A 52,031-nucleotide genomic window follows, 5' to 3' on the forward strand; every position below is an offset into this window, starting at 1 on the left:
CACCCCCACCGAAGCCCTCGAACGACTACTCTCAACCCCACCAGACAACGGTGTTGCACTGACCGCCTGAAACCGCCCTCGCGAGGGCCCCTCCCGTCACAGGGTGTCCTCCGTTGGCGGGTTGCGGGGTGCGGGTTGCGGGTGCGGCTGCGGGGCGGTCGGCGGCGTCGCGGCGGAGGAGACTGGGCGGGCGCAGGAGCCTTTCTTCGCGCCCGATCTTCCCGTCGCGGGCTCACCCCGCGTGCTCGGCACGGCTCGAGCGCAATCGTCGCGCGCCGTGCGCTCTGACTCGTAGCGACGGCGAACGCCCCGACCCGGATGACCGGATCGGGGCGTTCGATGCGAGCGCGGACTCAGACGCGAGCGGCCTCCGACAGGCGGCGCGCAGCGGCGAGAGCCTGCTCGAGGTCGGCCTTGAGGTCCTCGACGTTCTCGAGGCCCACCGACAGCCGCACGAGACCAGGGGTCACGCCCGCGGTCAACTGCTGCTCGGGCGTGAGCTGCGAGTGCGTCGTGGAGGCCGGGTGGATGACGAGCGAGCGCACGTCTCCGATGTTGGCGAGGTGGCTGAACAGGTCGAGGGAGTTGACGAACTCCCGACCGGCCTGGACGCCGCCCTTCAACTCGAACGACAGCACCGCACCCACGCCCTTGGGGGCGTAGTTGTTGGCGGCGGCGTACCAGGGCGAGGTGGGCAGACCCGAGTAGTTCACGGTGGCGACGTCGGGGTGCGACTCGAGCCACTCCGCGATTTCCTGGGCGTTCTGCACGTGACGCTCGATGCGCAGCGACAGCGTCTCGATGCCCTGGATCAGCTGCCACGCGCTCTGCGGCGCGATCGATGCACCGAGGTCGCGCAGCAACTGCACGCGGGCTTTGATGATGTAGGCGAGCCCGTCGCCCACCGCCTGGGCGTAGACGGCGCCGTGGTACGAGGGGTCGGGGGTGGTGAGGCCCGGGAAACGGTCGGAGTGCTCCGACCACGGGAAGGTGCCGCCGTCGACGATCACGCCGCCGATGACCGTGCCGTGACCGCCGAGGAACTTCGTCGCGGAGTGCACCACGATGTCGGCGCCGTGCTCGAACGGCCGGATGAGGTAGGGCGTGGCGATCGTGTTGTCGACGATCAGCGGCACGCCGGCCTCGTGCGCGACGTCGGCGACGGAGCGGATGTCGAGCACGTTGATCTTGGGGTTGCCGATGGTCTCGGCGAAGAACAGCTTCGTGTTGGGGCGGACCGCGGCACGCCACTCTTCGGGGTCGTCCTGGTTCTCGACGAAGGTCGTCTCGATCCCGAGCTTGGCCAGGGTGTACTTGAAGAGGTTGTACGTGCCGCCGTAGATGGAGCTCGACGAGACGATGTGGTCGCCCGCTTCGGCGATGTTGAGCACAGCGAAGGTCTCGGCCGCCTGACCGCTGGCGACGAGGAGGGCGCCCGTGCCGTTCTCGAGGCCCGCCACGCGCTGCTCGACGACATCCTGCGTCGGGTTCTGGATGCGCGTGTAGATGTTGCCGAACTCGGCCAGCGCGAAGAGGTTCGCGGCGTGATCGGCGTTGTCGAACACGTAGGAGGTCGTCTGGTAGATCGGGGTGGCACGAGCCTTGGTCACCGGGTCGGGCTGTGCGCCCGTGTGGATCTGCTTGGTCTCGAAACGCCAGTTCTCGGATGCCGACATGGCTGCTCCTCAGCTTCGGGAGGCCGGGCGGTCGCCGTGGGCCTGCTGCGAGCGTAGACAGCGCCCCCGACACCGACAACCGTCGCGGACACGGGCCGTAACACCGTCCCGCGCCCGTCCGGCGCCCGGCGCGCACCGGAGCGCCGGCGCATCGGGGCAGCGGCCTCCCGACGTCGGAGGGGCGCAGTAGCGTGGATGCCATGACGCGACGCGCAGTGGTGACCGGGGCCAGTTCGGGTATCGGAGAGGCGACGGCGCGAGCGCTGCGCACGCGCGGGTGGGACGTGGTGGGCGTTGCCCGCCGCGCGGAGCGCCTTGCGGCGATCGAGGCCGAGACGGGGGTCGAGGCGTATGCCGCAGATCTGACCGACGGTGCGGCCGTCGAGGGGCTCGCCGCCTGGCTCGACGAGACCGGCGGTGTCGACGCGCTCGTGCACGTCGCGGGTGGAGCGCGCGGCAGCGACCGCGTCGAGGCCGGCGACCCCGAGGACTGGCGCTGGATGTTCGAGGCGAACGTGCTGTCGGCGCAGCGGCTCGTGGCATCCCTCCTTCCGGCCCTCCGCCGCGCGGCCGACGGCGCGGGGCACGCCGACCTGCTTTTCGTCACCTCGACCGCGGCGCACACGGCCTACCCGGGTGGGGGCGGGTACAACGCGGCCAAGGCGGGAGAGTCGATGCTCGTGCACGCCCTCCGCCAAGAACTGAACGGCGAGCCGTTGCGGGTGATCGAGATCGCGCCGGGCATGGTGCGCACCGAGGAGTTCACCCTCAACCGCCTGGGGGGCGACAGGGATGCCGCCGACAAGCTGTACGAGGGAGTCGAGGCACCGCTCGTCGCCGCCGACGTCGCGGACGTGATCGGCTACGCCCTCGACGCGCCCGGTCACGTGAACCTCGACCTCGTGACCATGCGGCCGGTCGCGCAGTCGGCACAGCACCTGCTCGCGCGGGGGCGGCTGACCACCCGCTGATCCGGCTCCGGGGCGCGGGCACCGTGCGGACCCGGTCCGAGGGCCGATGCTCCGGGGAGCGCAGCCGGCCCCGCGCGGAGACCCGGGGCGGGGCCGAGAGCCGCGGATCAGCGTCGACGTCGAGCGGGGGCGCAGCGGCATCCGGGTGACGCCCTAGGGTGAGAGCAGGCGACGAGAGGATCCGGTGTGACGGACGAGCGCGAACGGTTGAGCTGGGACGATTTCGGAGTCGCCACGCGCGACATCTCGCGCGCGATCGTCGCCGACGGATTTCACCCCGAGGTGGTCGTGGCCATCGCCCGCGGCGGGCTGCTGCCCGGTGGTGCGATCGCCTACGGCCTCGGTGTCAAGAACTGCGGAGCATTGAACGTCGAGTTCTACACGGGCGTAGGAACGGTGCTCGACGCGCCCGAGGTACTGCCGCCGGCGCTCGACCTGTCGTACCTCGAGGGTCGCCGCGTGCTGCTCGTCGACGATGTCGCCGACAGCGGCCGCACGCTCGACCTGGCCGTGAAGCTCCTCGACCAGCACGGTGCCGAGGCGCGCTCCGCGGTGATCTACACCAAACCCACGACGGTGGTCACGCCCGACTACTCGTGGAAGAACACGACCCTCTGGATCGAGTTCCCCTGGTCGCATCAGGGGTCGGTGCGCGAAGAAGACGCGGCGTGACCGCGAAGTCCCTCGCTGGACTCGCGGACGCCGGCCTGATCGACCCCTCGTGGGTCGAGCCCCTGGCCCCGGTCGCCGATGACATCGCCGCGCTCGGCGAGCGTCTGCGTCAGGAGGGTGCGCCGTACCTGCCGGCCGGCGAGCTGGTGCTGCGTGCGTTCCGCACACCCCTGGATGCCGTGCGCGTGCTCATCGTGGGGCAGGACCCGTACCCCACGCCGGGACACCCGATCGGGCTGTCGTTCGCGGTGGACCCGCACGTGCGGCCCCTGCCACGCAGTCTCGCGAACATCTACCGGGAGCTCTCCGACGACCTCGGCATCGCCCCTGCCGCGCACGGTGACCTGTCCGCGTGGGCGGCGCAGGGCGTCATGCTGCTGAACAGAGTGCTGACGGTGGCGCCGGGAGCGCCGGCATCCCATCGCGGCTGGGGATGGGAGCGCGTGACCGAGCACGCCATCCGCTGCCTCGTCGCGCGTGACGCACCCCTGGTCGCGGTGCTCTGGGGGAAGGACGCCCAGAACCTCACCCCCCTCCTGGGCGACACGGCCATCATCTCCTCACCGCACCCCTCGCCCCTGTCGGCGAGCCGGGGCTTCTTCGGCTCGAAGCCGTTCTCACGCGTCAACGCTCTGCTCGAGGAGCGCGGTGCGGATGCCGTGGATTGGCGTCTCCCGGCCTGACCCGCGTCCTGCGGCCTGGTCTCGCGCCTTCCGGTGTGACCCCGCGCCCTGCGGCGAGACGGTCGAGCGGCCTGACCCGCGTCTTGCGGCCTGGTCCCGCGCCTGCCGGCGTGACCTCGCGTCTCGCGGCGAGACGGTCTCCCGGCCTGACCCGCGTCTTGCGGCCTGGTCCCGCGTCTTCCGGCCGTGGCTCGCGCTCGGGGACACACGGCGGAAACCGCGGCGCCCGTAGAGTGGCGACGTGCTGGAAGAGGAGTATGAGAAGACCCGTCGGCGCCTGCCCGCGCATCTGCGCCGCGCACCCGAGCCGGAGCGGCCGTTCGCGTACGAGATCCGGCCGGCGACCGAGGCGGACATCCCCGACATCCGGGAGATCTACAACTACTACGTCCGCAATTCGGTCGTGACCTTCGACGAGAAGGCGTGGACGCTCGTCAAGTGGCGTGACAAATTCGCCACCCTCCACAAGCTGAAGCTGCCGTTCCTGGTGGCGCAGTCGCCCAGTGGGCAGATCCTCGGCTATGCCCTGGTGCAGCCGTGGCAGTCGAAGTCGGCGTACCGCTACACCGTCGAGAATTCGATCTACCTCGGTCAGGCCGCAGCAGGGAAGGGTCTCGGCCGCGCCCTGCTCGAGGCGCTCATCGACGCGTGCCAAGACCTGGGGATCCGCGAGATGGTCGCCGCCATCAGCGACAAAGGCGCCGATGCGTCGATCGCCCTGCACGAGAAGCTCGGCTTCACGGAGGTCGGCCGCATGGGTCGTGTGGGGTTCAAGTTCGGGCGGTGGCTGGGCGTGGTCTACCTGCAGAAGAGCATCCCGTCGAAGAAGAAGCGACGAAAGCTGTTCGGCTGAGCAGGCGCCCCGGTTCGGCTGGTCAGCGTGCGGTGGGACGCGGCTGATGTGCGTGACGCACCTCGTCGACGAGCGTGCGCCACGGCCCCTCGATCTGCCCGTCACCCAGTCGCGCCTGATGTACGGGCGAGCCGCCGTCGTGCACCTCGATACGCCACTGGTATCGGTCGGCTCCCGCGGTCGGCGGGGCCTCCGCATCCCAGGGACAGCTCTCGACGAGCTCGCGCCAGTGCGGGGTGCGCTCCGCGTCGGGCTCGGCCCGCCACTGCTTCGACAGTCCGGCGATCCCTCCCGAACGCACGACGACGATAGCGAGACGTCCGGCGCTGTCGGCCTCAGGCTGCGGCATCCTCCACGACGCCGACCCCGGCCCATGCGGCGCGGACGGCGGCGACCTCCTCCGACTCCTCACCGTACTCCGCACCCGCCGCCGCAAGGGTAGCGGCCGCGAAGGCGACGAAATCGGCGGTGGGTGAAAGCGTGCCCGCCGTGAGGGTGCGGTACCAGATCAGGCCGGCGCGTTCCCAGGCGAACCCGCCCAGGGCGGTCGCGGCGAGGAAGAACGCCCGATTCGGGATGCCCGAATTGATGTGCACGCCGCCGTTGTCGTCGTCGGTCTCGACGTAGTCGCGCATGTGCCCCGGTTGAGGGTCTTTGCCGAGAACGTCGTCGTCGTAGGCCGTGCCGGGCGCCTTCATCGACCTCAGGGCCTCGCCTTGCACGTCGGGGGCGAAGATGCCGGCCCCGATGAGCCACGTGGCCTCGTCGGCCTTCTGGCCGAGGTGATGCTGTTCGGCGAGCGCGCCGAAGACGTCCGACAGCGACTCGTTGAGAGCACCGGACTGCCCCTGGTACTCCAGGCCGCCGGCTGCCTCGGTCACCCCGTGGCCCAGTTCGTGGGCGATGACGCTCAGGGAACGCGTGAAGCCGACGAACACCTCGCCGTCACCATCGCCGAAGACCATGCGCTCACCGTTCCAGAACGCGTTGTCGTAATCGTCGCCGAAGTGGACCGTGGCGAGCAGGGACCCGCCGGCGGCGTCGATGCCGTCGCGCGCGAAGGCGTCCCAGAAGAAGTCGTAGGTCGCGCCGAGGCCGTCGTAGGCCTCGTCGACGGCGGTGTCGCCGCTGGGGTCGTCGTCTTCGCTGCGTACCCGCCGCCCCGGCAGGTTCTCGGTGTTGCCGGCGTCGGAGATGATGCGGTCGGGGGCGGGCACGGCCTCGGCGACGAGCGCGTCGCCGTCGATCGACAGCCGCAGTCGCGTGCGCGTGGGCCGCGGAGGGCGCGGCACGGCCAGGGTCTTCCGGGCGGCAGCGGCGGCGCGTGCGAGGCGCGGGTCGTCGGTCTGGGCGAGGCGGTCGAGCAGGAAGGGGGGAACGATGCCGGCGATCATGCGCCCGAGGCTAGCGCGCACCTCCGACATCGCGGCATCCCTTGATCTCGTCCTGGGGGTGGATTCCCACCCGCGCGGACGGGGGAGGAGCTGTCGGTCAGCCCGGCAAGGTCGGAATGGATGCCAACAGCTGCCGCGTGTATGCGGCCTGCGGTTGCAGCAGGACCTTCTCGGTGGGGCCCTGCTCGACGACGCGTCCGTCCTTCATCACGACGACCTGGTCGCACACGTTCTGCACCACGCCGATGTCGTGTGACACCAGCACGAGGGTCAGGTCCTCCTCGGCGCGCAGACGGGCCAGCAGACGAAGGATCTGCGCTCGGACCGTCACGTCGAGGGCCGACAGGGGCTCGTCGCCGACGAGGACGCGCGGTCGATGCACGATGGCGCGCGCCAAGGCGATGCGTTGGCGCTGTCCGCCCGAGAACTCGTGGGGAAAGCGCGTCGCCATGTCCGCCTCGAGTCCGACCTGCTCGAGGACCTCGCGCACGCGCGCACGGCGATCGCCGTCGACGCTCAGGGCCCACAACGGTTCGCCGACGATGCGCCCGACGCTCATGCGCGGGTCGAGCGAGGAGTACGGGTCTTGGAAGACGACGCCCGTCGTGCGCCGGAGCCAGTGCAGCGAACGTGCCGAACCGCGGGCGAGCACCGCGCGGCCGTCCACCTCGACCGCGCCCGCGGTCGGGACATCGAGTCCCAGCAGCAGCCGCACGAGCGTCGACTTGCCCGAACCCGACTCGCCGATGATGCCCACAGCGGAGCCGGCCAGCACCGAGAGGTCGACGTCGGCGAGGCCCGGCGTGCGTTCGGCGCGCCGGAATCCCCGTCTCCGGGGCGCGGGATAGTCACGGGAAAGCCCGCGTGCCCGGATGAGCGTCTCGGTCATGGCAGGTGCTCTCCGGTCGGGGTGTCGTCCCCACCGACGTCGGGGGCCGTCTCGGCGCCGGCGGAGGACGTCCCGCGCGTCGGCCCGGTGGACGCGGGGCCGGGGGAGGTCGAACCCGGCTCCGCGGCGCCCCGGATCGGCCCCGGCGAGCGCTCGGGATGCCAGAGCGTCGCCGTCGCGTCGCGGAGCAGCGCTGTGGTGACCGACGACGACGGAGCGCGCAGCAGCTCCGCGACCTCGCCCTGCTCGACGACGCGGCCGTGTTCGAGAACGACGGCGTGGGTGGCCACCTGCGCCAGCACCGCGAGGTCGTGGGTGATGAAGACGAGCGACATGCCGGCATCCTGAACGAGAGCGCGGAGGAGGGCGAGGACGCCGGCCTGGATGGTCACATCGAGCGCGGTGGTCGGCTCGTCGGCGATGAGCAGGCGAGGGCGGCAGGCCAGGGCCATGGCGATCGCCACGCGCTGGCGTTGACCGCCGGAGAGCTGGTGGGGGTAGCGCGAGACGATGCGCTCGGGGTCGGGGAGTGCGACGCGCTCCGCTTCGATCACCGCGCGCCGCAGGGCCTCGCGGCGCGAGACACGTTCGTGGATCCTCACGGACTCGCCGATCTGCCGGCCGACGGTGCGGATGGGATTCAGGGCGGTGCGCGGCTCCTGGAAGACCATGCCGATGTCGTCGCCGCGGAGGGCGGCCACCTCACGATCGGGGAGGCCGAGGATCTCGCGTCCGTTCCACCGGATGCTGCCCGTCGCCCGCGCGCCGTCGGGCAGGAGCCCGAGAATGGCGAGGGCGGTGAGCGATTTGCCCGAACCCGACTCGCCGATGAGGCCCACCCGCGCGCCATCGGGAACCGCGAACGAGATGCCGTCGACGACCGCGCGGGCGCCGATCTCGATGCGGAGGTCGGAGATCTCGAGGCTCATGCGACCACCCCCGGCACGTGCGTGCGGGCGGAGGGGGCGCGCTCGGAGAGCGTCGGGTCGGCGGCTTCGCGAAGGGCGTCGCCCAGGAGGTTGAGTCCCAGCACCGTGAGCGTGATGGCCAGGCCGGGCCACACCACCGTCAGGGGGTGCACCGCGATGTACGCCTGCAGATCGCTCAGCAGCACACCCCACGAGGGCTGGGTCACCGGGGCGCCGAAGCCCAGGTATGACAGGCCGGCCTCGGCGAGCACCGCCACGGCCATGCCCCACGACAGCTGGACGATGAACACCGGGGCGACATTGGGGAGGAGGTGTCGAGTGAGGTTCTGCCACGTTGTCAGACCGCTGGCACGCCCGGCGAGGACGTAGTCGCTCTGCAGGACGCGGCGCAGTTCCGGTCGTGTGACCCGGGCGACGTTGACGCCGAATCCGATGCCCACCGCCCAGATCACCACGGCGAGCGAGCCGCCCCACACCGCCGAGATCATCATCGCGATGATGAGCACCGGAAAGGCGATCAGGATGTCCACGAGCACCGCGACGCTCTCGCGGATCCAGCGCGCCGTGAGCGAGCCGAGAGCGGCGAGGGCGATTCCCAGCACCGAGGCCACGACTCCGGCGCCGACGGCGACGATGACGGTGGTGCGCGCGCCGGCCATGAGCAGGCTCGCGATGTCGCGGCCGCTGTTGTCGGTACCCAGCACGTGCGGCCACGAGGGCTCGCTCCAGCGCGCCCGGGCGTCGACGGCCGCGGGGTCGAAGGGGGTCCAGATCAGCGACACCAGCGCCGTCGCGAGCACGAGGACGACGATCAGGATGCCGAACCGGCCAGTGCCCAGACGCCACAGGCGTTTCATCGTGGTCATGCGGCCTCCCGCTGCCGGGGATCGACGAGACGGTGCACCAGATCGACGAGGAAGCCCACGATCAGGACGAATCCGGTCAGCGCGAGCAGCTCGCCCTGCACCTTCGGCAGATCGCGGGAGGCGACGTCTCCCACGAGCATGCGGCCGATCCCGGGCAGGGTGAAGAGCTGCTCGATGACGACTGCTCCCACGATGACCCCGGCGATCTGGAGCCCCAACACGGTGATGACCGAGAGGCCGACGTTGGGCAGGCCGTGGCTGAGGAGAGCCCTCGTCCGGGTGAGGCCCTTGGCGGCGGCCGTGCGCACGTAGTCCTGGCCGATGGCCTGCAGCGTCGCGCTGCGCACGAAGCGCAGCAGCATGGCGCCCTCGACCACGCCGATGGTCAGCGCGGGCAGGACGAGCGCCCGGAAGGCCGCCGCGGGGTCGTTCCATCCGGCCCGGGGGAATCCCTGGGGCGGAAGCCAGCCGAGCCACACCGAGAACACCACCACCAGCATGAGCCCGGCCCAGACAACCGGGACGGCCGCGAGAGCCTGGGCGACGACGCTCAGGGCGGTGCCTGCGGCGCGTCGCCGCCCCAACGCCGACAGCACCCCGAACGGGATGCCGACCAGCAGTGCGACCGTCAGCGACATCGCCGCCAGCGGAACGGTGACACGGGCCTTGTCGGCGAGTTCTGCCGCGACCGAGGTTCCGGTGACGAGGGAGGTGCCGAGGTCGCCGCGCAACAACCCGCCGATCCAGTCGGTGTACTGCGAGTACAGGGGCACGTCGAGGCCGAGGCTCGCGCGCACGGCCGCGATCTGCTCGGGGGTCGCTTCCGCACCCGCGATGAGGTGCGCCACATCGCCCGGGAGGACCCGCAGCGACAGGAAGATCAGCACGCTGGCCACGGCCAGGCCCAGAACGAGCAGGCCCAGCCGTGTCAGCGCGTAGCGGATCACTCCGACGAGACCGTCACACCGGACAGCGGGAGGCGCACGTTGAGGGAGTTCTTCGGGAAGTTCGCGACGTTCGTGCCCACGGCGGTCAGCGGCGTCGACAGGAACAGCCAGTCGGCGGCATCCTCATCGCCCACGATGCGCGCAGCCTCCGCCAGCAGATCGGACGACTGCTGCTCGTCGGTCGTGGCCAGCGCCTGCGTATACAGACTCTGCACCTCGGCGTTGTCGTAGCCGAAGTAGTACGACGGGTTCGCCCAGTTGCCGAAGTCGCGGGCTTCGACGTGACGCACGAAGCTGAGGTCGTAGTCCTTGTTCGTGTAGACGTCCTGCAGCCACGCGGTGAAGTCGACCTGCTCGACCTGCAGCGTCACTCCGACATCGGCGAACGACGACACCAGGAAGGTGGCGATCGTGCCCGGGTAGACGTTGGGGATCGTCAGGGTCAGGTTCAGGTTCTGCGCACCGGCCTCGGCGAGCAGCTCGCGCGCCCGACCGGGGTCGAAGCCGAGGGAGCCCGAGAGGTCCTCGTAGCCGGGGTCGAGCGGCGGGATGGGGCCGTACAGGGTATCGCCGTAGCCGAGGGTCTCGACGAGTGCGTCGTGGTCGATCGCCAGGCGCAGGGCCTCGCGCACGCGCTGGTCGTTCAGGGGTGCCCGCTGGTTGTTGAACGCCAGCGTGCCCTTGTCGGTGGTCAGACCCGACTCGATGGTGAAGGTGCCGGTCCCCTCGAGCTGGCTCCGCAGCTCGGGGTCGATCTCGAGAGCGACATCGACGTCGCCGTTGACGGCGGCATTGATGGCGGCGCTGCCGTCGGGGATGTAGTCGAGCACGACCTCGGCGACGCCGGCCTTTTCTCCCCAGTAACCGTCGTAGCGCGAGAGCGTGAGGCTCTGACCGGTGTTCCAGCTGGCGACCGAGAACGGACCTGTGCCGTTCGCGGCGGTCTGGAGATTCGTGGTGTCGCCGCTGTTGAAGATGAGGCCGACGCGACCGGTGAGGGCGAAAAGGAAATCGATGTTCGGCTGCGCGAGCGTCACGACCACCGTCGAGGCGTCGGGAGAGGCGATCGAGGTCACCCCGGCGAGATCGGCGCTGTCGGCGATGGTCGCGTCGTCCTTGGCGGTCTGCAGCGAGTCGATGACGTCGTCGGCCGTGAGCTCGCTACCGTCCTGGAAGGTCACCCCCTGACGCAGGGTGAAGGTGTACGTGAGACCGTCGGCCGAGACGTTCCACTCCGTGGCGAGGGCGGGGACGATGGCGTTGTCGTCGTCGGCGTCGCGGGTCACGAGGCCCTGGTAGACATTGTCGACGAGAGCCTGCTCGAGCGCGGCGCCGCCGGTGCGGCGGATGTCGAGGTTCGACGGCTCGAGCGACAGACGCACGGTGAGGGTGGCATCCGGGTCCGTGTCGCCCGTCGGGGTCGTGGCGGTGTTCGAGCCGGTGCAGGAGGTGAGCAGCAGGGCTCCGACGAGAAGCGCACTCGTGGCGAGGGTGGTGCGGCGCAGCATTGCGGGATTGTCCTTTCGCAGGCCGAAGGCATCCGGGTGTGCTGTGGATGCCGTGCAGGGGTGGGAACAGCCTACTTTCACCCGTATTCCCTCCCCGCCGTGTGTGACTGCGAGCGACGTCGCATGACGCCGTGCCGGTCAGTCCACGGCGTCCGTCTCGCCGGTCGGCAGCACCTCGCGCAGCAGAGCGGCGAGCGCAGCGGGATCTTCCTCCTGCGCGTTGTGCCCCGTGGGAAGCGTGAGCACACGGGCACCGGGTGCGCGGTCGACGAGCTCCGCGGCATCCCTCGAGGTGACGAAGCCCCGTTCACCGCGAACCAGCGTGATCGGGTGCGTGACCCCCGCGAGGTCGTCCCACCACGTGGCGGCGAGCACCGCACGCACGGCGTCAGGGGTGATCGGGTCGGTGCCCGCGTTCGCCGCGGCCGCGGCGAGGTGGGCGAAGTGGTGCTTCCACTCCACCCGTCCGTCGCTTCGCACGCGCGAGTTGAGGAACACGCCCCGGGTAGCGGCGTCCCGGGAGCCGCCGAGGCCGAACGCGAGCGCGCGGTCGACGAGCTCGTCGCGCGACGCCCAGTCCGTCGGCCCGGCGAAGAAGGCGCGGATCTGCGCGGGACCGGCACTCGGGTCGACGCCCGGGGTGATGTCGACGATGACGAGCTCCGAGACGAGGTCGGGTCGGGATGCTGCGACAGCGGTCGCCGTGAGACCCCCGAGCGAGTGACCGACGAGTATCTGCGGCCCGTCGGTCCATGCCTCGACGGCGGTGACGACGTCGGGGGCGAGCGTGCGCGCGACGTAGGCGGCGTCGTCGCGCCACGAGGAATCCCCGTGGCCGGGGAGGTCGAGTGCCAGAGTCGGCACGTCGAGGTGCAGCACGGTCGTGTCCCACGTGTGCGCGTTCAATCCGGCACCGTGCAGGAGGGTCACGCGCGGCGGTGCGTCGCCCCATCGCAGACCGCTCAGCGAGCGGCCGTCGGGAAGGGTGAGTCGCACGCGCTCCACCGCGGGGACGGGGCGGCCGAGGGACGCGGCCTGATCGGGCAGGAACGAGAACTCATCGAACTCGGGCATGGACTCAGCCTGTCACCGCGGCCGACGACGTCGCCACCGCCGTGCCGCACGGCGTCACGTGCCGTCCGTTCCCACGCCGGGCGCGCACGACGGCCGTAGGCTGTCGCCATGGGCGAGGAGAAGCGCGTGCATCTGTCGCGGAAGGCACCTGAGGCGTATGCAGCACTGCGTTCCTTCTCGACCACGGTTGGCCGGCTCGCGGCCGAGGCCGGTGTCGACGCGCGCCTGCGCGAGATCGTGCAGATCCACGCATCCCAGCTGAACGGCTGCGCCTTCTGCGTGCGCGTGCACGTCGATGCGGCCGTCAAAGCCGGGCTCGACGCCGACGTCATCGCCCAGATCGCCACGTGGCGCGATTCCGGGGTCTTCGACGAACGGGAGCGCGCAGCGCTCGAGCTCACCGAGTCCTTCACCTTCATCCACGAGGACGGCGTTCCCGGCGACGTCTACGACCAGGCCGGCGGCATCTTGAGCGAAGACGAATACGTCGCTCTCAGCTGGGTGCTCGTGGCCATCAACGCCTTCAACCGTGTGGCCATCGCCGGCCGCTACCCGGTGCCGCCGCGCACCGCGTCGACCGCCCTCGACGGCGTGGATGCCGTCGCGCCGGGGCCGCACGACCACGGCGGGCACGACGCATGACGACCTCACTCGTCTCGGGCGCGACGAACTTCCGCGACGTCGGCGGCCTGCCTGCCGGCGCCGGACGCACGCGTGAGGGAGTGCTGTATCGCTCGGGCAACCTCGTTGCCGTCGACGACGCGGGGGTCCACACGCTCCGCCGACTCGGCATCCGGCGCGTGATCGACCTGCGCGACGAGACCGAGGTGGCACACGCGCCGAGCCGACTCGACGACCTCCCGGTCGACGTGCGGCACGAGCCGCTCTTCCTCGGCTCCGTTGCCTCCTTCTTCACGCAGGACCTCAGCCTCGAGGCGCTGTACGCCGCGATCGTCGACGATTCGGCCGATCGTGTGGTGGCGGTGGTGCGCGGCATCCTCGGTGCCCAGCCCGTGCTGGTGCATTGCACCGTCGGCAAGGACCGCACGGGTGTCACCGTCGCCATCGCGCTCGCCGCCGCAGGGGTCGAGCGCGAGGCCGTCATCGCCGACTACGCCCGCACCGAAGGGATGCTGCCGGCCGAACGCAACGCCGCCGTGCTGCGGGCGATCCGAACGCTGCACCCCGATGCGGTGCACGCCGAAGCCCTGGCGACGCGGTCTCCGGCGCCCGTCATGCGTGCGTTGCTCGACCGCCTCGATCGCGAGCATGGCTCGCCGCTCGGATACCTCCGCGCGCACGGGCTGACCGAGGACGAGGCGGCGCGTCTGCGCGAGGTGCTGATCGAGTGATGCGCTCGCGTGGGCGGCGTCCCGCGCGACGCGGGCCGGCCACTTCGACGTCGAGATACAGGGTGTCGACTCAGGTTAGGCAACCCTTCACTGAGGGTATAGTGGATGCCATCATGACCACGTCCTCCGAGCACAACGCCGCCGCCTGTCGCGCATCGCGGCACACTCGCGTGCAGCACCTCGTCACGGCCGACGAGACCTCGCTCGTCGAGCTTGAGACGCTGCTCACGACGCTTCCGATCTGCTCGACCGGGCGCGTATTCGTCGAGGTCCCGGACGAGTCGTGGATCGGCCGCATCGCCGCTCCGGCGCGCATGACGCTCACTTGGCTCGATCGCTCACGCCGAGCGGGTGCCCCGGGCACCGGACGCGGCTGCGTCCCGGGCGAGGCCCTCGCCCGTGCGGTGTCGGGCTGGGCGGGCGAGATGCTCTGCGCCGACGACGACGCGACGCGCGTGGTCCTGCTGGGCGGCTATCTCGGCACGGCGGAGATCGTCGACGACCTCACGGGTCGTCACGGCGTCGACGCCCAGGCCATCCACACGCCCGAGCGTTTCGGCCTCGCGACCGCGCGCTGACGCGCCCCGTCGGGCGCCCACCCACGGCGTCGCGCGCTGACGCGCACCAGCGTGGCTGTCCGCCGACCCGCGCTGCGCCGACTCTGACGGTCGGGCGCCGACTGCCAGCGTCTTGCGCTGGAGTCGACCGGTTCTCGGACGATCCTGCGTCGCACGCCGCTCTCAACCGGTCGGGGCGAAAGCGGCTCCCCGAGCGGAGGACCGCCGGTGTGGCATCCCTTCTCCGCTCGCGGAAGAAGTCCTCCCGCCGCCGCGGGACGGCGCCGACCCTCCCTCCTCAGCTGCCGCGAGGCACGTAGTTGCCCTCGACCAGTCCCGCCTCGATCTCGAAGCGGTTGCGCAACGGATCGCGACCCGCCAGCGCGTACAGCGCGGGCATGAGGAAGCCGTAGCGGCGCCACTGCCGTCGATGCACGGCCTCGTGACCGAGCACCGTGTCGGTGGGACGGTCGTCGCCGGTGAGGAAGCATCCGCCGACGCACACGCCGCCGCGCGGGAACGCCCACGCCGGCAGCCCGCGGAACACCCATAGTCCTTGCCGCTTCTCGATGCGCCCGGTGCTCCACAGCGAGCCCCAGACCCACCCGACGGTGCAGCCGTACCAGTACCCGACTCGGCTCACGGGCGAGTCGAGCAGGGCCGCGGGGATGAACCGGTCGAATCGACGCCCGCGGGCGACCGCACGGTCGGCTCGCTCCCGCCATCCGGCGGGAGGTCGGCGGATCGGGCTCACGCGAGGGCCCCGATCAGACGCAGGATGGTGCCGAGATCGTCGACGGCGGCAGTCGGCGACGAGGGGGAGAACTCCGTCAGCGTCGCGCCGGCGAGGGGGAGATGCTCGCGCAGGCGTCGGATGGATGCCACGACGTCGACGGTCCGGGCGCCGAACGGCTCGGGCAGGGCGACGCCGGTCATCTCGGCGGGGTCGAGCACGTCGAGGTCGACGTGCACGTACACGCGGGACGCTCCCGTGGCGAGGACCGCCTCCGTCAGCACGTCGGGGTCACCGAGTTCATTCGGCGCGATCACGCGGACGCCGTGATGGTCGAGATAACGCTGCTCCTCGGCATCCGTCGACCGCGTCCCGGCCAGCACGAGGCGGGTGGGTGGAATGCCGGGATCGAGGCGCAGGAAGCTCTCGCCTTCGCCTGTCACGGCTCTCAGAACCATGCCGTGGAAGGCGCCGCTGGGCGAGGTGGCGGGGGTGTTCAGGTCGGCGTGGGCATCGATCCACACCACCGCGAGGTCGTCTCCCGCGACGGGCGTGAGCGAGCCGAGGGCCACTCCGCAGTCGCCGCCCACGACGATCGCGGGCTCGTCGGACGCGCGGACGGCAGCCTCGATCCGTTCGCGCATCCGCACGAGCGCGCTGAGGCGGTGCACACCCGTTCCCTGTGCGTCGCCGGCCTCGGTGGGACCGTCGACCACGGTGGTCGATCCGCGGGGGAGGTCGCCGGCGATCGCTTCTGCGCCGTCGATGAGTTGCATGGCGCGCGACGACGACGACCCCTGCCACTGCGGGGCGACGATGAATCGGGTCACGGGTGCTCCTGACCGGAAGACGTGAGTGCACCGCCCGGCTGAGCGGGCGGTGCACTCACGAGGGGTGTCAGACCTGGTCGGGGCTGGGGGCGTCGATCGCGGCGCGCTGCGGGCCGCCGACCTTGAGCGCGGCGAGACGCGCCTCGACCTCGGTGAGTTCGCCGACGTCATCGAGCGCGTTGAACTGCGCGTCGATGCTGGACGCCGCGAGTTCCTGCTTGCCGGCGGCGAGGGCCTCTTCACGGCGGATCTTGTCTTCGAAACGACCCAGCTCGCTGGTGGGGTCGAGGACGTCGATCGACTTGACCGCATCGTGGACCTTGTTCTGCGCCTCGGCGACCTTGGCACGCGCTGTGAGCTCGTTGCGCTTCGCACGCAGCTGGTCCAGCTTGCCCTTCATGCCGTTGAGGCCGTCTTTGAGCTTGTCGACGACTTCGGTCTGCGCGGCGATCGTGGGAGCGGCCGCCTTCGCCTCGCCCTCGGCCGAGATCTGGCGCTGGAGGGCGATCTTGGCAAGGTTGTCGAACTTGTCGGCCTCACCGGCGTTGCCCGAAGCGCGCAGCTCGTCGCCCTTGCGGCTGGCGGCGAGGGCCTTGTTTCCCCACTCCGCGGCAGCCTGCATGTCTTCCTGGTGATCGCGTTCGAGCAGGCGCAGGTTGCCGATCGTCTCGGCGATGGCGGACTCTGCGTCGGCGATCGAGTTGGAGTAATCGCGGACGAGCTGGTCGAGCATCTTCTGCGGGTCCTCGGCCTGGTCGAGGAGCGAGTTGATGTTCGCGCGGACGAGGGTCGAGATGCGACCGAAGATGGACTGCTTGGCCATGCGGGGTGTTCCTTCCTGAGGGCGACGATGTCGAGTCTGGTGTCGGATGCTACGAATTCTCTGTGATCGGGCGGCGCGCCGGCGAGGGATGGACTAGCGGCGTCGCCCGCTTCCCCCGCCGGCGCGGCTGCGGCCCCCACCGGAGAAGCCGCTTCCGCCGCCGGCACGGCTGCGCCCACCGCCGGAGAAGCCGCCGCCGGCGCGGGAGCGCCCGCCGCTCACCCCGCCGAAGCCGCCGAAGCCGCCGCCCGCGCCGCCAAGGCCGCCGCCGCCGAATCCTCCGCGGCGCCGACCCCCGCCGCCGAGGAGGGCATCGATGGCGATACCACCGATGAGGGCGCCCATCATGCCACCGCCGCCCGAGCCGCCGAAGCCGCCCGAGCCCCCGAAGGCGCCGACGTCGTTCTGCGCCAGGGAGGCCGCCTCGCCGGCCAGCTGGGCGGCGCGTCGGGCGGAGGCGAGCGCGGCGGCAGGGTCGGCGGCGCGCCCTTGCTCCGCCTGCACGAGGGCGGCGCCGGCCTCGGCGAGGCGCGTGCGGGCGGTGGGACCGACCGCCCCGCGGCGCGCCGAGATGAAGTCCTCCGTCGCCGAGACCTGCGCCCGCGCCTGCGCGAGCACGGCGTCGAGCTGGCTCTCCGCGCGGCGGCTGCGCTCGGCCTGGTCGCGTGCCGCATCGAGCACCGCGTCGATGGTGGTGTTCGCCTGTTGCAGCGAATCCACGGCGCGCAGGGGGCTCGCGCGCACGGCGTCGAGGGCCCCCCGTCCGGCCTCGAGTTGGGTGCGCGCCGATGTCGCCGCGGCGGCGACTCGTCCGTCGGGATCGCTCAGTCGCGTGGCTGCGGCCAGATCGCCCTCGATCTCGGCGACGAGTGCCGAGGCGCGCTGCTGCGCCTCAGCGAGAGTCGTGCCGAGTGCGGCGATGGAGCGTTCGAGGGTTTCGGCCTGCGAGACGGCGGCCTGAGCAGCGCGGATCGCGACCGCAGCCTCGCCGGTGCGCCCGCCGCTGAGCGCGGCCTCGGCCGCGCCCTGCTGCTCGGCGGCGAGATCGAGCCGCGCGCGTGCCTGGGCGGGATTGTCGGAGATCGGGGCGAGGGCGTCGTCGGCGAAGCGCTCGCGCAACCCGGCGAGGTCTGCTTCTGCCGCCGTCAGTGCGGCTTCTGCTGCGCTGCGCCGCTCTCGCGTGACGGCGAGGGCGGCGGGGGCGTCGGCCTCGAGGGCGCGGAGCTCATCGAACGCCGCGGTCTTGGCATCCAGCGCCTCGTCGGCGCTCGCGCACAAGCGGATGATCTCCGCGTACCCGGCGCGCTGTTGATCGTTCGTCTCGGGCACGTCGTCGTCGAGTTGCTGCTGGATCGAGAAGGCGCGATCGAGATCGACCTTGGCCTGCGCCACGACCTCGATGAACGGAGCCGCCGCCGCGTCGCCGAACTGCGCACGCGCGAATCCCACCTCTTGCTCGCTGGTCTTGACGGCATCGTCGGTGGCCACGAGAGCTGATCCCGCTCGCCGGGACAGGTCTTCGACGCTCTCGGCCGCCCCGCCCGCCGTGCTGTCCGACGCCCGCTGCCGACGGCGGAGTGCGAGCCAGACGAGACCGACCGCGATGGCCAGCAGGAGGAGTCCGACGAGGATGATCGGACCGAGCGCCGGGCCGCCGGGCCCGGCGGGGGAGGGGGGCGGAGCGGGCTCGCCTCCACCCGCCTGCGTATGAGCGGCGCGGATGCCGTCGGCCGCCGAGATCGCCGCTTGCGCGTCGTCGCCGACCTCGAGCGCCGGTTGGACGCGGTTCTGCTCGATCTCACCCAGCTGCGCGGCCGAGAGGACGCCGTCCTCGGCGTCTCCGGAGAGGTAGTAAGCGAAGGAATCGCCGCTGATGGCGATGGCGAGCACGTATTGATCCGCGCCGAGCTCGTTGCGGTTCGCCGTCTCGTTCGCCCAATCCGCGGCACCGGGCGGGTCCGTGAATTCGGGGACGTAGACGACCCACATGTCGAGACCGGTCTGGTCGTGGAGCGCGACCAGGCGACTCTGCACGGTGGCCTCTTCAGCGTCGGTGAGGGCGTCGACCCTGTCGATGACGTAGCTGGAGCCCAGCGAGGGCGGGGGGACGGCCGCGGCGCTCAGCGGGGCGACGAGCACACCGGCGAGCACGAACAACAGCATGGTGAGCACCCGTGGCGCCCTGAGCTTTCGCATGCTTCCCCCTTCGGTCGCCGCACGGTCCCACCCTACAAACGACTGCCGACATCGGGGTGTCAGGCGATGACGGATCGGCGCGTCCACTGCGGGGGCTCCGCCCCGCCGCCTAGGCTCGGGCGTTCGGAGGTACCAATGGACGACCGCTACGGCACCGATGTGCTCGCCCGCGGCTGGCGCGACGCCGGACGCACGAAGCCCACTCAGACGGCCGCGTCGACCGGCCTGGTCGTGGAAGTCGTCGGCGACGGGTTCGTCGGCGCGGTGACCCGCGTCGACGGAATGAACGTCGAGCTCGAGGACCGGTTCGGCAAGCGTCGCCTCTTCCCCCTCGGCGGGGGCTTCCTCGTGGACGGTGGCCCGGTCGTGCTCACTGCTCCCACAGCCACCGCCGCGAAGGGACGCACGCGCACCGCCTCCGGGTCGTTCGCCGTCGCGGACCAGCGCGCGCGAACGGCCCGCGCGAGTCGCATCTTCGTCGAGGGCAAGCACGATGCCGAGCTCGTCGAGAAGGTGTGGGGCGCCGATCTGCGCGCCGAGGGCGTGGTGGTGGAGTTCCTCGAGGGCGTCGACCTGCTCGAGCAGACCCTGGATGCCGAGCCCCCCACCGCCGAGCGCCGTTACGGCGTGCTCGTGGATCACCTCGTGCCGAACTCGAAGGAATCGCGCATCGCCGAGAAGATCGCTCGCGGTCGTCACGGCGCGCACGTGCGTATCGTCGGCCACCCCTTCGTCGACGTCTGGCAGTGCGTGACGCCGCGAGCCCTCGGTATCGCCGCCTGGCCCGAGGTGCCCCGCGGCATCGAATGGAAGGTGGGCGTGTGCCGCGCCCTCGGCTGGCCCGCAGAGGAGCAGGCCGACACCGCCCGGGCGTGGCAGCACATCCTGTCGAAGGTCACCACCTTCCGCGACCTCGAACCGGCGCTCCTGGGCCGTGTCGAGGAGCTCATCGATTTCGTGACTGTCCCGTGAGCGGCCGCAAGCGCTCGCTCTCGCGCGAGTCGCCAGGATCTGTCGCTTCCGTTGAGGAGAAGCGACAAATCCTGGCGAGTCGCGCGACGGATAGCCTGGAACCTATGGATGCCGCCCCCGTCTTCCGCGACAAGCCGGTGTCGTTCGTGCGTCGGAGCGGCCGGATGTCGGAGGCGCAGGATCGTGCGTGGGCCGACCTCTCGCCGTTCTACCTGCTGTCGGTGCAGCGCGCGGCCGCCACGACCAGTGTGAGGGCCGGAACCGCCGTCGATCCGGCAGAGGTGTACGGCCGCCGGGCGCGACTGGTGGTCGAGATCGGCTCCGGACAGGGGCACCAGATCGTCTCGGCCGCAGCGGCCGACCCCGACACCGACTTCCTGGCCGTCGAGGTGTTCACCGCGGGCCTCGCCCGCACGATGCTCGACGCCGACCGCGAGGGCGTGAAGAACCTCCGCCTCGTCGAGGCCAACGCGCCGGAGGCGCTCGAGCACCTGTTGCCGCCGGCATCCGTCGACGAGCTGTGGGTGTTCTTCCCCGACCCCTGGCACAAGAACAAGCACACCAAGCGCCGCCTCATCGCGCCCGACTTCGCCCGCGTCGCCGCTCACGCCGTCCGCCCCGGGGGAACCCTGCGCCTCGCCACCGACTGGCAGGACTACGCCGACCAGATGCGCGATGTGCTCGATGAGTCACCGGGATTCGAGCGCGCGTTCGCGGGGGAGTGGGCCGACCGCTTCGAGGGCCGCGTGCTGACGGCCTTCGAGAGCAAGGGACTCCGCGTCGGCCGCGACATTCGCGACCTCACCTACACGCGGGTCTCGTCGTGACCGCGCACACCGCCGTACCCGTCCGCGAGCGTTCCACGTGGACGCCGAAACTGATCCCGGCGCTCCTGGTGTGCCTCGCCGCCCCGGTGCTGTTCGTCGTGCAGATCGTGTGGCTCGGCTGGCTGCTGCTCGCGCTCGCCGTCGCCTCCGGGGTGCTCGTCGACCGTCGCATCGGCGTCGGTCTCGTCCGAAGCCGCGAACCGAGCATCGCCCGCGACGTGTCGCTGGTCGCGATCGGCCAGTTCATCGTGAGCCTCATCCCGCTGCACGCCGAACTCGACAACGCGGCTTTCCTGCGGTTCACGCTCGCCCTCGGCGGTGCCGTGGTGGTGCCCTACATGATCTCGCGGTTCGTCTACCGCGACTACGCGATCCGTTTCCCGTGGCGCGGCGGCGGCCGCTGGACGTGGTGGCAGTGGGCATGGCTCGGCGGCGTGATCGTGCTCGGCTACCTGATCCTGCCGTTCTACTTCATCACCTCGGGCGTGTACATGAACTGGCCGGTGGTGAACACCCCCGACCTGATCGCGCGCCTGTTCGTGGGCGTCGGCGCCGTCGGCATCTGGGACGAGCTCTTCTTCATCTGCACGGTCTTCGTGCTGCTGCGCCGTCACTTCCCCGACGTCACCGCCAACCTGTTGCAGAGCATCGTCTTCGTGTCGTTTCTCTGGGAGCTCGGGTATCAGGCATGGGGTCCGCTGCTCACGGTCCCGTTCGCGATCGTCCAGGGCTTCCTTTTCCTGAAGACCCGATCGCTCTGGTACGTCGTCACGGTGCACCTGCTCTTCGACGCCGTCGTGTTCGGTGTGCTCGTCCACGCCCACAACCCCGGCGCGGCATCCATCTTCCTCGTCTGACCGATCCCGCCACCGGATGCCTCCCCTCCGACGCCGGCGCCCGTCCCGGACTTCGACGGGGGTGGGCCTCGAATGACGGATGCCGCTGCACGGGCACTGCACAGGTCTGCTCGCTAGCCTGACCCTCGGACGCCCGCCGCGTCCCCGGACGAGGGATCAGTACCCGGACAGCGACAAGACTGGCCAAGGAGCATTGTCATGTCGTGGATCATCCTCATCGTGTCCGGCGTTCTCGAGGCCGTCTGGGCGACCGCCCTGGGCCGGTCGGAGGGCTTCTCCAAACTTTGGCCGAGCGTGATCTTCGGCGTCACCCTGGTGGCGTCCATGGGCGGGCTCGCCTTCGCGATGCGCGAGATCCCCACCGGGACCGCGTATGCGGTGTGGGTGGGCATCGGCGCAGCGCTCACCGTGGTGGTGGCGATGGTCACGGGCGCCGAGGCGATCTCGGTGGTGAAAGTCCTTCTCGTCCTGGGCCTCGTCGGCTGCGTGATCGGCCTGAAGCTCGTCGGAGATGCCCACTGACCTGGGGCTTCGTCTGGAAGTCAACGGGATGAAACGTCCATTTTCATCCGGTACCATCTGGTTTCCTGCACTTATCCGGGCCCGACACCGTCGTCACTCGCCCACATCTTCCCTTGTGAAAGGTTCCGAGTGAGCGCACCGCCGAGCGAGCTTGCCTCCCCGACACGTCCGTCGCGTGTCATCGCCCCGCCGAGTCGTCTGGATCGACTGCGCGACTCGCGCCTCGGTCGGTCGCTGCGTCAGTACGGCCACGACGTCCTGCGCAAGCCCGAGGGCATCGTCCCCATCGAGCGCGGGGCGTTCACCCGTGTGCTGCTGCTGTGGGCCGTCGCCCGGGTCGTCAGCTTCGGAATGCTGTGGGGCTACTACTCCATCGCGAAGGCGGCACGCTGGGGCTTCGGACCCGACAGTGAGCGTCTCGGCACGTTCTTCGATTACCTCACCGGCTGGGACGCCGACCGCTACGGGCAGATCGCGGCGCAGGGGTACCCGATGTCGCTGCCGATGAACGTCTCGGGCGACATCCTTCCGAACAACTGGGCATTCCTTCCCGTGTTCCCCACCCTGGTGCGCGTGATCTCGGGCGCCACCGGCCTCGGCTGGCAGCCCGTCTCGGTGCTGCTGAGCCTGGGGGCGAGCCTGGGTGCCACCTGGCTGCTGTTCGTGCTCATGCGCACGGTCACCAAGCCGCAGCCCGCCTGGTGGGCGGTGGTGTTCTTCTCCTTCGCGCCCATGTCGTTCCTCTTCGTGATCGGCTACAGCGAGGGCCTGTTCATGCTGCTGATGTTCGCCGGCATGCTGCTGGCGATCAAACGTCGCTACCTGTGGATCCTGCCGATCGGCGTCCTCACCGCGTACACCCGTCCGGGCGTGCTCGCGCTGGGGCTCGCCCTCGGCATCGTCTTCCTCGTGCGGTTCTTCCGTCGCAAGGTCGACCCGTTCCCGATGAAGGAATGGGCACCGCTAATGGCATCCGGTCTCGCGATCGCGGTGACGGGACTGTCGTGGAACCACATCGCGCAATACGTGACCGGCACGCACAACGCCTACATCCGCACCGAGCTCGGATGGTGGCTCGACTACGTCGGAAACGACGAGTTCACGCCCTTCACACCGTGGTTCCGTCAGGCGGGTACGCACCTCGGGGTCGTGGGCATCATCCTCGTCATCGCCCTGATCGTCGGCTTCATCGCCCTGATGTGGTCGCGCCCGGTGCGCAAGCTCGGGCTGATGGTGGTCGCGTACGGCTTCAGCTACGGCGTGTACATTCTCGCGGTGTTCCTGCCGCAGCAGAGCACCTTCCGGCTGCTGATGCCCATGGCGCCCCTGCTCGGGGACGAGCGCTGGTCGTCGACGCCCCGCAGACGGGTCGCGATCCTTGCGGGATGCCTCGTGCTCCAGGCCGTGGCGATTCTGCTGCTGTGGACCCGCGGCAACCCGTGATCCACCTCTGACGACGAGAGGGCGGAGCCGATCGACTCCGCCCTCTCGTCGTTCGCGCGGGCCTCAGTCGGGGCTTCCGCCGGGGTCCACGGCGTCGATCACGTCCTGCTCGACGGAGTTGTCGGCATCCATCTCGGCGGACCCGACGGACACGTCGTCATCGTGTGCGACGGCACCGGATGCGTCTTTCGCAGCGGGCGCGGGGTTCGTCTCCGGCGGAAGCGGAACGGTCGGTTCCGCGGGGGTGGGTGCGGTGGGCTCCGCGGGGTGCGGCACGGAGGGCTCGCCGGGTGCGGGTGTGCCGGGGTCGGAGGGCGTCTGGGGGAACGTCGGGGTGCTCATGGATCCGACTCTGCGCGCAGCCACCCGCGCGCGCGAGCCCCTTCCCGAGCCGTCCATCACGGTGTAGCCCGGACGGTTAGGCTCACGAGAAGGACGACCACGAGGGGATGACGTGTCGACGGCCCATGATGTGACACGGCGGGATGCCATCGCGCAGTACCGACTGATCGGTGAACCCGCCGAGCCCGACCTGCAGGGGCTCGTCGAGCTGGCCGCCGCCGTGTGTCGCGTGCCGACCGCGGTCATCAACATCATCGACGACCGCATGCAGCATCAGATCGCCGCGGTCGGCGTCCAGGCGGCCTCGTGCGCGCGCGAGGACTCGATGTGCGCGGCCGTGATCGCCGACCCTCGTCGCGTCGTCGTGTCCGATGCGCGTCTCGACCACCGTTTCGCCGCGAACCCCTTCGTCACCGGCGAGATCGCGTACACGCGGTTCTACGCGTCGAGCCCGCTCATCACGCCCGCGGGCGTTGCGATCGGAACCCTCTGCGTCTTCGACTCCGAGGTGGGCGAGCTCACGGACGTCTCGGCGCGTGGCCTCGATCTGCTTGCGCACCAAGTCATCGACGTGCTCGAACTCCGGCGCGTCCAGCGGGAGCTGCTGCAGTCGAACGCGCTGCTCGAAGATTTCGCGGTCCAGGTCAGCCACGACCTGCGCAACCCCCTCACCGCTCTCGCCGGTTTCCTCGAGATCGCCGCCGACAGCCCGGAGATGGCGGCTGCCCCGCGGGCCGCCTCCTCTCTCGCGCGCGCGGAAGCGGCGGCCACGCGCATGTCGAGCATGGTCACGGACCTTCTGGATTTCGCGCGCATGGGCGGGGCGAGGCCGCACATCACCGACGTCGACATCGCCGACACGGTGGATGCCGTCTTGGAGGACCTCGACGGCGCGCTCGTGCGCACGGGAGCCGAGGTCTCGGTCGCGGCGTCCACCTTCGTGCGCGGTGACGACACCCTGTTGCGCGTCCTGCTGCAGAATCTCATCGCCAATGCGGTGAAGTTCACCGTCGCCGCCGAGAGGGTTCCCCGCATCCGCGTGAGCGTCGAGACGCTGCCGGACGGATGGCGCATCAGCGTCGACGACAACGGCGACGCCCTCCCCGCGGAGTTGCGCGACCGGGTGTTCGAGCCGATGCAGCGCGGGCACGGCGGCGAGGTCCAGGGCATCGGCATCGGCCTGGCCACGTGCCGGCGCATCGTCGAGGCGCACGGCGGGTCCATCGGCCTCGGCGCGTCGCCCGCAGGCGGGACGCGCGCGTGGTTCGTGCTCCCCTCCGCGGCGTGAGCAGCCCGCCGCGGTACCGGGCGGCGTGCTGTGGCGCAACCTCCGAGACCGCCGACGACGGCGGGCCGTAGCGTGGGGGGTGCCGCATCTTCCGTGCCGCGGCATCCACCCCACCGCGTCGAGAGGAAAAACCCATGGCACGCAACGTGCGACTGCTGCACTGCACCCCGGACGACGTGTTCCGCGTTCTTGCGAACGGGTGGCTCTACCCGCTGTGGGTCGTGGGCACCTCGCGTATGCGCGACGTCGACGACACGTGGCCCGCTGCGGGCTCCACGCTGCACCACTCCTTCGGGTCCTGGCCCCTGCTGGTGAACGACACCACCGTGATGCGCGTATGGGAGCCCCCCTACCGTGCCGTGATGGAGCCGCACGGCGGCCCCATCGGCATCGCCCGCGTCGCGATCGATGTCGCACCCCGCGGGGATGCGTGCGTCGTGCGCATCCAGGAGGAGCCGGTCAGCGGCCCCACCCGCATCCTTCCCGATGTCGTGTTCGACGCGATCACGAGGTGGCGCAACGCCGAGACGCTGCACCGTCTGGCCTATCTCGCCGAGGGAGGGGCTCCCGGTACCGTCGGGGGCGCCGACGCCATCGGGCACGAGTCCACCGCGGAGAAGGAGCCGATCGACCGATGAGCGAGAGCTACGACGCGATCATCGTCGGCTCCGGCCCCAATGGCCTGGCGGCGGCCGTCACGCTCGCGCGCGCGGGGCTGTCAGTGGCGGTCTACGAGAGGGCATCGTCCTTCGGGGGAGCGTCGTCGACCGCTGAACTCACCCTTCCGGGCTTCCACCACGACGTCGGATCGGCCGTTCATCCGCTCGCGCTGGAATCCTGGTTCTTCCGGGAGTTCGGTCTGGACCGTCGCATCCGTCTCGTCGTCCCCGAGGTCTCGTACGCCCACCCGCTCGACGGGGGGCATGCGGCGCTGGCCTTCCGGGACCTCTCTCGCACCGCGGCGGGTCTCGGCGTCGACGGTCCCGCATACGAGCGGTTGATGCGTCCCCTCGTCGACCGCCTCCGGGGAATCGCCGACTTCACCGGGAATGCGCTGCTGCGGATCCCGGGCGATCCCCTCGCGGCGACGTTCTTCGGCATCCGGTCCCTCGAGCAGGGGGGACCGTGGTGGAACGCGCGCTTCCGCGAGGAGGTTGCGCCGAGCCTCATCACGGGTGTCTCCGCGCACACGATCCTGCATCAGCCGAGCCTGGCCGCGGGAGGGGCGGGCCTGGTCCTGGCCACGTACGGACACGGCCGGGGCTGGCCGATTCCGATCGGGGGCAGTCAGGCGATCGCGGACGCGATGATCTCCGACATCCGAGATCACGGGGGAGTGCTGCACGCGGGGGTCGAGGTGACTTCTCTCGACGAGCTCCCGCCGGCGCGGGCGGTGCTGCTGGACACGACGCCGCGGTCGTTGATCCGTCTGGCGGGGGATCGGATGCCGACGACCTATCGCCGTGCCCTGGAGCGCTTCCGGTACGGCGGCGGCGTGGCGAAGGTCGACTTCGCCCTGTCGGAGCCGGTGCCGTGGGCGAGCGCCGACGTCGCACGGTCGGGAACGGTGCATGTCGGAGGGACGCGGGCCGAGATCGCCGCGGCCGAGAACGCCGTCGCTCGGGGCGATCTGCCCGACGCCCCGTACGTCCTCGCCGCTCAGCCTTCGCTGTTCGATGCCACCCGCGCGCCGGAGGGGGCGCACGTGCTGTGGGCCTACACACATGTGCCGGCGGGGAGCCCCGCCGACCGCGAAGCGGCGATCGTGGCGCAGATCGAGCGCTTCGCGCCGGGGTTTCGTGACACGATCCTGGCCTCCGCCTCTCGCACGGCGGTGGACATCGAGGCATGGAACCCCAACTTCCCCGGCGGAGACATCTCGGCGGGAGCGCCGACCTTCTCGCAACTCCTCGGTCGTCCCGTGTACAGCCCCGACCCCTGGCGTACGCCCCTGCGGGGCGTGTACCTGTGCTCGTCGTCGACGAGCCCGGGTCCGGGCGTGCACGGTCTTGCGGGCTGGCAGGCCGCCCTGAGCGCCCTGCGCCATGAGTTCGGCACGCGCCTGCGGCCGAGGCTGGCTCCGCGCGAGGATCAGCTCCTCGCCGCGGAATCCTGACGTGCCGGAGGGTGACAGCGTCTTCCGTCTGAGGCGACGTCTGGAGACGGCGACGCGAGGTGCTCGGGTGGTCGACGGCGAGCTCAGATCCGGCGCCGCCGCAGGCCATTCGCTTGCGGGGCGGTCGATCCGCGAGTACGACACCCACGGCAAGCACCTGCTCACGCGCTTCGACGACGGCTGGACCCTGCACACGCACCTGCGGATGCAGGGCGGCTGGACGATCACCCGGCCGGGCCGGGCGCTGCCGCGCGCGGCGCGCGAGAAGGCGCGCGTACGCCTCCGTCTCGACGACGGCCGTGAGGTGTGGGGGCTCGACCTCCCGGTCGTCGAGCTCGTACCGACCGTGCGGGAGCGCGACGTCGTGGGGTTCCTCGGGCCGGATCCCCTGAGAGAGGACTGGGACGCTGCGGAGGCCGTGCGTCGACTGTCCGCGCGACCCGATCGGCCGTTCGTGGCGACGCTTCTCGATCAGACGCGGATCGCCGGGCTCGGCAATCTCTGGGTGAACGAGCTGGCGTTCCTCCGTGGCATCCATCCGTTCGCGCCGATCGGCGCCACCGACATCGACGCCCTCGTCGCGCTGGCGGCGCGGTGCCTGCGGATCTCGGCCACGGTCCCGGGAATGTACCAAGTGACCACCGGCGATCGTCGGGCGGGGTCGTCGCATTGGGTCGCAGGCCGCGCCGGGCGAGCGTGCCTCCGCTGTGGCACACGGGTTCGCGTGCGCGACGAGGTGGCGAACGACCCCGAGCAGCGCCGGACCTGGTGGTGCCCGGGGTGTCAGCCCCTGCCGGGCGACGGGCGCGTCGCAACGCTCTGAGGGAGCCGCCGTATGGGGGAGGAGCGCGTGAGTCCTCGCGACGGCGAGAGAGCGGTTGCCGCCACGTCGCTCGCGAACACCAGTCGTTGACTGGGTGATGTGTCAGGTGAACATCAGTCGTGCCACCTGCTCCCGCGCTCAGCCACGCCGACCGATGAACGCGCCCCGTGTCACCCTGATGCGGCAGAGACCGCGTCGGCGGTACGGAGGGACGAGAGATGACTCACAAAGGCCTTATCGACATCGGGCAAGAGCGTGATCGCCGCGGGATCACCGAACCGACACGGAGGTCGATGATTTCCGCCACCGTTCTGGCGGTACCCGCTTTCGTCGCCGTGACCTCGACCCCCGCCTTCGCCGCCAGTGCATCCGTTCTGACGCTCCAGGTGTCACCGGTGTCCGGGGCGCCCGTCGGGGGCAATGTGAGCGTCACGGGCAAATACGAGGGCGCGGTACGCGGGCAACGTCTGACCCTGTCGAGCTCCGACCCGAACGTCACGCTGGCGCGCACGTCCTTCTCCCTGACGACCGCCGGAACGTTCTCGACGACGGCGGCGATCAAGAGAGTCAAGACGTCCACTACGGCCACCATCACCGCCGCGTCCAACGGCGTGACGACGTCAGCACCTTTCTCCTACGTCTTCACGCCCGTCGCGTCCATCTCCGTCGCTCTCTCGAGGTCGTTCTCGGGCGACACGCAGCAGTACTACATCAATGTGTCCGGGAAGCTCAGTGCAGCCAATGGCGACGGCGTCCCGTACCGCACGGTGTCGATCACATCCAGCGAGGGCGGGACCTGGCGGACCGATCTCGGAGGCAACACCCCCGACAGCTCCTCCACGGGGAACTACACCTCTCAGATGTACCTGAACAGCGGCGGAGCGCGAACGATCACGTTCACCGTCACGTACGAGGGTGTGTCCGAATCAGGGTCGATCGCGATCGCCGGATCGTAGGGATCCCGGATCGGGAGCGGCCGTCGTCGGCGAAACTCTGATCAGCCGATGTCGCCGGCGGGCGAGCCGTCGGCGGTCGCCGCATCATCGGCGTCCTTTTGTGCAGCGGCACCTTCTTCAGGCGACTCACTGCCTGAGCCGTTCGACGTATCGTCCGGCGCGGTGCCGTGGTCGTCGTTCGAGTGACCGTCGTGGTGTGTCATGGGTGCTCCATCCTTCGCGTGGGAGGTTCGACGTTGGCACGCCGTACCCGTGGTGTCCAGGGGGTCGACGCAGGTCGCTTTCTCCGGTCGCGCCGGTCCCGCGAGGCCTGCCGGGACCGCCGAGCTCGCTCGGGCCGGCCCTCCCATCGCCGTCAGAGGTACGGGGCGAGCGCGCCCGCGGTCAGACCGAGGGCGAGGGCCGTCCCTCCCACCGCGGTCGCGGTCACCATCGTCGCTCGATCCCGACGGCGGCGCCGCGAGACATTCGCCGGGTGCGTTGTCGATCGCAGGGAGGACTTCGCCGTGGTGAGGGCGTCGTAGCGGCCGACGGGCACACCATGCGCATCGCGTGCGACGAACCCGCCGGCCACGGCATCGACGCAACCGAAGTACTCGCCGCCGCGGTGAGCGACCCAGAAGCCCGCGTCGACCTTCGCCCAGAAGACGCGCACGGATGCGAGGGGAGTGGCGGATTCCGCGAAGGTCACGGCCACGTCAGGCCGCCGCGGAGAGAGCGCGGTTGCGACCACCTGCGGAGCGGGCGGGCGTGGCCCGCGGGCCGTGTCCGGCTCCGGGGATCTGAGCGGCCAGGTCGACCGTGAGACCCGCGGAGGAATTCGCCATGTCCGCCATGTTCTTGAGCGTGGTGGTGTCCAGCGACTCGGGCTCGGCGGAGTCGAAGACGAACCGCAACGCGATGGCCGGCTGCAACCAGAGGGTGGAACGACCGGGGGCGCCGTCGACGTGGGTCCAGTTGAGGGTGAAGCTCTCGCTCCGGCGCAGCTTGGTGGTCGCGACCACCTTGATGTGCGAGAGAAGCCGGTCGGGGATGCGGATCGACTCGGTCGACGTCCCGTAGTACAGGTGGCCCATGGGGTGCTCCCTTCGAAAGCGATTAGCTGCCCTGAGAACATACTTGGTGAGTAACTAGTTTTCCTAACTATTATTTCTGTTGTATAGTCGCCAGAAGCGTGAGGAGAGTGCCATGACAGACGTCGATACCTCTCTCCGTGCACAAGAGTCAGCGGCATCCGGTGGTCAGCCCACTTACTGGTACGGCGATGAGCCGGCTGATGGTCGGCAGCGCAGCAAGGCCGTCCTCGAGGCGCTGCGCGTCTACCGTGCCGCTGAGGTGGCGATGCGCCGTCGTACCCGCGACTCGATGTCGATGGGCGAGAACGAACTCCTCGTCCTGCGGTATCTGCTGCGTGATTCTCAGCGGCAGGTGCGTCCGGGTGAACTCACCCGATACCTCGGTCTGTCGACGGCCTCGACGACGGCGATCCTCGACCGGCTGGAACGATCCGGTCACATCACACGTGCGGCGAACCCCGATGATCGACGCAGCATCTTCATCGCTGCCACACCCCGGGCCGACGCCGAAGTGCGTCAGACGCTGGGCAATATGCACGGCCGCATGCTCTCCGCCGTCATCGACATGACGCCCACCGAGTCCGCGGCCGTCGTCTCGTTCCTGCAGCGCATGATCGACGCCGTCGACGGTGTCGCCGTCGAAATCCCGGCGGTCGATTCACCGTGATCTACGTGCTCGTCGGCGGCCCGCGCGACGGACAGCACGTGGACGATCTCCCTCGCGGCTATCGCCTGTCGCTCAGCGATCCCCAACCCGAGCGCTTCGGTGAGTTCGACACGGTGCGCGCGGTGTGGTTCGAACTCGACGAATCCCTATTCCGCACCGCCCAACGGCGGGACTGAGGCGTACCTCACCGGTCGTATCGGGGCAACCCGCCCGCGCCGGGCTTGATCGGGCCGCAGGGTGGGGAAATGCGTTGCGTGACCTATGCCGGCGAGACCGTGATCACCACCGACGACGTCGCAGCGTCGCTCATCGAACTGACCGCGGCTACTGCGCGCGAAGGACAGTCCGAGGCCGTCAGCATCCCCATCGTCACCGAGGCGGGAAAGGTCGCACAGGCGGAGCTGGTGATCGGCGTCGGCAACGACGTCTTGTCCGCCCCCCTCGAATGGGACGACGAGGAACCCGACTTCGCGGACTTCGCCGTCGAACTGCGCCGACACCGCCTGTTTCCGCGTCGGCGCCTGCAGGCCGTCGAATCCGGCCCGGACGACGATGAGCCCGTCGAGTGGGATTTCGACCAGCCGACGCAGGCCTGACCTCGACGCGGGATGATCCGCGGGTACGCCGTCGCCCCGAGCCTTGCCAGAGGTTCTCGGAATCCGCTATGTTCGCAAACCTGTGCCAATCGGCACGGGAGCTGAGAAAGGACGAGGGCGATGACCGCGGAGCGCAATCCCCGTCGAGAGCAGAAGCAGTACCTGCCTCTCTTCTCCTCGTCGTACCCTCCGGCGCTGGTCGTCTAGACACCCGTCTTCTCACGCCCCGCACCTGACAGGTCGGGGCGTTCTCTCTTTCCACGGAGTGGGGAGTGTGCCCTGGCCTGTGGCTCCCTCACCGCGCATCCGCGCACCACACGAAGGAAAGGATCCATGCAGAAGCTCACCGAACGACTGGTGTCGTGGGCGAGCCTGATCGATGAGAAGACCATCGAGCAGGCACGTACGTCGTCACGCATGCCGTTCATCTACCCCCACCTTGCCCTCATGCCCGACGCCCATCTGGGCCTGGGTGCGACGGTGGGTTCGGTCATCCCCACGCTCGGGGCTGTCATGCCCGCGGCCGTCGGTGTCGACATCGGGTGCGGCATGATCGCCGTCAAGACACAGTTCCAGGCCTCCGACCTCGACGGTCGCAACCTCGCGGAGGTCCGGCAGCAGATCGAGCGCGCCATCCCGCTGTCGGCCGGGCGCGACAATCGCAGGATCGTGGCGACCGCCGAGCCCCGCGTGGCCGAGCTCGAGGAGCTCGCCGCGAAGGCCGGGTTCGACCCGGCGACCTACGCCGGTCACTGGCGGCAGCAGCTCGGTTCGCTGGGCAGCGGCAATCACTTCATCGAGATCTCGCTCGACGAGAACGATGACGTGTGGATGTTCCTGCACTCGGGCTCGCGAGGCGTCGGCAACCGCATCGCGCAGCATCACATCAAGGTTGCGCAGCACCTGGCGAGACAGTGGTGGATCGAGCTTCCTCACCCCGACCTGGCCTACCTCGTGGAAGGGACCCCGGAGTTCGCCCGCTACATCCGGGAGCTTCGGTGGGCGCAGCACTTCGCTCTCCTCAACCGCGAAGAGATGATGGACCGCGTCGCGAACCAGCTCGGCCGATTCCTGGAAACGCCCGTGGAGGAACGCGAGCGGATCAACTGCCATCACAACTTCACCGAATCCGAGAGGCACTTCGGCAAGCAGGTGTGGGTGTCGCGAAAAGGCGCGATCATGGCCGATGCCGGGCGCCCGGGTCTCATCCCCGGATCGATGGGAACTGCTTCCTACGTCGTGGAGGGGCGCGGCAACCCGGTCGCACTCAACTCCTCCCCGCACGGCGCGGGGCGTGAGCACTCCCGGTCGGCCGCCCGCAGGACCTTCACGCACGAGCAGTTGCGTGAGGCCATGGTCGGCATCGAGTACCGCGACACGGACGCGTTCATCGATGAGATCCCGCAGGCGTACAAGCCGATCGACCGGGTCATGGCGGACGCCGCCGACCTGGTGTCCGTTCGGCACACGCTGCGACAGATCGTCAACGTGAAGGGCGATTGACCCGGATGCCACGGGTGCGACACTGCGCCCGTGGCATCCGTCGTCTCCGCCGATCCCCGGCGCGGGACGTCTGGAGGGGCACGGCGCGGGGCTAGCCTGCCGGGATGACCGAACCGATGACGTGGATGATCACCGGAGCCAATCGGGGCCTCGGCCGAGCCCTCACGGTCGCGGTCCTCGAAGCGGGACACCACGTGGTGGCGACGACGCGCGGCGAAAGCTCCCTGCCCACGCACGACAGACTGCGGGTGCTGCACCTCGACGTCCGCGACAGGGACGCCGCTCGACGCTGCGTCCACGAGGCCGCCTCCGTTACCGGGCGACTCGACGTCCTCGTCAACAATGCCGGCTACGGACTTATCGGTGCGATCGAGGAGGTGAGCGAGACGGATCTGCGGGAGATCGTCGAGACGAACACCTTCGGACCCGTCTGGCTCTGCCAGGCGGCGATTCCCCTCATGCGGGACCAGGGGTCAGGGCACATCGTTCAGATATCGACCGTCGGAGCCGTCGGGACGATGCCGATGCTCGGCGCCTACAACGCCTCGAAGTGGGCCTTGGAGGCGTTCAGCGAGGCCATGGCGGCGGAGGTTCGCGACTTCGGCATCCGGGTGTCCCTCATCGAGCCCGGAGCGCTCGACACGGAGTGGGCCGGGGGCAGCATGCGCTTCTCCACGCCCTCCGCAGCGTACGAGCGCCTGCGCGAGGACCTGTTCGGCACGGCCGAGGTACCGTGGCCCGTGGCGGAGCCGGTCGGCGGAACCTCCCCTCGAGACGCAGCCGTCGAGATCATCTCGCATGTCCTGGGCACGGGTGACGGTCGGCTCCGTGTCCTGATCGGCGACGACGCTCCCGCCGCCGTCCGCACGGCACTCGACCGGCGTCGCGACGACTACGCGCGCGATCCCCGGTTCCGCGATGACGGCGTCTGAGTGCACATCGCGACGCCGCGCCGGTTCGGACCCGACGCGGTCGCTCGCCGTGGAGGCGGCGTGTCAGCCGATGCGCTCGGGACGGTACCTGTCGTCGCTGAACCCGATGATGAGGAACCCGATGAAAGCGAAGATCCAGAGGAGGAAGAGCGAGAACACGATTCCGTGGCCGAACGCCCTGCCCACACGGACCGCGACGATCACGTGGAACACGATGTTGACGATCGGGATCAGGTAGAGCAGGGCGAGCCACCCCGAGAATCCGGCGATCTTCGTGAGGAACACGACGTTGACGATCGGGATGATCGCGAGCCAGCCCGCGTAGCCCGCCTTGGTGAACACCTTCCACAGCGCCACGACCGCGACGACGTAGAGGGCGAGGCCGATGAGCGACGTGGTGCCGTTCAGGGCGAAGATCGAGGTCTGGTCGGTGATCGACGAGGTCAGCATGCGCTCATCGTAGGGCCCCGACGTCGTGCGCGATGCGCTGTCACGACGGAGCCATGCCGTGCTGCCGGGTTTAGCCTCGGGGGAGGAGCACGGCAGGGACGGTGAACGGATGAGCGAGCGCAGGTTCGAGTGGGGCGGATTGGGCGCCGACCGCGGCGATTACGTCACGGCGGCGGAGGCTCTCGCCATGCTGGAGGTGCTCTGCTTGGCTCAGGCCGACCTGTCGGTGACCACATCGCTGCGCGACGGGGCGGCATGGGCGCGACTCGCCCGCGGCGAACGCTGGGCGCTGGTGTCGACGCCCGGATCGCGGTGGTTCTCCGTCGAGACCGACACGGGCCACCGACTGCAGTTGGTGGATGCCGACTCGTCGAAGGATCAGAGCGCCCAGCTTCTGGCCGCGTACGTCGATATCGCCGACGCGTACGTTCGCGGCACTGCGCAACCGTTGCGTGCGCGGGCACTCGGTGGTTCCACGATCGCGCTCGACGTGAACGGGCGACAGGTCATCCTGGCCCAGCCTCTGGTCCGCCGGCTGCGGGCGCTGCTCGGCCGCTAAGCCCGCGCCGCCCCGCGGTCAAGCCGCTGCGTCGGATCGGTTCGTATTGCGAGGCTGGAGCTTCACGCGACGAAGGGACACCCCATGAGCGACCCCCAGAACTCCGCCCCCGCTGAGGAGCCGGCCGACGACGCCGCCGACCTCGGCGACGACCCCACGGTCAAGCCCAGCCAGGAGGCCGACCCGGAGGAGGGCTCCAAGGCCCCGTCGAAGGACGACCCCAACGCCGACCACCAGGCCACGGGCATCGGGGTCGTCGGCGACGAATGATCCGGATGCCGCAGGCGACCGACGGTGTCCCCGTCGATGCCCGCGGCGTCGGGGCGCATCGCCGCGCGGTGATAACCTGAAACGGTCCGCCTCCGTAGCTCAGGGGATAGAGCGTTGGTTTCCGGTACCAAAGGTCGCTGGTTCGATTCCAGTCGGGGGCACCACGATGACAAGGCCGCGATCATGGATCGCGGCCTTCGTCGTCTCCCCTTTGCCCGTCTTCGCCGGTGATGTCGCCGGTTGGCTCGGCATCCTCCTCGTCGGGGTGCGAACCGAGTCGAGTCTCTGGCGTCCAGATCGCACCCGGCCGAGTGGGCGCACCCGTTCCGACAGCCGTTGTCAAGAGCATCGGGCGATGCGGGCTCCGCCTGGGATGCTGGGACCTCACCTTCGAAAGGGGTTCGTCATGAGCATCGGAGCCGGCATCGCGCTGTTCGTCATCGGCGCCATTCTCGCCTTTGCGGTGAACATTCCCAACGACTACGTCAGCCTGAGCATGATCGGCTACATCATGATGGGCGCCGGTTTCGTGGTCTTCCTCATCGGCATCGTCCTGCTGGCCCGGCGCCGGCAGACGGACACGGTCACCCGCACCGAGGGTGTGGGCGGCGCGCAGGTGACCCGTTCGACCACGCGCTCCTCCAACGACGACCTCGTCTGATGCGCACGGGGCGAACCCCCGCGTCGCGACTGTGAACGAGCCCACCCCCACCGATCCCGACGGCGACCTGTTCGACGGGCGTTATCGTCTCGGGCGACTCCTCGGCCGGGGCGGCTACGCCGCCGTGCACGAAGCGGTCGACACCTCCCTGGAGCGCACTGTCGCGCTGAAGATCATTGACGGCGACGGAGCAGACCCCACCGATGTCGGGCGGGTCCGGTCCGAGATCCGCCTCCTCGCCTCCCTGTCGCATCCCTCTCTCGTGACGCTCTACGACGCGAAACTGGACGCACACCCGGCCTATCTGGTGATGGAGCTGATCTCCGGTCCCGTTCTGTCCGACCGCTTGGCCCGTGGGCCGCTTCCCGGGCCGGAAGCGGCTCGCATCGGTCGCGAGATCGCCGAGGCGTTCGCGGTGATCCATGCGCGAGGGATCGTCCATCGCGACGTGAAGCCCTCGAACATCCTCATCCGCCCCGCCGGCCATGCGGGGGAGACGCCGCGGGCGACCCTCGCCGACTTCGGCATCGCGGCCCTGGTGGGAGCCACGCGGGTCACCCGAGCCGACACGGTCATCGGCACCGCCGCGTATCTCAGCCCCGAGCAGGCGCGGGGGATGCCCGCCGCACCGGCGAGCGATGTCTACGCGCTCGGACTCGTCCTGCTTGAAGCGCTGACGGGGTTCCGCCCATTCGGTTCGCGGACTCCGCACGAAGCTCTGGCGGCACGGCTGGTCTCGTCGCCGGAAATCCCCGTCCACATCCCGCCGGCGTGGCGAGAGGTGCTTCAGCGCATGACCGCCCTCGAACCCGCCGAGAGACCGGATGCCGCGGGCGTGATCGTGGCGATGCGGACCGTCGCGGGGGCGTCGGTGACCGCCGCATCGACGGCAGCGCCCACGGCGGTCCTGCCGCACGCTACCGACGCGACGGGCGTCGGGGACCGCAACGATCTGACCCGTGTCCTCCCGCGATGGGATGAGGTCGCGTCCCCTCGGACCGACGATCGGACCCGTGTCCTCCCGCAGCACGACGAGGTCATCTCCCCCCGAAAGGAGGACCGCGTCCCGGTCCGGTCGTCCGCGGCCGGCGATCCCGCGCCCGATCGCGATTCGCGCCGCCCGTCTCGCACGACGGCGATCGTGGCATCCGTCCTCGCCGTGATCCTCGCCGCGGGAGCGGTGGTCACCGCCGTCGCGCTCTCGGGTTCCGGCGGCGCGGGCGGATCGAACCTGCCCCCTCTGCCGCAGCCGCTCGACCAGCACATCGACGAACTCTGGACGGAGGTGGGCCGGTGATCCGTCGCACCGCACCGGCCGCGGCCCTGCTGTTGGCCGCCACCGTCGCGCTCGCCGCGTGCGCACCGCCCGCGGCCGCCCCCACCGCCTGGCAGCAATCGGTGCAGACTGTCGCCGAGCAGGCCTCGGGAGGCGACTACGCCTCGGCGCTTGCAAGCCTCGACGCGCTCGAGGCCGCGGTCGTCTCGCGCCGCGACGCCGGCGAGATCACGACGTCGCAGGCCGATGGGATCCTGGCCCGTATTGCCACGGTCCGCGCTGACCTCGCCGCGCTCGGCCCCGTCCCGACGTCGGCGCCGGAAGAGACTGCGGACCCGGAGCCGAGCGAGACCGCCGAACCGACGCCGAGCGAGAGCGCCGAACCGGAGCCGACGGAGTCCGCGGAACCCACCCCGGACGATCCGAAGGAAGGAGCCGGCGACGAGGAACAGCCTCCCGCCAACGACAACGGCGATCCAGGTCGCGGGAACGGGGGAGCCGGGGGGAAAGAAGACAAGAAGCCCACCGAGGGAGCCTCGCCGGGACCCGGGAAGAAGGACGGGTGACCCGATTCGACCGCGGCGGTCCGAGGGCCTCCGACAGCGTGCGAGGATTGCCCGGTGCCGCGCCGCGTGACCGCTGAACTCGACCTCGATCTCGGGGGGTCCGTCGACCTCATCCTGCAGATCACCGCGGCCCAGGGCGTGCCGGTGACCGACGAGACCCTAACCTTCTCGCAGGGTGAGCGCGTGTACACGCCGACCGAGATCATCGACCAGTCCGGCAGTCGTCTGCACCGGCTGACGGGCGAGCACGGCCCCCTCTCCGTGCGTTACGAGGCGGTGGTCTCCGGTGGGGCCCAGACCCCGCGCACCAGCGACCTCGAGACCATCACCTACCTCCGCCCGAGTCGCTACTGCCAGTCCGACGAGGTGTTCGCCCAGGCGCGCCGGCAGTTCCGCGGACTTTCCGGAGAGCAACTGCTGGCGGCGGTGTCGGGCTTCGTGGCATCCACCGTCACGTACACCCCGGGACTCAGCCTCGGCACCGACAGCGCCGTGACGACGCTGATGACCGGGCAGGGCGTCTGCCGCGACTACGCCCACGTGGTCATCGCCCTGCTCCGGGCCATGGACATGCCGGCGCGCTACGCCGCGTGCTACGCCCCGGGCCTGGAACCGATGGACTTCCACGCCGTCGCGGAGGCGTACATCGATGGCAGCTGGTATGTCGTCGATGCCACCCGGTTGGCCGACCGCCGTTCGCTCGTGCGCATCGCCACCGGGCGCGACGCCGCCGACTGCGCCTTCCTGAGCTACCACGGCGGGTACGTCGGACTCGAGCGGATGCACGTCGACGCGGTACTCGAGGGCGAGATCCCGGATGCCGCGACCGTCGACGACCACGAAGCCCTCGTGCAGATCGGCTGACGCCCGCCACCCGCGCGAGCCACGATCGCCCCGCCGCTTCCGCCCCTCGCCCGCGGACGCAACGCCCCCTCTGGCGGACACGACGCAGGAGTTCCGCAGCGGCGACCGTGCAAGGAGGTCGGCTGCCTCGCCGTACCGTCCGCGTTCCTGCGCTGTGCTCGCACGCGGGGCGGGTGAGCCGGCGCCGCCTAGACTTGAGGGGCTATGGATCCCGCTGCCCTCTCCGCCGCCCTGCTCGCCGTCATCGCCCCACTCGCCGAGGCGCGGCGAGAGGGGTCCTCAGCCGGAATCGCCGCCGGAGATCTCCCGCTCGAGCGGCCCAAGAACCGCGACCACGGCGACTGGGCCTCCAACGCCGCGCTGAAGCTGTCGAAGATCGTCGGCGTGAACCCGCGGGAGTTCGCCGCCGAGGTCGCCGCGGGCCTCGAGGCCCTCGACGGCATCGCGAGCGTCGAAGTCGCCGGCCCCGGCTTCATCAACATCCGCCTGGATGCCGCGGCGGCCGGCGCCCTCGCGAAGACCATCGTCGACCGGGGGGCCGCGTTCGGCACGAACGACTCCCGCGCCGACGAGATCATCAACCTCGAGTTCGTCAGCGCCAACCCCACCGGCCCGATCCACCTCGGCGGCACTCGCTGGGCCGCGGCGGGCGACGCGCTCGCGCGGATCCTGTCGTCGCAGGGCGCGAAGGTGACCCGCGAGTACTACTTCAACGACCACGGGGCGCAGATCGACCGCTTCGCGCGCAGCCTCGTCGCCGCCCACCAGGGCGACCCGACTCCCGAAGACGGCTACGGCGGCGCGTACATCCACGACATCGCCGCGCGCGTCACCGAGCAATACGAGGGCGACATCGACGCCCTCGATCCGGACGCCAAGCAAGAGGCCTTCCGTGAGCTCGGCGTGACCCTCATGTTCGGCGAGATCAAGCAGTCGCTCCACGAGTTCGGCGTCGACTTCGACGTCTACTTCCACGAGAACGACCTGCACGACTCCGGTGCCGTCGAGCGCGCGGTCGCGCGTTTGCGCGAGCTCGGCCACATCTTCGAGGCCGACGGGGCGACGTGGCTGCGCTCGACCGAGTTCGGCGACGACAAAGACCGCGTCATCATCAAGTCCGACGGGCAGCCCGCCTACATCTCGGGCGACCTGGCGTACTACCTCGACAAGCGCGAGCGCGGGTTCAATCGCTGCATCATCATGCTCGGAGCCGACCACCACGGGTACGTTCAGCGGCTCATGGCGATGTGCGCCGCCTTCGGCGACGAGCCGAACGTCAATCTCCAGGTGCTCATTGGCCAGATGGTCAACCTCGTCCGCGACGGCCAGCCCATGCGCATGTCGAAGCGCGCCGGCACCGTGGTCACTCTGGAGGATCTGGTCGAGATCGTCGGGGTGGATGCCGCCCGCTACGCCCTGACGCGCAGCTCGGCCGACTCGAATCTCGACATCGACCTCGACGTCCTGCAGAAGCGCACAAACGACAACCCGGTGTTCTACGTGCAGTACGCGCACGCCCGGACCCACAACGTCGCGCGCAACGCGCACGGCTCCGGAGTGGACCGCTCGGAGTTCTCGCCCGAGCTGCTCGACCACGAGACCGAGTCCGCCCTGCTGGGTGCCCTTCAGGAGTTCCCGCGCATCGTGTCCTTCGCCGCGGAGGTACGCGAGCCGCACCGCGTCGCGCGCTACCTCGAAGAGCTCGCCGGTCTCTACCACCGCTGGTACGACAACTGCCGCGTCATCCCGCTGGGCGACGCGCCGGTCGAGCCGGTCCATCGCACGCGCCTGTGGCTCAACGACGCCACCGGCCAGGTGCTGCGCAACGGTCTGACGCTGCTCGGCGTCTCCGCCCCGGAACGGATGTGACCATGACGGATGCCACGACGCCCCGACGGAGGACCGGTCGCTGGGTCGCGGCGATCATCGTGGTGGTCGTGCTGCTGGTGGCAGCAGCCGTCGCCGCAGAATTCATCGCGCGCTCGGTCGTCACGAGCACGGTGCGCTCCCTGGTGGTCACCAACGTCGGGCTCCCCGACGATCAGGACATCGACGTGCAGGTGGCGGGCCTCGTCCTGCCGCAGGTGCTGGGCGGGCGACTCGACGAGGTCACGGTCGCCTCCGACGACGTCACGCTGGGGCCGATCACGGGCGACGTGCGTGTCGACCTGCGCGGCGTACCGGTCTCGGCCGGGTCGGCGGCCGACGGGGGAGTCGCTTCGGTGAGGCTCGATCAGGAGCAGTTGCGGACGCTCCTCGCGCAGCTGCCCGATCTGCCCGCCGGCACGGTGGAGGTCGCCGCACCGGACGTCACCTTCGAGACCACCCTCACGTTGTTCGGCATCGGCATCCCTGTCGGGGTGACGGCCACGCCCGGTGCCGCCGAGGGTGACCTCACGATCACCCCGACGGGCTTTCAAGTGGCGGGCAACGCGATCGACGCCGACACCCTGCGGGGCCAGTTCGGCGGCGTCGCCGATACGCTCGTGCAGACGCGCGGTCTGTGCATCGCCGACCGACTGCCCGCGGGCCTGACCCTGACGTCCGCGACCGTCCAGGGCCAGGATCTGGTGGCGACGTTCGACGTCGCCGGCGGGATCGTCAGCGATCCGGCGCTCCAGGCGGACGGCACCTGCGGCTGACAGACGCCGTGTCGCGGCTCACTCGGCGGTGACGGTGAGCAGCCCCGCTTCGACGAGCTGGTCCAGGATGCCGTCGACTGCGCGCGCAGCTTCTTCGTCGGGGGCGCCGTCGGTCGCCGCGCGCAGCAGGTCGTCTCGGGTGGCGTCGTCGGCGGCGTGCCAGAGCGCGGGCGCGGCGCCAGCGAGGACGCGCAACGTGCCTCGTCCGTCGGTCTCCCCGGTCAGCACCGCCAAGCGGTTGTCGGGGAGGGGGCATGAGTCCACCACGATGCCGCGCCGGTAGCGTCGTCCTCCGCCGTGCGACGACCCCGAGGGAGGGGTGGCGACGATCGCGTCCGACGGTGCCTCGTCGGGCTCCGGCCAGCGATGGAGATCCTCGACCATCACGTCGCCGACGAGATCGACCAGCTGCTCCGCCTCGGCGTACTCGGCCCTCAAGGCGCCGCCGGTCCGCTCGAGCACGCTCGTGATGAGGCCCAACGGCCGCGGCATCGAAGCAAGTGCGCTCGAGTGCGGTGCCAAGAGGACCAGGGCTTCCGATGCGGGCACGGGCACGAGGCGCGCCCGTGCGTGGTCGCGGTCGCGGTCGAGGAGCACGACGCGACGCACGCGCAGCGATCCGGTCGGGAGGGGCAGGAGCCCCAGGTCGCGAGGCGCGTGCTGGACCTTGTAGCCCTGCCCTTCGGTGATCACCGAGAGCGGTTTGCGGTAGCTGCGGACTGCCCCATCGGGCTCGATCCCCACCGTCTCGTCCGAGACGTACCCCCACGACCGTGCGAGCAGCCGGGTGGCGGTGGTCTTGCCGGCCCCCGAGGGGCCGACGAGGACGACGACGCCACCGTCGCGGGCGGCGAGCCCGGCCGCGTGCAGCATCCACGCCTCGCCGCGTCGCTCTTCGATCGCTGCCTGCGTCACCCTGCTCGACAGGTCGGACAGCGTCTGTCCGTCGCGGTCGCTCGAGACCGGGGCGACCACGACCTGTGCGGGAGTCGGGTCGGTCACGCGGGCGTCTGCCCAGGCGCGCGCGACGGTGTCGCGATCGGTCGCGGTCAGTGCCGACAGGTCGATGCCGACGCGAACACCGACGGCGTCGACGACGAGCGGGGAGAGGGGAGGCGGCGTCACGTCGACACCGTATGGCGCTGTTGTGCGCTCCCCGGGCGCCGGCGCGTGCACCACCCTCTCCCGCTCCTTGGCATCGCCCGTGGTGTCACCCGACACGGCGCGTGATGTCACCCGACTCGCCCCTCTCGACCGGACGCCCCCGCGGCGGGCGCTCTCCGGACGGAGCGGAACGGGCGAGCGTCGGCGACCTCGCGCACACGCGGAGGGACGGGAAGGGAGCGGCATACACCGTGCCCTAGACTGCAAGGACCACCCCTCGCGTGACTCTCCGCCGGGGGTGGAGCCGTGATCCGCGGCCGTCGCGTCGCCGCAAACCCGATTGGTCCCCCTGTGTCCGCCTCGCACTCCGCGCTCGTGCCCGAGTGGCTCACCGCCCCGGCAGAAGCGAATGAGCTCGTCGCCCCTGTCTGGCCCACGTCCGCGCGACGCGTCGACGACGGGTCCGTCGAGATCGGCGGGGTCTCGGTCTTCGACCTCCGCGACCGTTTCGGCACCCCGCTCTACGTCCTCGACGAAGACGAGGTGCGCTCCCACGCCCGTCGTGCGCGCGCGGCCTTCGAGTCCGCCGCCGCCCGCCACGGCATCCGGGCTCGTGTCTACTACGCGGGCAAGGCGTTCCTCTCGGCGGAGGTCGTACGGTGGGTCGTCGACGAGGGACTCGCGGTCGACGTCTGCACCCGCGGCGAACTCGAGGTCGCTCTGGCCGGAGGGGCGGAGCCCGCGCGACTCGGCTTCCACGGCAACAACAAGAGCGTGGGCGAGCTCGAGCGAGCGGTCGAGGTCGGCATCGGCACGGTGGTGGTCGACAGCCCCATCGAGATCGAGCGCCTCGCCGCCATCGCCGACCGCCGCGGCGTCGTGCAGTCCGTGCTGGTACGCGTGCGCACGGGCGTCCACGCCGAGACGCACGCGTTCCTGGCCACCGCGCACGAAGACCAGAAGTTCGGTTTCTCCCTCCCGGGGGCGGCCGACGCGGTCGCCCGCATCCGCGAGCTCCCCAGCCTGCGCTTCGTGGGGTTGCACGCCCACATCGGTTCGCAGATCTTCGATTCGTCGGGTTTCCGGGAGTCGGCCGCTCGCCTGGTCGACCTGCACGCCGACCTGCTCGCCGGAGGGGACATCCCGCTCCTCAACGTCGGTGGCGGCTTCGGCATCTCGTACACCTCCGTCGATGACCCGAAGCCCATCGAAGAGATCGCCGACGGCATCCTGGATGCCATCGCCGACGAGTGCGCGGTCCGCGGCATCCCGATGCCCGACGTCGCCACCGAACCCGGCCGAGTCATCGTGGGCCAGGCCGGCGTGACGCTGTACGAGATCGGCACGGTCAAGACGGTCACGGCGGCCGAGGGTCTCGATCGCACGTACGTCAGCGTCGACGGCGGCATGAGCGACAACGCCCGCCCCGCCCTCTACGGCGCCGACTTCTCGGCGCGCGTCGTCTCGCGCGCCAGCACGGCGTCCCCGGCGCTGGCGCGCGTCGTGGGCCGCCACTGCGAGTCGGGAGACATCGTCGTGGATGCCGAATACCTCCCCGCCGACGTCGCCCCCGGCGATCTGCTGGGCGTTCCTGCGACCGGTGCTTACTGCTTCTCGCTCGCGAGCAACTACAACTACACCCCGCGTCCGCCCGTCGTCGCGGTGCGCGACGGCCGGGCGCGCGTCATCGTGCGCGGCGAGACCGTCGACGATCTCCTCGCGCGCGACGCCGGCATCCCGGCATCCACCCTGATCGACACACCCCACGGAGACACCGAATGACCGACTACCGCACGCTCCGCGTGGCGCTCCTCGGCGCCGGCGCGGTCGGCTCGCAGGTCGCCGACCTCCTGCTCAGGCACGGCGACGAACTCGCCGACCGCGCGGGCGCGAAGCTCGAGCTCGCCGGCATCGCCGTGCGAAACCTCGACTCGAAGCGCGACGTCGAGCTGCCCCGCGAACTCTTCACCACGGATGCCGAGACACTCATCGTCGGCAGTGACATCGTCATCGAGCTGATGGGCGGCATCGAGCCCGCCCGCACGCAGGTGCTGCACGCGATCGCGTCCGGGGCCGACGTCGTCACCGCGAACAAGGCGCTGCTGGCCACCCACGGGTCCGAGGTCTTCGAGGCCGCCGACCAGGTGGGGGCCGAGGTGTACTACGAGGCAGCCGCCGCCGGGGCCATCCCCATCATCCGGCCCCTGCGCGACTCGCTCGCCGGCGACCGGGTCGTGCGCATCATGGGCATCGTCAACGGCACCACCAACTACATCCTCGACCGCATGGACACCGAGGGCGCCGACTTCGCCGACGTGCTCGCGCAGGCGCAGGCCCTCGGCTATGCCGAGGCCGACCCCACCGCCGATGTCGAAGGCCACGACGCGGCGCAGAAAGCCGCGATCCTCGCCAGCCTCGCTTTCCACACCGCGGTTCCCCTGGATGCCGTGCACCGCGAGGGGATCACCTCGGTCGACGCCGCGATGATCGAATCCGCCCGCCACGCGGGCTACGTCATCAAGCTGCTCGCGGTGTGCGAGCGCCTCGCCGCCGAAGAGGGCGGCACCGAGTCGATCTCGGTGCGCGTGTACCCGGCCCTCGTGAACCGCTCGCACCCCCTCGCGAGCGTGCACGGCGCCAACAACGCCGTCTTCGTGCAGGCCGAGGCCGCGGGTGACCTGATGTTCTACGGCGCCGGCGCCGGCGGCGTGCAGACCGCCTCCGCCGTGCTCGGCGACGTCGTCTCGGCCGCGCGTCGGCACATCGCGGGGGGCGTGGGCGTGGGGGAGTCCACCCGCGCGAATCTGCCTGCCGTGCCCATCGGACGCGTCATCACGCGCTACCAGATCACGCTCGAGGTCGATGATCAGCCTGGCGTGCTCGCCACGGTCGCCGGCATCTTGAGCGAGGGTCGCGTGTCGATCGCCACCGTCGAGCAGACCGTCATCGAGGCCTCTCCGGATGCCGCCGAGGCGGGCGCATCGACGGACTCAGCGACCGGAGCGGGCTCGGCCCGTCTGGTCATCGGAACACACAAGGCCCGCGAGCAGGACCTGAGCGAGACCGTCCAGCGTCTTGCCGAGAGCGGCGTCGTCGAGCGCGTGGTGTCCGTGCTGCGCGTGGAAGGGAACTGAACATGGCTCATCTCTGGCGCGGAGTCCTCCGCGAATACGCCGACCGTCTGGGCGTGACCGACGCCTCCACCGTCGTCACCCTCGGCGAGGGCGGCACGCCCCTCATCCCCGCACCCGCCCTGTCGCGCCGCACCGGCGCCGACGTCTGGGTGAAGTTCGAGGGCATGAACCCCACCGGCTCGTTCAAGGACCGCGGCATGACCGTGGCCCTCTCTCGCGCCGTGGAGCACGGAGCCAAGGCCGTCATCTGCGCCTCGACCGGCAACACCTCCGCCTCGGCCGCTGCCTACGCCGCGCACGCCGGCATCACCGCCGCCGTCCTGGTGCCCGAGGGAAAGATCGCGATGGGCAAGCTCAGCCAGGCCGTCGCGCACAACGGGCGCCTCATCCAGATCCGCGGCAATTTCGACGACTGCCTCGAGATCGCTCGAGAGCTCGCCGACCACTACCCGGTGCACCTGGTCAACTCCGTCAACCCCGATCGCATCGAGGGGCAGAAGACCGCGGCGTACGAGGTCGTGGAGCAGTTGGGCGACGCGCCCGACTTCCACTTCATCCCCGTGGGCAACGCGGGCAACTACACCGCGTACTCGCGCGGCTACCGGGAAGAGGCCGCGCGCGGCGTCGCCACGCGCGTGCCCCGCATGTTCGGCTTCCAGGCCGCCGGCTCCGCCCCGCTCGTGCGCGGCGAGGTCGTGAAGAACCCCGAGACGATCGCCAGCGCGATCCGCATCGGCAACCCCGCCTCGTGGGACCTCGCGCTCGAAGCGCGCGACGCCACCGACGGCTGGTTCGGGGCGATCGACGACGACGGCATCCTCGAGGCGCAGAAGATCCTCGCGGGCGAGGTCGGCGTCTTCGTCGAACCCGCGTCGGCGATCAGCGTCGCGGGTCTGCTCAGCCGTGCCGAGGCGGGGATCGTCCCGGCTGGCGCGAAGGTCGTGCTGACCGTCACCGGTCACGGCCTGAAAGACCCCCAGTGGGCGCTGCGCAACGCCGACGGCACGACCGTCGAGCCCACCGTCGTCGACGCGGCAACCTCGGAGGTCGCCTCGGTGCTCGACCTGCAGCCGGTGACCGCGTGAGCTCAGGCCCCGGTCGTCGGGTCGCCGTCCGCGTTCCCGCCACCAGCGCGAACCTCGGCCCCGGCTTCGACACCCTCGGTCTGGCGTTGAGCGTCTACGACGATCTCGTCGTGGAGCAGCTCGACACCGACCGCCTCGAGATCGAGGTCGCGGGCGAAGGCACGGCCGACGTGCCGCGAGACGCCTCGCATCTGGTCGTCCGTGCTATGGCGCACACGTACGCGTCGGTCGGCCGCACCCTTCCGGGGCTGCGGCTGACCGCGCACAACGTCATCCCGCACGGGCGCGGTATGGGCTCCTCGGGGGCCGCTGTCGTCGCGGGCATCCTGGCCGCCACGGGTCTGCTCGAGGGCGAGGAGTCCTTTACCGACGTCGACCTCCTGCGCCTGGCGACCGAGCTCGAGGGTCACCCCGACAACGTCGCCCCGGGGCTTTTCGGTGGTCTGACGATCGCGTGGATGGATGCCGCGGGCCCGCAGCACAAGCAACTCATCGTGCACCGTGGCGTCTCGCCGCTGGTGTTCGTGCCGGGCTTCACGATGTCGACCGCCGTCGCGCGCAGTCTGCAGCCCCTTCAGGTCCCGCGCGAGGACGCCGTGTTCAACGTCTCGCGGTCGGCCCTGCTCATCGCCGCGATGACCCAGAGCCCCGAACTGCTCATGGCCGCCACGGAAGACAAGCTGCACCAGAACTACCGCGCACAGGCGATGCCCGAGACCGACCGGCTCGTGCGGGCTCTCCGCGCCGAGGGATATGCGGCGGTCGTCTCGGGGGCGGGGCCGAGCGTCCTGGTGCTCGCCGACGGGCCGGGTCAGCGACTCGAGGCCGCGGATCTCATGGCATCCGTCGTCGACACCCCGTGGCAGGCGCTCATGCTCGCCGTCGACGTCAAGGGTGGTACAGTGAAAAACGCAGAGGGTTCCGCGTAACTTCGCGAATCTGAGCCTCTGCACACTTGCGAAATCCGCAACACATCGCGAACCCGGTATCGGCTGCAGTCTCCCGAACCGCTGGTGTCACTTCGTCTGCGATCTGCACGGCGAAGCGCGATCTGACACGTTTCATTCTGAGGAGCACTCGTGGAGTCCATCTCCGAGACCCAGCCCGTCGACGCGCCCGAGGGCGCCGAGATCCCCGCCGACGAGCAGCCCACGGCTGACGCGCAGGGGACCGACACCCCGGGCACCGACACCGACCAGGTAGCCGAGACCGAGGGCACGGACGCCCCGGACGCCGAGGCCGCCGACGCCCCGGCTCAGCCCGAGGCTCTGTTCGCGGACGACGCGATCGTGGCTGGGGCCCCGGCCGCTGACGACGCCTCCGACGTTTCGACGACGGACGCGTCGGCGGCTTCGGCCGAATCGTCGGCGAACGCCGAGCCCGCCGCAGCTGAGTCGGGTGCCGAGCCCGCCGCCGTTGAGCCCGCCGTCGTCGAGACGGCGCCCGCGGAGGAGGCCGTCCCGGTCGAGAAGCCCGCCCGCGCTCCGCGCAAGCGCGCTCCCCGCCGGGCGACGACCGCGACCGCCAAGGAGAAGGCGGCCGCCGAGGCCGCTGCTGCCGAAGCCGCTGCCGCCGAAGCTGCTGCCGCCGAAGCCGCCGCCGTCGAGGCCGCCGCCGCTCGGGCCACGGCTGCTGAGGACGAGGCCGTCGCTCCGGCCGCCGATGCCGCGTCCGACGAGACGTCGACCACCCCGGTGACGACCGCGACCGATGTCGCTGAAGACGCTGCTGCCGCCGCCGAAACGCCCGTCGCCGAGACGGCTGATGCGGTGGATGCCGAGGCCGATTCCGCCGCCGCCGACGAGACCGGCGTCGCCGGAGCGCCCGAGCCGTCGACCGAGGCGGCCGACGCCGAGGCGAGCGAGTCGGTCGCGTCCGAGAACGCCGACCAGGCCGACGAGGCTCCGGCCCGCGGTCGTGGCCGAAGCCGCTCGCGCAACCGCAACCGCAACAAGCCCGATGCGGCAGCCGACGCGACCGCTCCGGCCGCTTCCGCCGACGAGGCCGATGCGCCGCAGCAGGGCGCGCCGCGCGAGAACGCCCAGCGCGAGAACACCCAGCGCGAGAACACCCAGCGCGAGAACACCCAGCGCGACAATGCCCAACGCGAGAACGCCCAGCGCGAGAGCGGCCAGCAGAACACCCCGCAGCGCGACAACGCTCAGCAGGGCGGTCAGCAGGCGCAGACGCAGCAGGGAACGGCGAACGGCCGCAACCGTCAGCGCAACAAGCGCCGCGGCCAGAGCACCACGGGCGACGAGTTCGAGACCGAGATCGGCGAGGACGACGTTCTCGTTCCCATCGCGGGCGTGCTCGACGTGCTCGACAACTACGCGTTCGTGCGCACGACGGGCTACCTCCCCGGCCCCAGCGACGTCTACGTTTCCCTCGGCCAGGTGAAGAAGTACAACCTGCGCAAGGGCGACGCGGTCGTCGGCGCGATCAAGCAGCCCCGTGACGGTGAGCAGTCGGGTCGTCAGAAGTACAACGCGCTCGTGCAGGTCGACTCGATCAACGGTCTGTCGGTCGAGGACGCCGCCACCCGCGTCGAGTTCAACAACCTCACGCCGCTGTACCCCCAGGAGCGCCTCCGCCTGGAGACCGGACCCGAGAAGCTCACGCAGCGCATCATCGACCTGGTGGCCCCGGTCGGCAAGGGCCAGCGCGGCCTCATCGTGGCGCCGCCCAAGGCCGGCAAGACCATTGTTCTGCAGCAGATCGCCAACGCGATCGCCACGAACAACCCCGAGGTCCACCTCATGGTCGTGCTCGTCGACGAGCGCCCCGAAGAGGTCACCGACATGCAGCGCACCGTTCGCGGCGAGGTCATCGCGTCGACCTTCGACCGTCCGGCCGAAGACCACACCACGGTCGCCGAACTCGCCATCGAACGCGCGAAGCGCCTGGTCGAGCTCGGCCGCGACGTCGTCGTGCTGCTCGACTCCATCACCCGCCTCGGCCGCGCGTACAACCTCGCCGCCCCCACCTCCGGCCGGGTGCTGTCCGGGGGAGTCGACGCCTCGGCGCTGTACCCGCCGAAGCGCTTCTTCGGCGCCGCGCGCAACATCGAGAACGGCGGGTCCCTCACGATCCTCGCCACCGCCCTGGTGGAGACCGGCTCGAAGATGGACGACGTGATCTTCGAGGAGTTCAAGGGCACCGGCAACAGCGAGTTGCGCCTGAACCGCCACCTCGCTGACAAGCGCATCTTCCCCGCGGTCGACGTCAACGCGTCGAGCACGCGTCGGGAGGAGATGCTGCTGTCTCCCGACGAGGTGAAGATCACCTGGAAGCTCCGGCGCGCCCTGGCAGGTCTCGAGCCCCAGCAGGCACTCGAGGTCGTGCTCGGCAAGCTCAAAGAGACCCAGTCGAACGTCGAGTTCCTCGTGCAGATGCAGAAGTCGATCCCGGCGCCCTCGCGCGGCGGTGACGACAACAGCATCCGCTGACCCGGATCGCGTACGCGATGTCGGTGCCCGCGATGTTCGAGTCGGTCCGCGCACTTCTCGACGAGCACAAAGCCGTCCAAGAGGAGCTCTCCGACCCGGCTGTCCACGCCGACGCCGTGCGGGCCAAACGCGTCAACCGGCGGTACGCGGAGCTTTCGCGCATCGTCGCGGCGCACGAGGCGTGGGTGCTGGCATCCGATGATCTGGATGCCGCCCGGGAGCTCGCGCGCGAAGACGAGGCGTTCGCCGACGAGGTGCCGGGAATGGAACAGCGGGTCGCCGAGACGCAGGAGCGTCTGCGCCGTCTGCTCATCCCGCGCGACCCCGACGATGCCCGCGACGTGATCATGGAGATCAAGGGGGGCGAGGGGGGAGCGGAGAGCGCCCTCTTCGCGGCCGACCTCCTGCGCATGTACCTGCAGTACGCGGCATCCATGGGATGGAAGACCGAACTGCTCGAGCGCACCGAATCCGACCTGGGCGGCTACAAAGACGTCCAGGTCGCGATCAAAGGATCCTCGAGCGATCCGGCGCAGGGCGTCTGGGCGCACCTGAAGTACGAGGGCGGCGTGCACCGCGTGCAGCGGGTTCCGGCGACCGAGTCGCAGGGGCGCATCCACACCTCCACGACCGGTGTGCTGGTGTTCCCCGAGGTCGACGAGCCGGAAGAGGTCGGGATCGATCCCAATGACCTGAAGATCGACGTGTTCCGTTCGTCGGGACCGGGCGGCCAGTCGGTCAACACCACCGACTCCGCCGTGCGCATCACGCACGTTCCGACGGGCATCGTCGTGTCGATGCAGAACGAGAAGTCGCAGCTGCAGAACCGCGAGGCCGGTATGCGCGTGCTCCGTGCCCGGCTGCTCGCCAAGCAGCAGGAGGAGCGCGACGCGGTCGCCGCCGACGCGCGCAAGTCGCAGATCCGCGGCATGGACCGCTCCGAGCGCATCCGCACCTACAACTTCCCCGAGAACCGCATCGCCGATCACCGCACGGGATACAAGGCGTACAACCTCGACCAGGTGATGGACGGCGCCCTCGGCCCGATCATCGAGTCGGCGATCACCGCCGACGAAGAAGCCCGGCTCGCTGCCCTCGCCGACGGCTAACGGGCGCGCCTGTCCGACACGGACGGAGGAGCGCGCGACGCGTCGACCGTTGCCGACGAGGGAGACCCTGGCGGGATGCGACGTGGGTTCGGACGTGCGTGCTCGGTTCGTCCGACACCGGAGGACGAGGGGGGAGAGTCCGTGGCACCCTCCCCCTTCTCACGCGCCTCGGCGCGTTCCGCTCAGCGGCAGCTGATCGCCGAGTACGGCGCGGTGATCGTGCGCGAACCGGATGCGCCCGTGGCCGTCACCTCGACCGAGCCAGCGGTGACCGACGCGGCGCGGACGGTCGTCGCCGTCGAGACCGATGCCCCGGGGACCACGGCACTGTGGGTCTTGCCACCCCATGCGGAGGTGACGGTGAGGTCGGCGGCGGCGTCGCTGTCGTTCGTCGCCCTCGTGGTGACGATGACCTTGCCCGCGACGCACCGCGACGAGGCGACGGCGCTGACGGCGGGTCCCGGGGGTGCCGTGGCGGTGATGGTCGCGATCGCCGGCGTACCCGCCGAGTTGGCGAGCTGTCCGCGCACCTGCACTGTGTCCCCGGCCTTCTTGAGCGACGACAGATCGGCTTTGTCCCAGGTGACGGCGACGGTCTCGCGGTGACCGTCCTTGAAGGTCGCCTGCGCCGTCCCGGGGAGCGAGACCTCGGTGGAGCCGGCTTGCACGGTGGTGGCGATCGGGTCGACGGACGTCACCAGCAGCGAGGGGTTCCACTTCGCGGCGAGCGCGTCGCGCTCTTTCGCCGTGATGGCGAGGATCGAGCCGTGGCGCGGCGAGGCGGGCAGCGAGAAGCTGGACGGGATCGTCCACTGGATGTCACCCTCGAGCGAGTTGGTGCCGAGCGGGATGTAGCCGCGGCCGCCGTAGTTGTCGACCCACAGGAAGTACGTGTAGCCGGCGCGGTCGCCTTCGTTGGCCTTGAAGATCTCGGGACCTTCGACCTCGGGGGTGCCGGCGGTGCGGCCGATGCACGTGTCGATGAGAGA

56 protein-coding genes, 1 tRNA gene and 1 riboswitch are annotated in these 52,031 nt (G+C 70.4%); of the genes, 37 read left to right on the forward strand and 20 right to left on the reverse strand.

Annotated features, from left to right (window positions below; all coding sequences use genetic code 11):
• Positions 1–353: 353 nt before the first annotated feature.
• Entirely contained in the window at positions 354–1,676 is a 1,323-nt protein-coding gene (locus MT347_RS16655; RefSeq protein WP_243502506.1) for a bifunctional o-acetylhomoserine/o-acetylserine sulfhydrylase, read from the reverse strand.
• Positions 1,677–1,876: 200 nt separating this feature from the next.
• Between MT347_RS16655 and MT347_RS16660 the strand changes: the two genes are divergently transcribed.
• The 4 genes from MT347_RS16660 (at position 1,877) to MT347_RS16675 (ending at position 4,855) form a co-directional block, all read left to right on the forward strand.
• Complete coding sequence (locus MT347_RS16660; protein ID WP_243502507.1) at positions 1,877–2,647, forward strand: SDR family oxidoreductase; 771 nt, start codon at positions 1,877–1,879, stop codon at positions 2,645–2,647.
• A gap of 186 nt (positions 2,648–2,833) precedes the next feature.
• Positions 2,834–3,319 carry a phosphoribosyltransferase gene (locus MT347_RS16665; RefSeq protein ID WP_243502508.1) on the forward strand — a complete coding sequence of 162 codons (486 nt, stop codon included), beginning with the start codon at positions 2,834–2,836 and terminating at the stop codon, positions 3,317–3,319.
• A complete protein-coding gene (locus MT347_RS16670; RefSeq protein ID WP_243502509.1) occupies positions 3,316–4,002 on the forward strand; it encodes a uracil-DNA glycosylase in 687 nt (228 codons plus the stop codon). The genes MT347_RS16665 and MT347_RS16670 overlap by 4 nt, the downstream gene beginning before the upstream one ends.
• 241 nt (positions 4,003–4,243) lie before the next feature.
• Positions 4,244–4,855, forward strand: coding sequence for a GNAT family N-acetyltransferase (locus MT347_RS16675; protein WP_243502510.1), 612 nt, complete (start codon positions 4,244–4,246; stop codon positions 4,853–4,855).
• Positions 4,856–4,877: 22 nt separating this feature from the next.
• Here MT347_RS16675 and MT347_RS16680 read toward each other — a convergent pair whose 3' ends face one another.
• From MT347_RS16680 to MT347_RS16715, 8 genes are all read right to left on the reverse strand, one after another.
• Positions 4,878–5,204 (reverse strand): protealysin inhibitor emfourin, encoded by a 327-nt coding sequence (locus tag MT347_RS16680; protein ID WP_243502511.1) that lies wholly within the window; start codon positions 5,202–5,204, stop codon positions 4,878–4,880.
• Positions 5,191–6,249 (reverse strand): M4 family metallopeptidase, encoded by a 1,059-nt coding sequence (locus MT347_RS16685; RefSeq protein WP_243502512.1) that lies wholly within the window; start codon positions 6,247–6,249, stop codon positions 5,191–5,193. The genes MT347_RS16680 and MT347_RS16685 overlap by 14 nt, the downstream gene beginning before the upstream one ends.
• Positions 6,250–6,346: 97 nt before the next feature.
• Positions 6,347–7,138 carry an ABC transporter ATP-binding protein gene (locus tag MT347_RS16690; RefSeq protein WP_243502513.1) on the reverse strand — a complete coding sequence of 264 codons (792 nt, stop codon included), beginning with the start codon at positions 7,136–7,138 and terminating at the stop codon, positions 6,347–6,349.
• Positions 7,135–8,067: an ABC transporter ATP-binding protein gene (locus MT347_RS16695; RefSeq protein WP_243502514.1), complete on the reverse strand. Its 933-nt coding sequence runs from the start codon at positions 8,065–8,067 to the stop codon at positions 7,135–7,137. The genes MT347_RS16690 and MT347_RS16695 overlap by 4 nt, the downstream gene beginning before the upstream one ends.
• Entirely contained in the window at positions 8,064–8,933 is an 870-nt protein-coding gene (locus MT347_RS16700) for an ABC transporter permease (RefSeq protein WP_243502515.1), read from the reverse strand. Before MT347_RS16700 ends, MT347_RS16695 begins: the two co-directional genes overlap by 4 nt.
• Positions 8,930–9,880: an ABC transporter permease gene (locus MT347_RS16705; protein ID WP_243502516.1), complete on the reverse strand. Its 951-nt coding sequence runs from the start codon at positions 9,878–9,880 to the stop codon at positions 8,930–8,932. Before MT347_RS16705 ends, MT347_RS16700 begins: the two co-directional genes overlap by 4 nt.
• The gene (locus MT347_RS16710; protein ID WP_243502517.1) at positions 9,877–11,388 is read right to left on the reverse strand and encodes an ABC transporter substrate-binding protein; all 1,512 of its coding nucleotides are present in this window, start codon (positions 11,386–11,388) and stop codon (positions 9,877–9,879) included. The genes MT347_RS16705 and MT347_RS16710 overlap by 4 nt, the downstream gene beginning before the upstream one ends.
• A gap of 138 nt (positions 11,389–11,526) precedes the next feature.
• On the reverse strand, positions 11,527–12,462 hold the full coding sequence (locus tag MT347_RS16715; RefSeq protein ID WP_243502518.1) for an alpha/beta fold hydrolase: 936 nt from the start codon (positions 12,460–12,462) through the stop codon (positions 11,527–11,529).
• A 108-nt stretch (positions 12,463–12,570) separates the two neighbouring features.
• On the opposite strand from MT347_RS16715, the gene MT347_RS16720 reads away from it, so the two are divergent.
• From MT347_RS16720 to MT347_RS16730, 3 genes are all read left to right on the forward strand, one after another.
• On the forward strand, positions 12,571–13,104 hold the full coding sequence (locus tag MT347_RS16720) for a carboxymuconolactone decarboxylase family protein (protein ID WP_243502519.1): 534 nt from the start codon (positions 12,571–12,573) through the stop codon (positions 13,102–13,104).
• A complete protein-coding gene (locus MT347_RS16725; protein ID WP_243502520.1) occupies positions 13,101–13,814 on the forward strand; it encodes a tyrosine-protein phosphatase in 714 nt (237 codons plus the stop codon). The genes MT347_RS16720 and MT347_RS16725 overlap by 4 nt, the downstream gene beginning before the upstream one ends.
• Before the next feature lie 113 nt (positions 13,815–13,927).
• Positions 13,928–14,392 (forward strand): SIP domain-containing protein, encoded by a 465-nt coding sequence (locus MT347_RS16730; protein ID WP_243502521.1) that lies wholly within the window; start codon positions 13,928–13,930, stop codon positions 14,390–14,392.
• 277 nt (positions 14,393–14,669) lie between these two features.
• On the opposite strand, the gene MT347_RS16735 is transcribed toward MT347_RS16730, so the two are convergent.
• The 4 genes from MT347_RS16735 to MT347_RS16750 all read right to left on the reverse strand — a co-directional run bounded on the left by MT347_RS16735 (position 14,670) and on the right by MT347_RS16750 (position 18,953).
• Complete coding sequence (locus tag MT347_RS16735) at positions 14,670–15,125, reverse strand: Fe-S oxidoreductase (protein WP_243502522.1); 456 nt, start codon at positions 15,123–15,125, stop codon at positions 14,670–14,672.
• Positions 15,122–15,934: an arginase family protein gene (locus MT347_RS16740; protein ID WP_243502523.1), complete on the reverse strand. Its 813-nt coding sequence runs from the start codon at positions 15,932–15,934 to the stop codon at positions 15,122–15,124. Before MT347_RS16740 ends, MT347_RS16735 begins: the two co-directional genes overlap by 4 nt.
• A gap of 67 nt (positions 15,935–16,001) precedes the next feature.
• Positions 16,002–16,757: a PspA/IM30 family protein gene (locus tag MT347_RS16745; RefSeq protein ID WP_243502524.1), complete on the reverse strand. Its 756-nt coding sequence runs from the start codon at positions 16,755–16,757 to the stop codon at positions 16,002–16,004.
• Between the two features lie 93 nt (positions 16,758–16,850).
• Positions 16,851–18,953 (reverse strand): TPM domain-containing protein, encoded by a 2,103-nt coding sequence (locus tag MT347_RS16750; protein ID WP_243502525.1) that lies wholly within the window; start codon positions 18,951–18,953, stop codon positions 16,851–16,853.
• Positions 18,954–19,088: 135 nt separating this feature from the next.
• Between MT347_RS16750 and MT347_RS16755 the strand changes: the two genes are divergently transcribed.
• The 5 genes from MT347_RS16755 to MT347_RS16775 all read left to right on the forward strand — a co-directional run bounded on the left by MT347_RS16755 (position 19,089) and on the right by MT347_RS16775 (position 23,574).
• Complete coding sequence (locus MT347_RS16755; RefSeq protein WP_243502526.1) at positions 19,089–19,925, forward strand: DUF3097 domain-containing protein; 837 nt, start codon at positions 19,089–19,091, stop codon at positions 19,923–19,925.
• Between the two features lie 104 nt (positions 19,926–20,029).
• A complete protein-coding gene (gene trmB / locus MT347_RS16760) occupies positions 20,030–20,752 on the forward strand; it encodes a tRNA (guanosine(46)-N7)-methyltransferase TrmB (RefSeq protein WP_243502527.1) in 723 nt (240 codons plus the stop codon).
• Positions 20,749–21,609: a CPBP family intramembrane glutamic endopeptidase gene (locus MT347_RS16765; RefSeq protein ID WP_243502528.1), complete on the forward strand. Its 861-nt coding sequence runs from the start codon at positions 20,749–20,751 to the stop codon at positions 21,607–21,609. Before trmB ends, MT347_RS16765 begins: the two co-directional genes overlap by 4 nt.
• 123 nt (positions 21,610–21,732) lie before the next feature.
• A riboswitch (guanidine-III (ykkC-III) riboswitch) is annotated at positions 21,733–21,797 on the forward strand.
• Positions 21,798–21,807: 10 nt separating this feature from the next.
• A complete protein-coding gene (locus MT347_RS16770) occupies positions 21,808–22,131 on the forward strand; it encodes a multidrug efflux SMR transporter (protein WP_243502529.1) in 324 nt (107 codons plus the stop codon).
• 129 nt (positions 22,132–22,260) lie between these two features.
• Entirely contained in the window at positions 22,261–23,574 is a 1,314-nt protein-coding gene (locus tag MT347_RS16775) for a hypothetical protein (RefSeq protein ID WP_243502530.1), read from the forward strand.
• Positions 23,575–23,637: 63 nt separating this feature from the next.
• On the opposite strand, the gene MT347_RS16780 is transcribed toward MT347_RS16775, so the two are convergent.
• The gene (locus MT347_RS16780; protein WP_243502561.1) at positions 23,638–23,916 is read right to left on the reverse strand and encodes a hypothetical protein; all 279 of its coding nucleotides are present in this window, start codon (positions 23,914–23,916) and stop codon (positions 23,638–23,640) included.
• A 112-nt stretch (positions 23,917–24,028) separates the two neighbouring features.
• On the opposite strand from MT347_RS16780, the gene MT347_RS16785 reads away from it, so the two are divergent.
• The 5 genes from MT347_RS16785 to MT347_RS16805 all read left to right on the forward strand — a co-directional run bounded on the left by MT347_RS16785 (position 24,029) and on the right by MT347_RS16805 (position 29,099).
• The gene (locus tag MT347_RS16785) at positions 24,029–25,204 is read left to right on the forward strand and encodes an ATP-binding protein (RefSeq protein ID WP_243502531.1); all 1,176 of its coding nucleotides are present in this window, start codon (positions 24,029–24,031) and stop codon (positions 25,202–25,204) included.
• A gap of 134 nt (positions 25,205–25,338) precedes the next feature.
• Positions 25,339–25,842, forward strand: a complete 504-nt coding sequence (locus MT347_RS16790; RefSeq protein WP_243502532.1) for an SRPBCC family protein — start codon at positions 25,339–25,341, stop codon at positions 25,840–25,842.
• The gene (locus MT347_RS16795; RefSeq protein WP_243502533.1) at positions 25,839–27,320 is read left to right on the forward strand and encodes an NAD(P)/FAD-dependent oxidoreductase; all 1,482 of its coding nucleotides are present in this window, start codon (positions 25,839–25,841) and stop codon (positions 27,318–27,320) included. Before MT347_RS16790 ends, MT347_RS16795 begins: the two co-directional genes overlap by 4 nt.
• Before the next feature lies 1 nt (position 27,321).
• The gene (locus tag MT347_RS16800) at positions 27,322–28,143 is read left to right on the forward strand and encodes a DNA-formamidopyrimidine glycosylase family protein (protein WP_243502534.1); all 822 of its coding nucleotides are present in this window, start codon (positions 27,322–27,324) and stop codon (positions 28,141–28,143) included.
• A gap of 293 nt (positions 28,144–28,436) precedes the next feature.
• Positions 28,437–29,099 carry a hypothetical protein gene (locus MT347_RS16805; RefSeq protein WP_243502535.1) on the forward strand — a complete coding sequence of 221 codons (663 nt, stop codon included), beginning with the start codon at positions 28,437–28,439 and terminating at the stop codon, positions 29,097–29,099.
• A 41-nt stretch (positions 29,100–29,140) separates the two neighbouring features.
• Here the strand turns inward: MT347_RS16805 and MT347_RS16810 are convergent, their stop codons facing one another.
• The 3 genes from MT347_RS16810 to MT347_RS16820 form a co-directional block, all read right to left on the reverse strand.
• Positions 29,141–29,302 (reverse strand): hypothetical protein, encoded by a 162-nt coding sequence (locus tag MT347_RS16810; RefSeq protein ID WP_243502536.1) that lies wholly within the window; start codon positions 29,300–29,302, stop codon positions 29,141–29,143.
• 152 nt (positions 29,303–29,454) lie between these two features.
• The gene (locus MT347_RS16815; RefSeq protein ID WP_243502537.1) at positions 29,455–29,790 is read right to left on the reverse strand and encodes a hypothetical protein; all 336 of its coding nucleotides are present in this window, start codon (positions 29,788–29,790) and stop codon (positions 29,455–29,457) included.
• A 7-nt stretch (positions 29,791–29,797) separates the two neighbouring features.
• Complete coding sequence (locus tag MT347_RS16820; protein ID WP_243502538.1) at positions 29,798–30,175, reverse strand: hypothetical protein; 378 nt, start codon at positions 30,173–30,175, stop codon at positions 29,798–29,800.
• A gap of 112 nt (positions 30,176–30,287) precedes the next feature.
• On the opposite strand from MT347_RS16820, the gene MT347_RS16825 reads away from it, so the two are divergent.
• The 5 genes from MT347_RS16825 to MT347_RS16845 all read left to right on the forward strand — a co-directional run bounded on the left by MT347_RS16825 (position 30,288) and on the right by MT347_RS16845 (position 33,873).
• Positions 30,288–30,842 carry a MarR family winged helix-turn-helix transcriptional regulator gene (locus tag MT347_RS16825; protein WP_243502539.1) on the forward strand — a complete coding sequence of 185 codons (555 nt, stop codon included), beginning with the start codon at positions 30,288–30,290 and terminating at the stop codon, positions 30,840–30,842.
• Complete coding sequence (locus MT347_RS16830) at positions 30,839–31,018, forward strand: hypothetical protein (RefSeq protein WP_243502540.1); 180 nt, start codon at positions 30,839–30,841, stop codon at positions 31,016–31,018. The genes MT347_RS16825 and MT347_RS16830 overlap by 4 nt, the downstream gene beginning before the upstream one ends.
• Before the next feature lie 69 nt (positions 31,019–31,087).
• Complete coding sequence (locus MT347_RS16835; RefSeq protein ID WP_243502541.1) at positions 31,088–31,438, forward strand: hypothetical protein; 351 nt, start codon at positions 31,088–31,090, stop codon at positions 31,436–31,438.
• Between the two features lie 333 nt (positions 31,439–31,771).
• Positions 31,772–32,941, forward strand: a complete 1,170-nt coding sequence (locus tag MT347_RS16840) for an RtcB family protein (RefSeq protein ID WP_243502542.1) — start codon at positions 31,772–31,774, stop codon at positions 32,939–32,941.
• A 104-nt stretch (positions 32,942–33,045) separates the two neighbouring features.
• Positions 33,046–33,873, forward strand: coding sequence for an SDR family NAD(P)-dependent oxidoreductase (locus tag MT347_RS16845; RefSeq protein ID WP_243502543.1), 828 nt, complete (start codon positions 33,046–33,048; stop codon positions 33,871–33,873).
• A 63-nt stretch (positions 33,874–33,936) separates the two neighbouring features.
• Here MT347_RS16845 and MT347_RS16850 read toward each other — a convergent pair whose 3' ends face one another.
• The gene (locus MT347_RS16850; RefSeq protein WP_243502544.1) at positions 33,937–34,323 is read right to left on the reverse strand and encodes a DUF5684 domain-containing protein; all 387 of its coding nucleotides are present in this window, start codon (positions 34,321–34,323) and stop codon (positions 33,937–33,939) included.
• Positions 34,324–34,432: 109 nt separating this feature from the next.
• On the opposite strand from MT347_RS16850, the gene MT347_RS16855 reads away from it, so the two are divergent.
• From MT347_RS16855 to MT347_RS16895, 9 genes are all read left to right on the forward strand, one after another.
• The gene (locus MT347_RS16855; RefSeq protein WP_243502545.1) at positions 34,433–34,882 is read left to right on the forward strand and encodes a hypothetical protein; all 450 of its coding nucleotides are present in this window, start codon (positions 34,433–34,435) and stop codon (positions 34,880–34,882) included.
• Between the two features lie 84 nt (positions 34,883–34,966).
• The gene (locus MT347_RS16860) at positions 34,967–35,152 is read left to right on the forward strand and encodes a hypothetical protein (RefSeq protein ID WP_243502546.1); all 186 of its coding nucleotides are present in this window, start codon (positions 34,967–34,969) and stop codon (positions 35,150–35,152) included.
• 88 nt (positions 35,153–35,240) lie between these two features.
• Positions 35,241–35,316, forward strand: a tRNA-Arg gene (locus tag MT347_RS16865).
• Between the two features lie 242 nt (positions 35,317–35,558).
• Positions 35,559–35,813, forward strand: coding sequence for a DUF6458 family protein (locus MT347_RS16870; RefSeq protein ID WP_243502547.1), 255 nt, complete (start codon positions 35,559–35,561; stop codon positions 35,811–35,813).
• A 31-nt stretch (positions 35,814–35,844) separates the two neighbouring features.
• Complete coding sequence (locus tag MT347_RS16875; protein ID WP_243502548.1) at positions 35,845–37,110, forward strand: serine/threonine-protein kinase; 1,266 nt, start codon at positions 35,845–35,847, stop codon at positions 37,108–37,110.
• Positions 37,107–37,655 (forward strand): hypothetical protein, encoded by a 549-nt coding sequence (locus MT347_RS16880; RefSeq protein WP_243502549.1) that lies wholly within the window; start codon positions 37,107–37,109, stop codon positions 37,653–37,655. Before MT347_RS16875 ends, MT347_RS16880 begins: the two co-directional genes overlap by 4 nt.
• A 54-nt stretch (positions 37,656–37,709) precedes the next feature.
• Positions 37,710–38,519 (forward strand): transglutaminase family protein, encoded by an 810-nt coding sequence (locus MT347_RS16885; RefSeq protein WP_243502550.1) that lies wholly within the window; start codon positions 37,710–37,712, stop codon positions 38,517–38,519.
• A gap of 204 nt (positions 38,520–38,723) precedes the next feature.
• The gene (gene argS / locus MT347_RS16890; protein ID WP_243502551.1) at positions 38,724–40,388 is read left to right on the forward strand and encodes an arginine--tRNA ligase; all 1,665 of its coding nucleotides are present in this window, start codon (positions 38,724–38,726) and stop codon (positions 40,386–40,388) included.
• A 2-nt stretch (positions 40,389–40,390) separates the two neighbouring features.
• On the forward strand, positions 40,391–41,161 hold the full coding sequence (locus MT347_RS16895; protein WP_243502552.1) for a DUF2993 domain-containing protein: 771 nt from the start codon (positions 40,391–40,393) through the stop codon (positions 41,159–41,161).
• Positions 41,162–41,179: 18 nt separating this feature from the next.
• On the opposite strand, the gene MT347_RS16900 is transcribed toward MT347_RS16895, so the two are convergent.
• On the reverse strand, positions 41,180–42,286 hold the full coding sequence (locus MT347_RS16900) for a hypothetical protein (RefSeq protein WP_243502553.1): 1,107 nt from the start codon (positions 42,284–42,286) through the stop codon (positions 41,180–41,182).
• A gap of 330 nt (positions 42,287–42,616) precedes the next feature.
• On the opposite strand from MT347_RS16900, the gene lysA reads away from it, so the two are divergent.
• From lysA to prfA, 6 genes are all read left to right on the forward strand, one after another.
• A complete protein-coding gene (lysA, locus tag MT347_RS16905; RefSeq protein ID WP_243502554.1) occupies positions 42,617–44,047 on the forward strand; it encodes a diaminopimelate decarboxylase in 1,431 nt (476 codons plus the stop codon).
• A complete protein-coding gene (locus tag MT347_RS16910) occupies positions 44,044–45,399 on the forward strand; it encodes a homoserine dehydrogenase (protein ID WP_243502555.1) in 1,356 nt (451 codons plus the stop codon). The genes lysA and MT347_RS16910 overlap by 4 nt, the downstream gene beginning before the upstream one ends.
• Positions 45,400–45,401: 2 nt before the next feature.
• Complete coding sequence (gene thrC, locus MT347_RS16915; RefSeq protein ID WP_243502556.1) at positions 45,402–46,484, forward strand: threonine synthase; 1,083 nt, start codon at positions 45,402–45,404, stop codon at positions 46,482–46,484.
• The gene (thrB, locus tag MT347_RS16920) at positions 46,481–47,413 is read left to right on the forward strand and encodes a homoserine kinase (protein ID WP_243502557.1); all 933 of its coding nucleotides are present in this window, start codon (positions 46,481–46,483) and stop codon (positions 47,411–47,413) included. Before thrC ends, thrB begins: the two co-directional genes overlap by 4 nt.
• 150 nt (positions 47,414–47,563) lie before the next feature.
• Positions 47,564–49,933 carry a transcription termination factor Rho gene (rho, locus tag MT347_RS16925; protein ID WP_243502558.1) on the forward strand — a complete coding sequence of 790 codons (2,370 nt, stop codon included), beginning with the start codon at positions 47,564–47,566 and terminating at the stop codon, positions 49,931–49,933.
• Positions 49,934–49,965: 32 nt separating this feature from the next.
• The gene (prfA, locus tag MT347_RS16930) at positions 49,966–51,042 is read left to right on the forward strand and encodes a peptide chain release factor 1 (RefSeq protein WP_243502559.1); all 1,077 of its coding nucleotides are present in this window, start codon (positions 49,966–49,968) and stop codon (positions 51,040–51,042) included.
• 182 nt (positions 51,043–51,224) lie between these two features.
• Here the strand turns inward: prfA and MT347_RS16935 are convergent.
• The coding region (locus tag MT347_RS16935; protein ID WP_243502560.1) for an Ig-like domain-containing protein at positions 51,225–52,031 on the reverse strand (807 nt) is incomplete at its 5' end.

It is taken from the genome of Microbacterium sp. VKM Ac-2923, from assembly GCF_022815605.1.
In the GTDB taxonomy this organism is placed as follows: Bacteria; Actinomycetota; Actinomycetes; order Actinomycetales; family Microbacteriaceae; genus Microbacterium.

Coding starts and splice junctions, on each gene's coding strand:
- MT347_RS16655 (WP_243502506.1), bottom strand. CDS start 1,676: ATGTCGGCATCCGAGAACTGGCGTTTCGAGACCAAGCAGATCCACACG.
- MT347_RS16660 (WP_243502507.1), top strand. CDS start 1,877: ATGACGCGACGCGCAGTGGTGACCGGGGCCAGTTCGGGTATCGGAGAG.
- MT347_RS16680 (WP_243502511.1), bottom strand. CDS start 5,204: ATGCCGCAGCCTGAGGCCGACAGCGCCGGACGTCTCGCTATCGTCGTC.
- MT347_RS16685 (WP_243502512.1), bottom strand. CDS start 6,249: ATGATCGCCGGCATCGTTCCCCCCTTCCTGCTCGACCGCCTCGCCCAG.
- MT347_RS16690 (WP_243502513.1), bottom strand. CDS start 7,138: ATGACCGAGACGCTCATCCGGGCACGCGGGCTTTCCCGTGACTATCCC.
- MT347_RS16695 (WP_243502514.1), bottom strand. CDS start 8,067: ATGAGCCTCGAGATCTCCGACCTCCGCATCGAGATCGGCGCCCGCGCG.
- MT347_RS16700 (WP_243502515.1), bottom strand. CDS start 8,933: ATGACCACGATGAAACGCCTGTGGCGTCTGGGCACTGGCCGGTTCGGC.
- MT347_RS16710 (WP_243502517.1), bottom strand. CDS start 11,388: ATGCTGCGCCGCACCACCCTCGCCACGAGTGCGCTTCTCGTCGGAGCC.
- MT347_RS16715 (WP_243502518.1), bottom strand. CDS start 12,462: ATGCCCGAGTTCGATGAGTTCTCGTTCCTGCCCGATCAGGCCGCGTCC.
- MT347_RS16720 (WP_243502519.1), top strand. CDS start 12,571: ATGGGCGAGGAGAAGCGCGTGCATCTGTCGCGGAAGGCACCTGAGGCG.
- MT347_RS16725 (WP_243502520.1), top strand. CDS start 13,101: ATGACGACCTCACTCGTCTCGGGCGCGACGAACTTCCGCGACGTCGGC.
- MT347_RS16730 (WP_243502521.1), top strand. CDS start 13,928: ATGACCACGTCCTCCGAGCACAACGCCGCCGCCTGTCGCGCATCGCGG.
- MT347_RS16745 (WP_243502524.1), bottom strand. CDS start 16,757: ATGGCCAAGCAGTCCATCTTCGGTCGCATCTCGACCCTCGTCCGCGCG.
- MT347_RS16750 (WP_243502525.1), bottom strand. CDS start 18,953: ATGCGAAAGCTCAGGGCGCCACGGGTGCTCACCATGCTGTTGTTCGTG.
- MT347_RS16755 (WP_243502526.1), top strand. CDS start 19,089: ATGGACGACCGCTACGGCACCGATGTGCTCGCCCGCGGCTGGCGCGAC.
- trmB (WP_243502527.1), top strand. CDS start 20,030: ATGGATGCCGCCCCCGTCTTCCGCGACAAGCCGGTGTCGTTCGTGCGT.
- MT347_RS16770 (WP_243502529.1), top strand. CDS start 21,808: ATGTCGTGGATCATCCTCATCGTGTCCGGCGTTCTCGAGGCCGTCTGG.
- MT347_RS16780 (WP_243502561.1), bottom strand. CDS start 23,916: ATGAGCACCCCGACGTTCCCCCAGACGCCCTCCGACCCCGGCACACCC.
- MT347_RS16790 (WP_243502532.1), top strand. CDS start 25,339: ATGGCACGCAACGTGCGACTGCTGCACTGCACCCCGGACGACGTGTTC.
- MT347_RS16795 (WP_243502533.1), top strand. CDS start 25,839: ATGAGCGAGAGCTACGACGCGATCATCGTCGGCTCCGGCCCCAATGGC.
- MT347_RS16805 (WP_243502535.1), top strand. CDS start 28,437: ATGATTTCCGCCACCGTTCTGGCGGTACCCGCTTTCGTCGCCGTGACC.
- MT347_RS16810 (WP_243502536.1), bottom strand. CDS start 29,302: ATGACACACCACGACGGTCACTCGAACGACGACCACGGCACCGCGCCG.
- MT347_RS16820 (WP_243502538.1), bottom strand. CDS start 30,175: ATGGGCCACCTGTACTACGGGACGTCGACCGAGTCGATCCGCATCCCC.
- MT347_RS16825 (WP_243502539.1), top strand. CDS start 30,288: ATGACAGACGTCGATACCTCTCTCCGTGCACAAGAGTCAGCGGCATCC.
- MT347_RS16835 (WP_243502541.1), top strand. CDS start 31,088: ATGCGTTGCGTGACCTATGCCGGCGAGACCGTGATCACCACCGACGAC.
- MT347_RS16840 (WP_243502542.1), top strand. CDS start 31,772: ATGCAGAAGCTCACCGAACGACTGGTGTCGTGGGCGAGCCTGATCGAT.
- MT347_RS16845 (WP_243502543.1), top strand. CDS start 33,046: ATGACCGAACCGATGACGTGGATGATCACCGGAGCCAATCGGGGCCTC.
- MT347_RS16850 (WP_243502544.1), bottom strand. CDS start 34,323: ATGCTGACCTCGTCGATCACCGACCAGACCTCGATCTTCGCCCTGAAC.
- MT347_RS16855 (WP_243502545.1), top strand. CDS start 34,433: ATGAGCGAGCGCAGGTTCGAGTGGGGCGGATTGGGCGCCGACCGCGGC.
- MT347_RS16860 (WP_243502546.1), top strand. CDS start 34,967: ATGAGCGACCCCCAGAACTCCGCCCCCGCTGAGGAGCCGGCCGACGAC.
- MT347_RS16870 (WP_243502547.1), top strand. CDS start 35,559: ATGAGCATCGGAGCCGGCATCGCGCTGTTCGTCATCGGCGCCATTCTC.
- argS (WP_243502551.1), top strand. CDS start 38,724: ATGGATCCCGCTGCCCTCTCCGCCGCCCTGCTCGCCGTCATCGCCCCA.
- MT347_RS16895 (WP_243502552.1), top strand. CDS start 40,391: ATGACGGATGCCACGACGCCCCGACGGAGGACCGGTCGCTGGGTCGCG.
- MT347_RS16910 (WP_243502555.1), top strand. CDS start 44,044: ATGACCGACTACCGCACGCTCCGCGTGGCGCTCCTCGGCGCCGGCGCG.
- thrC (WP_243502556.1), top strand. CDS start 45,402: ATGGCTCATCTCTGGCGCGGAGTCCTCCGCGAATACGCCGACCGTCTG.
- prfA (WP_243502559.1), top strand. CDS start 49,966: ATGTTCGAGTCGGTCCGCGCACTTCTCGACGAGCACAAAGCCGTCCAA.